The organism is Flavobacterium sp. PL12, from assembly GCF_039123485.1.
GTDB classification, from domain to species: Bacteria; Bacteroidota; Bacteroidia; order Flavobacteriales; family Flavobacteriaceae; genus Flavobacterium; species Flavobacterium weaverense.
Genome location: NZ_JBANDI010000014.1, coordinates 1 through 57,671, shown reverse-complemented (window position 1 = coordinate 57,671; position 57,671 = coordinate 1). Strand labels below are relative to the sequence as shown.

The 57,671-nt window shown below is 32.5% G+C and carries 34 protein-coding genes, 1 other RNA gene and 1 pseudogene (1 of these 36 running past the window's edge); 15 read left to right on the top strand and 21 right to left on the bottom strand.

Annotated features, from left to right (window positions below):
* From RCH19_RS08285 to corA, 5 genes are all read right to left on the bottom strand, one after another.
* Window positions 1-46, bottom strand: the 5' end (the start) of a protein-coding gene (locus RCH19_RS08285) for a M20/M25/M40 family metallo-hydrolase (RefSeq protein WP_343022824.1). Its footprint begins 1,331 nt before the window's first position; 46 of the gene's 1,377 nt are visible here — the first part of the coding sequence; its start codon is at window positions 44-46; its stop codon lies beyond the left edge, outside the window.
* A 353-nt stretch (window positions 47-399) separates the two neighbouring features.
* A complete protein-coding gene (locus RCH19_RS08280; protein ID WP_343022823.1) occupies window positions 400-7,290 on the bottom strand; it encodes a S8 family serine peptidase in 6,891 nt (2,296 codons plus the stop codon).
* A gap of 342 nt (window positions 7,291-7,632) precedes the next feature.
* Entirely contained in the window at window positions 7,633-8,832 is a 1,200-nt protein-coding gene (locus tag RCH19_RS08275; RefSeq protein WP_343022822.1) for an acetate kinase, read from the bottom strand.
* Window positions 8,833-8,980: 148 nt separating this feature from the next.
* Window positions 8,981-11,074, bottom strand: coding sequence for a phosphate acetyltransferase (gene pta / locus RCH19_RS08270; protein ID WP_343022821.1), 2,094 nt, complete (start codon window positions 11,072-11,074; stop codon window positions 8,981-8,983).
* Between the two features lie 54 nt (window positions 11,075-11,128).
* Window positions 11,129-12,199 (bottom strand): magnesium/cobalt transporter CorA, encoded by a 1,071-nt coding sequence (corA, locus tag RCH19_RS08265; RefSeq protein WP_343022820.1) that lies wholly within the window; start codon window positions 12,197-12,199, stop codon window positions 11,129-11,131.
* Window positions 12,200-12,530: 331 nt separating this feature from the next.
* On the opposite strand from corA, the gene RCH19_RS08260 reads away from it, so the two are divergent.
* The gene (locus tag RCH19_RS08260; RefSeq protein ID WP_343022819.1) at window positions 12,531-15,092 is read left to right on the top strand and encodes a zinc-dependent metalloprotease; all 2,562 of its coding nucleotides are present in this window, start codon (window positions 12,531-12,533) and stop codon (window positions 15,090-15,092) included.
* Between the two features lie 150 nt (window positions 15,093-15,242).
* Here the strand turns inward: RCH19_RS08260 and RCH19_RS08255 are convergent, their stop codons facing one another.
* Both RCH19_RS08255 and RCH19_RS08250 read right to left on the bottom strand, forming a co-directional pair.
* On the bottom strand, window positions 15,243-16,865 hold the full coding sequence (locus RCH19_RS08255; RefSeq protein WP_343022818.1) for an IS1182 family transposase: 1,623 nt from the start codon (window positions 16,863-16,865) through the stop codon (window positions 15,243-15,245).
* Window positions 16,866-16,980: 115 nt separating this feature from the next.
* On the bottom strand, window positions 16,981-17,706 hold the full coding sequence (locus RCH19_RS08250) for a bacteriorhodopsin-like (RefSeq protein WP_121925413.1): 726 nt from the start codon (window positions 17,704-17,706) through the stop codon (window positions 16,981-16,983).
* A 109-nt stretch (window positions 17,707-17,815) separates the two neighbouring features.
* On the opposite strand from RCH19_RS08250, the gene RCH19_RS08245 reads away from it, so the two are divergent.
* The gene (locus tag RCH19_RS08245; protein ID WP_343022817.1) at window positions 17,816-18,712 is read left to right on the top strand and encodes a Brp/Blh family beta-carotene 15,15'-dioxygenase; all 897 of its coding nucleotides are present in this window, start codon (window positions 17,816-17,818) and stop codon (window positions 18,710-18,712) included.
* 111 nt (window positions 18,713-18,823) lie between these two features.
* Here RCH19_RS08245 and dnaK read toward each other — a convergent pair whose 3' ends face one another.
* A complete protein-coding gene (gene dnaK, locus RCH19_RS08240) occupies window positions 18,824-20,710 on the bottom strand; it encodes a molecular chaperone DnaK (RefSeq protein ID WP_121925415.1) in 1,887 nt (628 codons plus the stop codon).
* Window positions 20,711-21,032: 322 nt separating this feature from the next.
* Between dnaK and RCH19_RS08235 the strand changes: the two genes are divergently transcribed.
* The 5 genes from RCH19_RS08235 (at window position 21,033) to RCH19_RS08215 (ending at window position 30,112) form a co-directional block, all read left to right on the top strand.
* The gene (locus RCH19_RS08235) at window positions 21,033-21,362 is read left to right on the top strand and encodes a hypothetical protein (protein WP_343022816.1); all 330 of its coding nucleotides are present in this window, start codon (window positions 21,033-21,035) and stop codon (window positions 21,360-21,362) included.
* Window positions 21,363-21,471: 109 nt separating this feature from the next.
* Window positions 21,472-21,909 (top strand): acyl-CoA thioesterase, encoded by a 438-nt coding sequence (locus RCH19_RS08230; RefSeq protein ID WP_343022815.1) that lies wholly within the window; start codon window positions 21,472-21,474, stop codon window positions 21,907-21,909.
* An 81-nt stretch (window positions 21,910-21,990) separates the two neighbouring features.
* Window positions 21,991-22,575, top strand: coding sequence for a cytochrome b/b6 domain-containing protein (locus RCH19_RS08225; protein ID WP_343022814.1), 585 nt, complete (start codon window positions 21,991-21,993; stop codon window positions 22,573-22,575).
* Between the two features lie 246 nt (window positions 22,576-22,821).
* A complete protein-coding gene (locus RCH19_RS08220) occupies window positions 22,822-27,825 on the top strand; it encodes a translocation/assembly module TamB domain-containing protein (RefSeq protein ID WP_343022813.1) in 5,004 nt (1,667 codons plus the stop codon).
* Window positions 27,818-30,112 carry a BamA/TamA family outer membrane protein gene (locus tag RCH19_RS08215; RefSeq protein ID WP_343022812.1) on the top strand — a complete coding sequence of 765 codons (2,295 nt, stop codon included), beginning with the start codon at window positions 27,818-27,820 and terminating at the stop codon, window positions 30,110-30,112. Before RCH19_RS08220 ends, RCH19_RS08215 begins: the two co-directional genes overlap by 8 nt.
* 101 nt (window positions 30,113-30,213) lie before the next feature.
* Here RCH19_RS08215 and RCH19_RS08210 read toward each other — a convergent pair whose 3' ends face one another.
* Window positions 30,214-31,833, bottom strand: a complete 1,620-nt coding sequence (locus tag RCH19_RS08210; RefSeq protein WP_343022811.1) for an ABC-F family ATP-binding cassette domain-containing protein — start codon at window positions 31,831-31,833, stop codon at window positions 30,214-30,216.
* Between the two features lie 430 nt (window positions 31,834-32,263).
* Between RCH19_RS08210 and RCH19_RS08205 the strand changes: the two genes are divergently transcribed.
* Window positions 32,264-32,980 carry an ion transporter gene (locus tag RCH19_RS08205; RefSeq protein ID WP_343022810.1) on the top strand — a complete coding sequence of 239 codons (717 nt, stop codon included), beginning with the start codon at window positions 32,264-32,266 and terminating at the stop codon, window positions 32,978-32,980.
* A gap of 88 nt (window positions 32,981-33,068) precedes the next feature.
* Here RCH19_RS08205 and RCH19_RS08200 read toward each other — a convergent pair whose 3' ends face one another.
* The 5 genes from RCH19_RS08200 to RCH19_RS08180 all read right to left on the bottom strand — a co-directional run bounded on the left by RCH19_RS08200 (window position 33,069) and on the right by RCH19_RS08180 (window position 43,236).
* Window positions 33,069-34,157 (bottom strand): glycosyl hydrolase family 18 protein, encoded by a 1,089-nt coding sequence (locus tag RCH19_RS08200; protein ID WP_343022809.1) that lies wholly within the window; start codon window positions 34,155-34,157, stop codon window positions 33,069-33,071.
* A gap of 149 nt (window positions 34,158-34,306) precedes the next feature.
* Window positions 34,307-36,337 (bottom strand): family 20 glycosylhydrolase, encoded by a 2,031-nt coding sequence (locus RCH19_RS08195; protein WP_343022808.1) that lies wholly within the window; start codon window positions 36,335-36,337, stop codon window positions 34,307-34,309.
* A 28-nt stretch (window positions 36,338-36,365) separates the two neighbouring features.
* A complete protein-coding gene (gene nagB / locus RCH19_RS08190; protein ID WP_121925423.1) occupies window positions 36,366-38,303 on the bottom strand; it encodes a glucosamine-6-phosphate deaminase in 1,938 nt (645 codons plus the stop codon).
* A 324-nt stretch (window positions 38,304-38,627) separates the two neighbouring features.
* Window positions 38,628-40,193, bottom strand: a complete 1,566-nt coding sequence (locus RCH19_RS08185; protein ID WP_343022807.1) for a RagB/SusD family nutrient uptake outer membrane protein — start codon at window positions 40,191-40,193, stop codon at window positions 38,628-38,630.
* A 10-nt stretch (window positions 40,194-40,203) separates the two neighbouring features.
* Window positions 40,204-43,236: a SusC/RagA family TonB-linked outer membrane protein gene (locus RCH19_RS08180; RefSeq protein ID WP_343022806.1), complete on the bottom strand. Its 3,033-nt coding sequence runs from the start codon at window positions 43,234-43,236 to the stop codon at window positions 40,204-40,206.
* 337 nt (window positions 43,237-43,573) lie between these two features.
* Here RCH19_RS08180 and RCH19_RS08175 point away from each other — a divergent pair, with 337 nt between their 5' ends.
* The 3 genes from RCH19_RS08175 to RCH19_RS08165 all read left to right on the top strand — a co-directional run bounded on the left by RCH19_RS08175 (window position 43,574) and on the right by RCH19_RS08165 (window position 46,960).
* The gene (locus tag RCH19_RS08175; protein WP_343022805.1) at window positions 43,574-44,626 is read left to right on the top strand and encodes a histidine kinase; all 1,053 of its coding nucleotides are present in this window, start codon (window positions 43,574-43,576) and stop codon (window positions 44,624-44,626) included.
* The gene (locus tag RCH19_RS08170) at window positions 44,616-45,317 is read left to right on the top strand and encodes a LytTR family DNA-binding domain-containing protein (protein ID WP_121925427.1); all 702 of its coding nucleotides are present in this window, start codon (window positions 44,616-44,618) and stop codon (window positions 45,315-45,317) included. The genes RCH19_RS08175 and RCH19_RS08170 overlap by 11 nt, the downstream gene beginning before the upstream one ends.
* Before the next feature lie 173 nt (window positions 45,318-45,490).
* Window positions 45,491-46,960, top strand: coding sequence for an MFS transporter (locus RCH19_RS08165; RefSeq protein ID WP_343022804.1), 1,470 nt, complete (start codon window positions 45,491-45,493; stop codon window positions 46,958-46,960).
* 101 nt (window positions 46,961-47,061) lie between these two features.
* On the opposite strand, the gene fsa is transcribed toward RCH19_RS08165, so the two are convergent.
* From fsa to ffs, 4 genes are all read right to left on the bottom strand, one after another.
* Window positions 47,062-47,718, bottom strand: coding sequence for a fructose-6-phosphate aldolase (fsa, locus tag RCH19_RS08160; RefSeq protein ID WP_073353076.1), 657 nt, complete (start codon window positions 47,716-47,718; stop codon window positions 47,062-47,064).
* A gap of 153 nt (window positions 47,719-47,871) precedes the next feature.
* Window positions 47,872-48,072, bottom strand: a complete 201-nt coding sequence (locus RCH19_RS08155; protein ID WP_343022803.1) for a hypothetical protein — start codon at window positions 48,070-48,072, stop codon at window positions 47,872-47,874.
* 2 nt (window positions 48,073-48,074) lie between these two features.
* A complete protein-coding gene (locus tag RCH19_RS08150; protein ID WP_343022802.1) occupies window positions 48,075-48,878 on the bottom strand; it encodes an SDR family oxidoreductase in 804 nt (267 codons plus the stop codon).
* Window positions 48,879-48,985: 107 nt separating this feature from the next.
* An RNA gene (ffs, locus tag RCH19_RS08145) (signal recognition particle sRNA small type) lies at window positions 48,986-49,083 on the bottom strand.
* Between the two features lie 89 nt (window positions 49,084-49,172).
* On the opposite strand from ffs, the gene RCH19_RS08140 reads away from it, so the two are divergent.
* Window positions 49,173-50,246, top strand: a complete 1,074-nt coding sequence (locus RCH19_RS08140; protein ID WP_343022801.1) for a glutaminyl-peptide cyclotransferase — start codon at window positions 49,173-49,175, stop codon at window positions 50,244-50,246.
* A gap of 333 nt (window positions 50,247-50,579) precedes the next feature.
* Window positions 50,580-51,818, top strand: a complete 1,239-nt coding sequence (hutI, locus tag RCH19_RS08135) for an imidazolonepropionase (protein WP_343022800.1) — start codon at window positions 50,580-50,582, stop codon at window positions 51,816-51,818.
* A 50-nt stretch (window positions 51,819-51,868) separates the two neighbouring features.
* On the opposite strand, the gene RCH19_RS08130 is transcribed toward hutI, so the two are convergent.
* Window positions 51,869-52,753 (bottom strand): hypothetical protein, encoded by an 885-nt coding sequence (locus tag RCH19_RS08130; protein WP_121925695.1) that lies wholly within the window; start codon window positions 52,751-52,753, stop codon window positions 51,869-51,871.
* Between the two features lie 91 nt (window positions 52,754-52,844).
* Between RCH19_RS08130 and RCH19_RS08125 the strand changes: the two genes are divergently transcribed.
* Both RCH19_RS08125 and RCH19_RS08120 read left to right on the top strand, forming a co-directional pair.
* The gene (locus RCH19_RS08125) at window positions 52,845-53,879 is read left to right on the top strand and encodes a formimidoylglutamase (protein ID WP_343022799.1); all 1,035 of its coding nucleotides are present in this window, start codon (window positions 52,845-52,847) and stop codon (window positions 53,877-53,879) included.
* 135 nt (window positions 53,880-54,014) lie between these two features.
* The gene (locus RCH19_RS08120) at window positions 54,015-55,268 is read left to right on the top strand and encodes a DEAD/DEAH box helicase (RefSeq protein ID WP_121925433.1); all 1,254 of its coding nucleotides are present in this window, start codon (window positions 54,015-54,017) and stop codon (window positions 55,266-55,268) included.
* Window positions 55,269-55,578: 310 nt separating this feature from the next.
* On the opposite strand, the gene RCH19_RS08115 is transcribed toward RCH19_RS08120, so the two are convergent.
* Window positions 55,579-56,862 carry a cation:dicarboxylase symporter family transporter gene (locus tag RCH19_RS08115; RefSeq protein ID WP_121925434.1) on the bottom strand — a complete coding sequence of 428 codons (1,284 nt, stop codon included), beginning with the start codon at window positions 56,860-56,862 and terminating at the stop codon, window positions 55,579-55,581.
* A gap of 151 nt (window positions 56,863-57,013) precedes the next feature.
* Window positions 57,014-57,574: pseudogene (locus tag RCH19_RS08110) on the bottom strand (dicarboxylate/amino acid:cation symporter); the annotation flags it as partial.
* Between the last annotated feature and the right edge of the window lie 97 nt (window positions 57,575-57,671).

The following is a 57,671-nucleotide window of genomic DNA, read 5'->3' as shown; positions in this document are numbered from 1 at the left end:
TTACACCGCTAAAAAATAAAGCCGCTAATAGAAAAGTTTTTTTCATAATTTATAAAGGTTAAAATCGATTTTGTTTGGAAGTTTTGATTTGTTATTATCGAGCAATTTCGTGATTAATAACGAATAATTTCACTTCAAGAAGAAAAAATAAAAATTGGAGTAAAAAATCATTATGAAGTTAAGATCATTGCTGAAGAGCTAATTTAATTGTAGTCGTTAAACTTAAATTCTGAGACAGACATTATTATTTCTATTTTAAATTGCTTCGTAAACTTTTTTTGTACTGATCTAAAATTACTATCAGCATATAAAAACTAATTTTTTATGTTCACTAATATTGTAAAAAAAAAGCTGCCTGAATAATTACTCAGGCAGCTCTATATAATCAGTCAAAAATTTTTATTCGATTATCAGTTTCTCAGTTGAAACTTTACCGTTTTGTTCAACTTTGACTATGTAAACACCTTTACTTAATTTAGATGTATTTACTTCTTTATTCTCTGTCGAAACACTTAAAACTTGCTTGCCAGAAATATCATAAAATATAATAGTTTTCATGTCAGTACTTCCAGTAACCACATACACCTTACCATCATTTACAGGGTTAGGATACATTGCAAAACCATTAATTGTATTCGATGACACGTTTAAATTGCATGCATCATTTGTTACATTAACGGTACGTGTTACGACAGTTACATTATTCAATGCATCTGTAACATTGTAGTTCAAAGTATACTGCCCGATCGTACTTGTGTCGACATTTCCAGTAACTGTAACAGCGGCGGTCAAATCTACGCTTAAATTATCTACAGCTGAATAACCTGCCTCAGTATACGTACAGCCTTTACCAACAGTTACGATATTGTCGCCTAATAAAGAAATTACTGGCTTCGCTCTTTCTATTGCTATAGTCCAATTTGTTAATTCTCCATTTTGCGCCAGTACATTGTATTGGATAGGATTTACATAATTTACTGAAGTAACTCCGCTGTTTTGAACATAGGTTCCTATACGAGCTTGAGCTTGATCTGAAATTGTAAAAGAAGGTATAAATGCACTTAACATTGCATTATTATTTACGAATACTTTAACCGTTTTCGCCGTATTGTCGATTATTGATGTTCCAAATTGATTAGTAACTGAATATCCTAAGAACTTAGCTTCTGTATTTTTTGCATTTACAGTTACCATATAATTTGTTTTAGAAAGTTTGTTTTCTGAAACAACAGTAACTAAAATACTATTCGCGTAATCAATGCTAGTAGTAGTTGAGGCTAATTGTTTTACGTCATCAATAAATAACTCTGCTCCTGCAGAAACAGTAAAGTTTGCTTTCAAATTTGAAACATTAATTCCGTAAGCAACAGTTGCAGAAGCATTTTCACCAGAAATAGTCGTATTAATTTCCTGGCTTAATCCTGAATTCAAAGTCTTTTTAAAATCAAAAGCAAGCAATTTACTTTGATTACTTAATCCTGAAATAACTTTTAGGATGTACGTTTCTGTAATTCCAGTGTTAAAACCTACACCTTCAATAGTCATATTTACAGTATTTGTAAAATTATTGGTTGTTACACCACTTGTTTGTGTTACTCCATTTATTTTTACAATTGAATTCATTCCTGCGGTAAATTCTGGAATCGCAGTTGTGATATCAACGCTGTCATTTAATAGAAAGGTATACGTTTTAGACGCATTGTCGTACGAAGAAGAAAGTTGATCCTTTAATTCTAGTTTTTGCAAAAGAACTGGCGTATTCCAGAATTTACCATCACCTAAACCATTCGTATCTGCGTTCATTACAATTGCTGTATTATCACTTGTTGTTGTGTCATAAACAAATTGTTTATCACCTTCAGCAAAAGAATAATACGCTAGCAAATTAGCTTCGTTACCAATATACTTTGTCATTGCGTTTGCGGCGATCTCCGACTGAGTTTTGACTCCAGACCAAACGCGAACCTCATCAATGTTACCATCTAACTGACGCGTTAATGAGGGATTTCCTCCAATATAAGCAGGAAGAGTAGCATTTGTAGTGGCAGCTCCAGCAGTTCCAGTTGCAGTATAAGGTGCAACAACTCCATCTATATACATGGTGTAAACGTTACTAGCACTAACTGTGAAAGCAATATGTTGCCATTTATTTAAAGGGACGGTATTTAAACCTGTATTAATCACATGCGAACCACTAGCAGTTGTAATAGACAATACTAAGCTGTTTTCTTTGTAAGTCGAATTATTATTCGTGTGTACAAATAAATTCACTCTAGTTTTATCAAAGATTCTTCCAAAAATTGTTGGACTTTTTCTATTAACCCAAGCTTCGAAAGTATAATTGTTTGAAAGTTCTAGCGCTGGGATAGCATCTGTTGCTATATAATCATCTACTCCATCAAAAGATCCTACAACGTTTGTAATAGCATCAGCAACGTGTGAGAAACTAACTGATTTAGAATCGTTAGTAGCGTCAGTGTCTCCAGCTAGTTTTGTATAGACCTCAAGATTGTAATTATCAACAGCGCTAAGATCAGCTTTTGTTGTAAATGAAAACATTGCAGTTGCACCAGCTGCAATTGTACCAGTAAAGTTTTGAGTAACTTCATTTGCTCCGTTCACCTTATAGGCAACTGGAAAATTTGAAATTGCAGTAGTAGAAAAATTACGGATCACTGCACTTACTGTAACCGGTTTCATACCAATTTTTACTGGAGCAGTGATTCTTTCAACGCTGGCATCTGCAGCAGTAAATGGAAGAACATTGATTGTATATTCTTCAATCTCAAAATCCTCTCTCGAAGTCGTTAAATTGTCAACGGTTGGTCCAAGATTCACATTGAAATACTCATTAGGAGAACGAAACATGTGAATTACACGCATTAGTTTTTCACCTGCGGAGGTACCTGACGGAATAGTAACCCCTCCAACTAAACTAAAATTATTTCTAAAATAATGAGTACTAGGAATGGATGCAATAGCAGGCGATGTAGCGGTATTTACAGTGTTAACCCAAAAATTACCTGAATAAAACTCATCAGTCACATTACCATCACCATTTAAGTCAATTACAATCATTGTAAAAACTCCAGGAGTTGTTGTAAGATCTCTGGTTATTGGCCTTTCTGGCTTAGCAATAGAAACCTCCGGTTGATAAGTAAAACCAGCATAAACTGGAATTTTGATATTTTTAAAATCAGAGTACGCAGAAGTCCCTGAAGTATTAATAACATCATTCCATTTCAGTTTTGTAATTGCAAAACCATTTGTATTAGTATTTGATGGCAATTGGTTTTTATTGTAAACCGTTTTTACGAGAGAATTATTACTTATAGTATCGTCTACTTCATCAATTCCTGATGTTATAATATAACTGGCATCAGCCACAGATAAATCAGCAGTTGCTGTAAAAGTATAACTCACTGTCGAACCAGCATTTATAGTAGGAACAAATTCTGAAATTCTGTTTAGTCCATTTACATCATAAAAAACAGGAATGTTAGTTCGCGTAGTTGCTCCTAGATTAGTAACTCGAATAGTAACAGTAGTTGCAACCGTTTTATTTCCAAGAAAATCAGGTGAAACGATTGAAGCAATCGCTACATCATTTAAAGATGATGAAGGTTTAGCCACGCATGAAATGTTTGCAATAAATCCTTTATCGTTAACGCCAGCATCAGAAGTAAACTTAAATGTTAATTCACCACCAGCTGCAGTTGAAGTTAGAGAAGGAGGTAATGTGTTTCCATTAAACTTTCCTAAAATTGGAGATGATGCTGAATTTCCATTATAAACATATAGAAAATCATAGTCTGCCTCTGTAGCAAATTCAGAAAAATCAACTTTAATACTATTACCCACAATAGCAGGTTTAAAAGTAGTCGTTTGGTTTGCACTAATTGGATAATCAGCGTATCTACTTCCAGTATCTGTAAGTACCGCAGAACATGTCGTAACGGTAGCATTTCCAATAAGTATATCCGTACCAGAATTTACGACTGACTTTGTCAACGAATTATTTGAGGCATTAGAGTCGCTTGTTGGAGTAATTTTAGCAGCTACTTTATAAAATCCTCCAGCAGAGTAATTTGCTCTCTGAGAAAAAGTATAGCTTACTTCCTTTAACGGATCAATTGGTCCAGGAATTACCTCTGAAACTTCAGTTTCTTCATTAATTTTATAAGATACAGGAATATTATTAATCGCAATTGGGGAATAATTATAAACCTTAACAGAAACTGATTCAGTTGCTGTCAAACCTACATTTGAAGTAAGTTGTGTTAATGCAAGATCATTTTGGACTGCTTCATAAAATTCTACATTATCGATAAATATAGTATTATATACTGGAGGAGAAGCAGTAGTTGCATCATTGTCCATTACGCCTTCAAAAGTAATATTGAACTTAGTACCCGCAATTGAAGCTAAATCATAAGTCAATTCTCTATTTCCTTCAATAGCACTACCTCCATAAACAGTGGTATTCTCAGAACTTGCAACGGCTACACCGTTAATTAATACTCTAAAGAAGTTCTTATTTGCTGCAACGCTATTTTTCCATATCAAATTGAACTTTAATCGAATTGCTTTACCCGCTAAACTACTAGCATCAATTTCGCAAAAAGATAACCTTTTGATATATTTAGGGTTATTTGCAAATGCATTTGAAATAGTGCTAGGATTCCAAGCTGGAGAACCAGCAGTACCTGAACCAGACATCTTTACGGCATCATATAATGCTGTATTCGCGTAATCATAACCAATGCTTCCTGTTCGACTAGCCTGAGAAAGTGTGTAATTAGTTGGCTTTTTATTATTAAAATCTTCTTTAAATGGAAGATTGAGTGTTGTTAATATCGCTTCACTTATTGGCTCTACGTTTACAGCTCTAGCTCTTTCAGAAACTAATCCGCTGGCAATATCAATTGCTCGAACAGTAAACCAATTATTATTTCCCGCAGTTAAATTTGTAAAAGTATAAGTTGGATCCGTAACAACGGTAACTACATCAAATTGATATCCGTTTAGTTTAAGCACTTCATATTTAGCACTAGGAATTGGATCCCAATCCATTTTAAAAGAATTCCCGCCACAAGCACTTGACGCAATAGTTAGATTTACAGGTTCAGCAAATATGGTAAAATTGTTAGTTGAAACATCTACTCTACTTCCAGCACTAATTCTAATCTTAGCGTTAGGAACTATACCTTCTGGAACGTTCCAAGAAAAATTTCTTGCTGCTGAAGGTACATCTGCTGCAATAACATTATATGTAGCACCTCCGTCATTAGAGAATTCTATATTAAAAGTTCTGTCTTCTCCCTCGTAGTCCCAGCGAATATACTCAGTTGACTTTGGATTAAATTTCTCTCCACCTATAGGATACGTCAAAACTAATTCAGGAGCAACGTAATCATACACCACAGCAAAATCTTGAGCGTTTAAAGGCACTTTAGATCCAGTTACAATAATTTTATAAATTCCTGCTGATGGTACATCAAAAGTTATTTGTTCAATATTATTTAAATTATCTACACCTCTTGTAGCATTAGCATTTGGTAAAGAAGCATCTAAAATCCAAGGAAACACTGTTACACCATCCTTTACAATTCTAATATCTAAATCGTTTACTAAAACATTAGTAACTCCAGGAGTAGCGCCAATATCAGAGTAAGCAAGCATTACTTTTAAAGAAGTTAATCCAGCAGGTACAACAATATCTTTCTCATAGGAAGCACCATTTACCACTGATGAAGTAAAAAACATATTTTTATCGAGCACTTTAACAGCCCTTAAAGCATTTAGATTACCGAATCCGTATTTATAATCAGGACCTGGATTTCCTACATCTTTTGCTGTATTTGAAACCAATGCCTTCATTAACGAAGCTAAAGGCTTTGCACCAAAAATATTCTTATATCTCTCATACAGCAAAACTAATGTCCCCGATGTACCAGGAGTCGCCATAGAAGTTCCACTCATCACTTGGTACGAATTATTGTAATCTAATGAATAAACACTAGAACCAACGGCAGCAATTTGAGGAACTAAACGGCCATCCACTGTTGGTCCAAAGCTACTATACGAGCTAATATTATCGTTAGGATCATTAGCTGCAACATGTAATGCGTTTTTTGATGCCTTTGTAGAGGTATAAAAACCACCTGCGTAAGCAGCTTGCGCATTTCCATTAGAATAGACGTTTAACAATGAAGGATTCCTTACAGTTACATCATCATCACCTCGATCTCCTACACCATACCTTGTTGTATTAAATCCCGAAGAAAGAAGCACTCCATATGAATTTGATGTTAAATCAACTCCATCATCTTTAGCAGCAAGATCTCTTTCTACATAGACTGGTAAACCATTTGATTGCATGTTAAAATTCCAACCATAAATTTGAACTTTAGGAGCCATTCCTTTAGCTCTTGGATCTAAAATTCCAGCTCCACCAACAGTTCCAGATACATGCTGACCATGTGATGAATTAGACTCGTACTCTCTCGTAGTAACTCTGCCAGTATGGTCAACATGCTTTTCAATGTTACCATCCCAAATACCTATTTTCACTCCATTACCAGTTAAGTCGTATCCTAGTCCAGGAATCGTCGAACTCAAAACATTGACTTTGTGAGAAGTTACTCCCGGAAGATTATCACCTTCTACAGGTTGCTCAATCAATTCAATATTTTGCACCCAATTTAATTTTGCAATTTCTTTCAACTTTTCAACTGAAGCAATTAGATAAACTTGGTTAAAAGAATCAATTTGCTTGAAATTTTTTAAGCCTAACGATTTTAAATTGCTATTGATGATCGAAGTAGTTGCACCTTTAAAGTAACTTACTACAACTTTGATTCCATTATTATCTTTAGCGTAATCAGGTATTGCTCCAGTAATTATTATAGGATCAATTTTATATTCTGAATCGAAAGTAATAAAGTTCCTAATATTTCTTGAAGTAATAGTACTACTATAGAATTTAGGATCTACTGCAACATAATACGCATTATTAGATAAATAACTAATAAGGGTTATTCCTTGATTCTTTAACTCATTTTGTTCCTGTATTGTAGGAATCTTAGTAAATTGTAACAAAGTGTAAGTGGTTTTATCACTTTGTTTATTTACATTTTTTCTAAGCAAATCAACTTGCTGCTTAAAATTTGCTTTTGTAGCAATTCTATTACCATTAACGGAGATAGAAAAATCACTCTGACTACTGCTCTGCGACCACGCTATGACCGAGAAAAGAGACAAAATGATGGAAAGTAAATTTTTCCTCATTTTTTATTTTTTAGGTTAATAATTAGTTATTGGCACAAAAATATACCAATAAATTACACATTTTACATTTTTTAATTAAAATAATTATAGATTATTAAATTTAAATTGATTAAGCTAATTATTGATCGACAAAATTAAAAGTTTCTTGAACAAAAAAAAGTCTGCGAATAACTTAGTAATTGCAGACTTTTAATTGATGTAAAAAGTATTTTATTAGAAGTATAAAAACTCAGTATAGGTAAGTAATAATTTACTTTTTAATAAATATAACTAGTGTAATATTATCAGATTTTAAAAATAATACAATGAAAAATGGATGTTCATTTTTTGTAGATAAAATTACTATTTAACAAGCAATTCAAATACTTGATTTGCTATTTCAATCTCTTCATTTGTGGGAATAACCAAAACTTTCGTTTTAGATTCGGCTGTGCTTATTTCTCTAATTTCCTTAGAACGCAATTCATTTTTATCTAAATCCAGTTCGATACCAAAATAATCCATATCAGTACAAACCAATTTTCTAATATAGGATGAGTTTTCTCCAATTCCTGCAGTAAAGATAATTGCATCAAGTCCGTTTAACACGGCAGAGTAAGAACCAATATATTTTTTTATTCGATACGCATTCATCGCTAAGGCTAACTGGCAATCAACATTTCCGTTTTCAGCTTGCTCTTCAATATCTCTCAAATCGCTAAAACCAGTTAACCCTAACATACCACTTTGCTTTTGCAACATTGTGTTTACAGCCTCTAAAGAGTAACCTAAAGTATTTACTAAATAGAATATTATAGATTGATCTACATCTCCGCTTCTAGTACCCATAATCAAACCGTTCATAGGACCAAAACCTAAAGTGTGATCGACACTCTTTCCATTTTTAATTGCAGTCATACTACATCCATTTCCTAAGTGGATTGTAATTATTTTAGATTCTTTACTAAAAGAATTCTGGGTTAAATAGTGAATTGCATTCTCTGAAACGTACTTATGACTCGTTCCATGGAAACCATATAATCGAATCTTGTTTTCAGTCAATAGATAATTGGGCAAAGCGTACTTGTGAGCAATTACAGGTATTGTTTGGTGAAAAGCAGTGTCAAAAACAGCTACTTGTTGGGCATTTTTAAATATTTCAGAAGCAACAATGATTCCTTCTAAATTCGCAGGATTGTGCAAAGGCGCTAAATCAAATAACTGACGTATTTTCTCCTTAACTTCCTCAGTAATTACAACTGTATTTGAAAACGTGCTTCCACCATGAACTACGCGGTGTCCTACAGCTTCAATTTCTTCGGTGCTAGTAATAACGCCAAATTCTTCGTCCATTAAAAGTCTAGCTATTTTCTCCAACCCTATTTTATGGTCAGCGATAGGTAAAGATTCCTCAATTTTATTTGACGCGCTTACAAACGTCAAGTTTGAAATTTCTAATCCAATTCTATCAATCATACCAGAACAAATTACTTCATTTGCTGGCATTTCGATTAATTGGTATTTTATGGAGGAACTCCCGGAGTTTATTATTATTATTTTCATTTTTTAACTATTTTTTGCCGCGAACATATTATGGCGTAAAGGTTTTTACTATTATTTCAATTTTGCTAAAGCACAAATATTATTACTAAATATTCAAAAACAAAATCATTAGTGAATTTGCGTCATAAAATATTTCTTGCTTTAAAAACTATAGTCCTTGTGCTTGAATAGCAGTAATAACCACTGTATTAATAATATCATCCACAGTACAACCACGACTTAAATCATTAACTGGCTTGTTCAACCCTTGCAACATAGGACCAATTGCTAATGCACCAGTTTCTCTCTGAACAGCTTTATAGGTATTATTCCCAGTATTCAGATCAGGAAAAATTAAGACACTTGCTTGTCCAGCTACTTCTGAATTTGGCATTTTACTTCTTCCTACTTCCATGTCAACCGCTGCATCATATTGTATAGGACCTTCAATTTTCAAATCTGGGCGCTTCTTTCTCACAATTTCAGTTGCAGTTCTAACCTTTGTTACTTCATCACCTTTTCCAGAAGAGCCAGACGAGTACGAAAGCATTGCAATTTTTGGCTCAATGCCAAATGCCCAACTAGAATCTGCAGAAGAAATTGCAATTTCTGCTAGCTGCTCAGCTGTTGGATTAGGGTTTATGGCGCAATCTCCAAATACAGAAACTCTATCTTCTAGACACATAAAGAAAACAGAAGAAACTACACTTGAGTTTGGCTTAGTCTTAATGAATTGCAATGCAGGCAAAATTGTATGCTGAGTTGTGTGAGCGGCACCAGAAACCATTCCATCTGCATGCCCTTTATAAACCATCATAGTTCCAAAATAGGATACGTCGACCATTAAATCTTTAGCCATTCCTAAAGTTACATTCTTAGCTTTTCGCAATTCGTAGTATGTATTTACATAGTCATCAAAATACTTAGATTCTACAGGATTTACGATTTCAATTTTCGAAAAATCAAAAGTAATTCCTAACTCTGCAACTTTAGCTTCAATTTGTTTTCTATTTCCAATGATTGAAATATCCACTACATCCATGGCAACTAAGCGAGAAGCAGCAATAAGAATTCGATCATCATTCCCTTCAGGAAGAACTATGTGCTTGCGGTGTTGTTTCGCTCTTTTTACTAGATTATATTGAAACATTTTTGGAGTCATCCCTTCTGCTTCAAATGCCAGCAATTTTTTAGATAAATTATCTAAGTCCACATATTTTTCAAATGTGTTTATCGATGTTTCTATCTTATGAGTATTATCAGCGTAAATTTTTGATTTAATATTACCCAATCGATTTGTAATTCCATAAGTACCGCCTTCAACAGTTATGATAGGAACGATCGTCGTTAATCCTTGAATCAATTTTATAATGCTGTCTTCAGGAAGAATGTTTCCAGTGAGAACGATACCAGAAATCGTTGGGTAATTTACAGATTCATTTGCTTGGAGTGCTCCAAGTATGATGTCAGCTCTATCTCCGGGAGTTATAACAAGTGCATTTTCTTTTAGATGTAATAAGTAGTTATGCAGTTGCATGGCTCCTACACTAAAATTACCAACTTCATTATTCAAGAATTCATCCCCAAAAAGGACTTTGGCGCCAAGCAAATCAACAATCTCTTTAATTGTTGGATTATTCAAGCTAGAAATTAATGGAATTGCATTCACCATAACTTCAATTGGAAGGCTACCTCTCAAACCATCTGTGACTAATCTAATATTTTCTGGCTGGACTTTGTTTGCGATAACTGCTAGAACTTCAACATCTCGAACCTTAAATGAATCATATACTAAATAAAGACTGTCAATAAGTTCCTCTAATGTTTTACCTACTCCTGAACCTACAATAATTGTTGGAATCCCTAAATTTTTAGCAATCAAAACATTCATATCGAGCTCAATCGCAGTTCCCTCTCCACTGAATCCAGTTCCTTCAACTAAAACAAAGTCAAAACGCTCTTCTAATTTCTTATATTTTTCAATAATTAAATCGAGAACCTCCCCTATTTTTCCTTTATTTTTCTTCTTGATTAATTTACTTTTAGTAATAGCATACGCATCTTCGAATGAAATATCCAAACCAAAATGACCTATTACTGTTTCAATGTGATTATCGCAGCTTCCGTCTTCAAAATCTTCAATTATTGGTCGAAAATAACCGACTTTGGCTGTTTTACCAATAAGCATACTCATCAAACCTAAAGTTATAATTGACTTACCACTATTTTGTTCGCTAGTAGCAATGTATATTGATTTATTCATTTTATATGTTTTTAATTTTATCCAATTAAAATTGGACATTTACTGTTTTACTAATTAAAACCAATCCCTCTTTTTAAAATAAATTATCATTCCAATAACTATCAAAACCATCACTCCGACAACGATAAAATAGCCGTTATGATATTCCAGTTCAGGCATATTTTTAAAGTTCATTCCGTACACACCTACAATAAATGTTAATGGAATAAATATGGCAGACACAATAGTTAGCGTCTTCATTATTTCATTCATTTTATGAGTCTGTGCCGAAAAAAAGAAATTAGAAGCGCTCTCTAATGATCCCAAATCAGATTCAATTTGTTCTAATAATTCTAGACTCTTTTGATGTAAACGAAAAAAGAAACTAAAACTTTCAATTTCAATAACATTAAAAACAGTATCGTCTTTCAAACTTTTTATACCATACAAAGAATCTCTCAAAGGAATTATTGATCGCTTCACGAAATTAAAATTATCACGATGTTTTTCAATACGTTCTAAAGTTAATGGATCCGCATTCCTTTTTGAAAGGGCAACCAATTCCTCTACTTTTTCCTCTTCATTTTCAATGGTGATATAAAAATTTTCCATTATCGCGTCTAGAAGTACATAGAGTAAGTAATCTACTTTCTTTGTTCGAACTAAACCAGAATGGGTGCGAATTCGTTCTCGAATATGCGTAAAAAAATCAGAACGTTTTTCTTGGAAGGAAATTAAAATACCGTCTTTTATCAAAAAGCTAATCTGCTCTACACTTATATTATCAGAATCGCCTGCTGGGAGAAGCGATTTTATATTGAAAAAAAGTACATCTGATAATTCCTCGAGTTTTGTTCGTCTACTGGTATTTAGAATATCGGTCAGCATGAAATTATCTATTTCGAAAAAACTACCTATCGATTTTATTAAATCTATATTATTTAGACCGTGAATATTGAGCCAATTTGTTTTATTAGTATCTAGAAATTTAGCTAAATCAGCCACTTTAAAATCTTCATATTCTTTCAAGTCAATAGTGTCGTAAACAAACAATTGCATTTCAGAATCATTTTCTTTATGAATTCCCGTATATTCAAGATGATACGGCTGCAGTCTCTTACCTTTTTTAAATTTAATTTTTCTCATGTATAATCATTCACGAAGTAATATTACAAAAAACTTGTTCAATTGAATCACTACTAGGTCGCCTTAGCTTTCATGTAACACTATTGAGGCGTTTTATAATAGTTAACTACAAAAATAGGGATAAATACCTATTTACTATATGAGATAAATCATGTAATATTCACTTTACAGCGTTTAATGAACATTTGTTAATTTTAGTTAATTTTTTATATTTAAATTTTACCACTAGAAAATTGAAAATTATATTGATAGATTTGGAAATCGATAGTTACTTTTTACGTAAGTATCTTTCTGTTTTAACCTATTTATAAACCATTAGAAGTATAACTAAATGATTAAAAAAAAATTATCTTTAATTATTGTTTGTCTTTTCCTTTTTTCAGCAAGTGAAACTTTTGCTCAAAGCAGAAAAGAGAGAAAAGCAGCGAAAAATGCAGTTGCAAAAGTGGACCCAAAGGCCGCTGATGCTAAAAAAGAACCTAAACCGTACAAGAAAGTTATTGATTCTACAGCAGTGACACAAAACGGTTTGATTATTGTTCATAAAGTAGATAAAAAGTATCTGTTTGAAATTCCTGATTCTATACTAGGAAGTGAAATGATGACCATCACTCGCTATTCTAAAACTCCTGCTGGAGGAGCAATCTTTGGTGGTGAAGAAATCAATAGACAAGTGGTTCGTTGGGAAAAAGGAATGAATAACAACATTCTTTTAAGATCTATTACTTACGTTATTATGTCTCCGGATGAGGACAAACCTTTGGCACAAGCCGTAAAAAATTCTACATCTGATCCAATCATCGGTAACTACGATGTACTAGCCTATAAAAAAGATGCAGATGGTAAAATAACTGGATACGTTCTTGATTTATCTACGACTTTTGACGCTGATGTTCAAACTTTTTCTTTAGATCCAATAAAGAAGCAAATGTTAAACATACAAGCATTTCAAAAAGACAGATCATTTATTTCTAAAGTGAGTAGCTTCCCAATCAATACTGAGATTAGAAGCGTAAAAACATTTACAACTACTCCACCACGAATTAATGCAACGCCAACACCTAAGATAGGAATTGATTTACCTTCGGCACTTGATGCTGGTGTTGTGACTATGGAAATGAACACTTCGATGATTTTATTGCCTAAAACGCCAATGCGAAAAAGAGAATTTGATGCTCGCGTAGGTTATTTTGCAAATCAATTTGGTGTTTTTGAAGAAGAATCACAAAAATCAGATACGAAAGTCTTTGCGGTAAGATGGCGCTTAGAGCCTAAATCTACTGAAGATGCTCAAAAACAAAAAAATGGCGAATTAATTGAGCCATTGAAACCAATTGTTTACTACATCGACCCCGCAACTCCTGAAAAATGGAAAAAATACATCAAACAAGGAATTGATGATTGGCAAGTTGCTTTTGAAGCTGCAGGTTGGAAAAATGCAATTCGCGGGGAATATTGGCCAGAAAATGATCCTACGATGAGTTTAGAAGATGCGCGTTTTTCAGTATTGAGATATTTCGCTGCAGAAATACAAAATGCATACGGACCTAATGTTCACGATCCTAGAAGTGGAGAAATATTAGAGAGCCATATTGGTTGGTATCACAACATTATGAGCCTATTAAGAAACTGGTATTTAATTCAAACAGCTGCTGCAAATCCAGAAGCAAGAGCTAAGAAATTTGATGATAAACTAATGGGTGAATTAATTCGATTTGTATCCTCTCATGAAGTAGGACATACATTAGGATTACGTCACAATATGGGTGCAAGTTCTGCGACACCAGTGGAAAAATTAAGAGACAAAGATTTCGTGGCAAAAAATGGTCATACTTCTTCTATTATGGATTATGCACGATTTAATTACGTAGCGCAGCCAGAAGATGGGGTAACTGACTTTTTTCCAAAAATTGGTGATTACGACAAATGGGCTATCAAATGGGGTTACTCTTATTTTGAAGATGCAAAAACAGAAAAAGCAGAAAAAGCTATTTTAAATGAAATGACTAAGGAAGCTTACAAGAACAATCGCTTGTGGTTTGGAACTGAAACTAGCCCGTATGATCCTAGATATCAAACTGAGGATATTGGAGACAATGCAATGAGAGCTTCAGAATACGGAATTAAAAATCTAAAAAGAATTCTTCCTAATTTACTAGAATGGTCTACAGAAAAAGGAGAAAGTTATAGTGAGCTTGATGAACTATACACTGCTTTAACAGGACAATTTAGAAGATATATGGGTCATGTTACTAAAAACGTAGGTGGAATCTATGATTCTCCAAAGACTTACGATATGACTGGAAATCAATTTACGGTTGTTCCAAAAAGCATTCAAAAAGATGCAGTTACTTTTTTAAATACACAATTATTTACGACTCCAAAATGGTTATTGAATCAAGATATTCTTTCTAAAATAAATCCAGAAAGTGGCGTTGAAGCTGTAAAGTCAATGCAAGATGCAACCTTAAGTAGCTTGCTAGCGGGAGATAGAATGGTTCGTTTATTAGAATCTTCTAGCATCAGCAGAGACAATTATTCTGTTGACGAATTAATTACTGATTTGAATAAAGGTATTTTTTCAGAGTTAAAAGGCAGCGGATCTATAGATATTTACAGACGAAATATCCAAAAACTTTACGTTGACAAACTAGTAGAATTACTAAAACCTGGGACAGCTACTGTGAGATCTGTACCTGTGGGAGTAACGTACGGCTTCTCGACAAAAAAAGTTAATTTATCTCAAACTGATTTACCATCAGTTGCAAGAGGACAGTTAATTGCATTGAGAAACGACTTAAAGACTTCATCTAGTAGAATGAGTGATCGAATGAGCAAGTATCACGTTCTTGATTTAATTTCTAGAATTAGTTTAGCTTTAGATCCAAAATAAAACATGTTACAAGGGAGAAAGCACTACCTAGTGGTTTTATAAAACAAAACCCGACTTATATAATTGTAAGTCGGGTTTTTTGATTCTAATAAAAAGAGGCTGTCCGAGAAGGCAGCCTCTTATTTTTACAGATTAGTTTATGATTTCTCCCTAATTTCTAGAATGTTCAAAATTTTGAAGCAAAAATTGCCATAAAAAATTGTTTATTTCATTTTTAAAGCTCAAAATTGGCTTTAAATTCTGTGAACATGTTTTTGCTATCCATTTAGAAAAATTGTGAGCAATGGCAATCAATCCAAATTCAATATTTACTTTGGGTATCTTGGTTAAGGTAAATCTTTTAAACCCTTTGTTTTGTTTAATATTTCCAAAAACAGGTTCCGGTTCTATACATCTTTTAGAATAAATTTCCTTCCCTAGTTCACTTTCTAAATTTTCCCTTGCTTTGATTTTAAGTTTTTGAAGATTATGATTAATTTCTATTCTCCTGTTTCCCTGTGCTTTGAAACATTGCCCTCTCATTGGACAACCTTCACAATTAATGGCTTGATAAACCGAATGATGTTGTATAAATCTCGTTGTTGTTTTTGATTGTTTTGAATAAATTTTGGTCATTTTTTGACCTATTGGATAAACCAAAAAGTCTTGTTCTTGATTATAAAAAAGATTTTGTGCGTGAAACACATTTTTTTTATGTTTTCGAGTTTGCTCGATTCGATACATATTATAAGGAATAAAAAACTCGACTTGCTTTTTTTCAAGCAATTGATAATTTTCTTCAATTGCGTAACCAGCATCGGCAATAACCTGTTTAGATTGTTTATTGTAATTATTTTCAAAACCTTCTAAATGAGGCTCTAAAGTAGTAAAGTCTGTAGAAGTTTGATGTGTAGAATAATGGGTTATGATTTGATTTTCTGTAGAGATTTGGATATTATAGGCAGGTTTTAGCTGACCATTCATCATGTGATCTTCCTTCATTCGCATAAAAGTAGCTTCTGTGTCCGTTTTAGAATAGCTATTTCTAGTTCCTAGAATTTCAAGATGTTGTTCATACTCTTTTAATTTTGGAAGTTGTTCATTTTCTAGTTTCTGAACAACTTTTTTTTGCTGTTTGTTTAAAAATTCTGCCTTTGAATTTTTATTTATCGCTTGAATTTTTTCTTCTAATTTCTGACTATCAATTTTCTTGTCGATTTGATTATCGGTATGTATAAGGTCTGATTCGATTGCTTGACCAATTTCTGCTAAAACAATATCTATTTTTGACTGAAGTCTATCTTTATTCTTTTCAACTGATTTTTTCCAAACAAAACTGTATTTATGCGCATTCGCTTCTATTTTGGTCCCATCTATAAATTGCTTCTCCAGACTAACTAATTCTAAATCAACCATCATTACCACCAATTGACTAAATAATTTTTCAACATTACCTTTTAACTTTTGCCCTCTAAAGTCATTAATTGTTCTGAAGTCTGGTTGTAAACCGCCTGAAAGCCACATGAAATAAATATTTTCCTTTACAGCTTTGGCTATTTTTCTACATGAATAAGTATTATTTAAATAACCATAGAACAGGATTTTAAGTAACATTTTAGGATGATAACTGGATGTTCCGCCACCCTTATATTGTGATATAATTTCAGATATTTCTAACTTTTCAACTACTGAATCAATTAATCTCGCTGAATGATTTTCTGAAATTAAATCATTTAAATTTAATGGAAAAAGTTCTTGCTGATGAACAGAATGATGTTTGAAAACTGGCTGCATAATCATTGATTTTAGTACTTGAAAATACTAATTATCAATATAATAAGCAAAAAAAAACTGTCCGAAAATTACTTTTCGGACAGCCTCTTCCACTTAAAATAAACAACCAATAAACTTAATCTTTTTGGTATTTAACTGCTAAGCTGTAGATAACTAAACCAAATCCTATTTTATTAATAGCATCAGCAATGTTATATACGACATCAATATTACCTGATGGAATAAATCCGTTGTACCATCCTGTTGTTCCCATCATATATCCTAATGGATAAATTGACCAACCAACTAGTACAAACCAACATAGAATTTTGTGTGCTTTTTGTATTTCTCCTCCAGCTGCAGCAGCTAGTTTTGAAGCTTCACCTAACCAAATTTCATACACGATTAAGAAATAAGCAGCTCCAGAAATGAATCCCCATAAAGCAGCACTATCTGGAGCAATTACTTCTCCAATATAACCTGTAACTAGCATTACTATAGAGTAAAGAATCATTTTCCATAATAACGATTGTTTTGCTCCTGCTACCTTTAATATTAGATAAAACTCTAAACACATCAACGGTACAGTTAATACCCAGTCAACGTAACGGAAGAAAGTTGGAGATTCTCCAAAAGTCGCCCAGTAATCTCTCATGTAGAAATAATGCACTGCTGCAATAAAAGTAATTAAACCAGAAACTAAAACGGATGTACGCCATTTCCTGTCGAACTGGCTTAATGATAGAAAGAAAAATGCTGATGCAGCCATCATGGCCATGCAGCCTACAAAAAATGTAAAACCTACATAATCTGTTGGTAGTAACTTACCAACCAATGCTGAAATAAACATAAAGTTTGTCATAAGTAAAAATTTAAATGGTTTTTGTTTATTCAAATGTATAAAAAGTTAAACAATAATAAGTGTTTTTGTTTAAGTTTTTTTAACTATTTTTAAACAATAATAAAAACAAATGAAAAATTACACTAACATCGCAATCGTAGCGAGCTTTTTTGCTCTATGGATGGATTCTTTTCTATCTGATAAACATCAGGTAATTATGGGATTTATGCTGATATTTTCATTTGGAATACTGCATGGTGCGAATGATTTATTGTTAATAAAGAATATAAGCGCAGAAAACAAATCTAATTCATGGCTAAAAATCTTTACCTATTATGTAATGATTGTTTTAGCAGGCATACTAATTTTTTATTTAATTCCGCTGTTTGCACTTCTGCTCTTCATAATAGTCAGCGCAAATCACTTTGGAGAACAGCAATGGCAAAATTTAGATAACCTTTTTCCAAAATCAGTATTATTACTGTACCAATCTTTATATGGACTGATAATTCTCCTATTGCTTTTTAATTTTCATAGCGAACAAGTACAAGGAATAATTGAAACGATTACGCAAACTACTATTTCGACGGAGATATTTTTAATATCCCTTCAAATCTCGACTGCCCTATTTCTTAGTATGAGTGTTTATTTTTTCTGGAAAATAGAAAATATTAGAAAAAAGATACTTTTAGAGTTATTCTTTCTAGTTGTGTTTTCAATATTATTTAAATCATCCAGTCTAATTTGGGGATTTGCAATTTATTTCGTTATATGGCATAGTATACCTTCAATTATAGATCAAATTAAATTTTTGAACAAGTCCTTTACTTTTCAGAACTTTTTTAGTTATTGCAAATCTGCTGGAGTATATTGGTTAGTATCAATAATCGGAATTGCGATTATTTACTATTTTTATCAGGATGAAGAATTATTCAATGCCTTGTTTTTTTCGTTTCTAGCAGCTATCACATTTCCTCATACCTTAGTTATAAATAAAATGTTTGGACAAAAGGACGCATTAGAATAAAGAGCATAAAAAAACCGTTCACTTTGAGTGAACGGTTTCTCTTTATTATATCCCGAAAAAAATCAGGATAAACAATTCATACAATTTTGTTATACAAAATTGATTTTCTGCTTATTTTACTTCTTCAAATTCAACGTCTTCAACATTGTCTCCTTGAGTAGCTTCACCTTGTGGTGCAGCTTCTTGTTGACCTTGTTCTCCTTGAGCATACATTGCTTCAGTAGCTGTTTTCCAAGCTGCGTTGATGTTATCAAGAGCAGTTTGAATAGCTTCGATGTCTTGAGATTGGTGAGCCATTCTCAATTCAGTTAAAGCGTACTCTACAGCAACTTTATGATCATCAGCTAATTTAGAACCAAGTTCTTTTAATTGAGTTTCAGTTTGGAAGATCATTCCGTCCGCTTCATTCAATTTTTCTGCTCTAGATCTTGCGATTTTGTCAGACTCAGCATTAGCTTCAGCATCTTGTTTCATTCTTTCGATTTCTTCAGATGTTAATCCAGAAGAAGCTTCGATACGAATATCGTGAGATTTTCCAGTTCCTTTATCAGTTGCAGAAACTTTGATGATACCATTAGCATCAATATCAAAAGTTACTTCAATTTGTGGAACACCTCTTGGTGCTGGTGGAATACCGTCTAAGTTAAAACGACCGATTGTTTTGTTATCAGCAGCCATTGCTCTAGCTCCTTGAAGAACGTGTAGTTCAACAGTTGGTTGAGAATCAGCAGCAGTTGAGAAAACTTGAGATTTCTTAGTTGGAATAGTAGTATTAGACTCAATTAATGTAGTCATAACTCCACCCATAGTTTCAATACCTAAAGATAAAGGTGTAACGTCAAGTAACAATACATCTTTTACATCTCCAGAAAGAACTCCACCTTGAATAGCTGCTCCAATTGCAACAACTTCATCAGGGTTAACTCCTTTAGACGCTTTTTTACCAAAGAATTTTTCAACTTCTTCAGCGATTCTTGGCATACGAGTTGAACCTCCTACAAGAATAACTTCGTCAATATCAGAAACAGATAAACCTGCATCTTTCAATGATTTAGCAACTGGTTCCATAGAACGTTTTACTAAAGCATCAGTTAATTTTTCAAATTGTGATCTAGTTAATTTTTTAACTAAGTGTTTTGGTCCTGAAGCTGTAGCAGTTACGTAAGGTAAGTTGATTTCAGTTTCAGCAGAAGAAGACAATTCAATTTTAGCTTTTTCAGCAGCTTCTTTCAAACGTTGTAATGACATTGGATCAAGACGTAAGTCAATACCTTCTTCTTTCATGAAGTCAGCAGCTAACCAGTCAATAATTTCGTGGTCAAAATCATCTCCACCTAAGTGAGTATCTCCGTTTGTAGATAATACTTCAAAAACTCCGTCTCCTAATTCAAGAACAGAAATATCAAATGTACCTCCACCTAAATCGTAAACAGCAATTTTTTGATCTTTTCCTTTTTTATCTAATCCGTAAGCTAAAGCTGCAGCTGTTGGCTCGTTGATGATACGCATAACTTTAAGTCCTGCAATTTCACCAGCTTCTTTTGTAGCTTGACGTTGTGCATCATTAAAGTAAGCAGGAACAGTAATAACTGCTTCAGTAACTGTTTGACCTAAATAGTCTTCAGCAGTTTTTTTCATTTTTTGAAGAGTCATTGCTGACAATTCTTGCGCAGTATAAAGACGACCATCAATATCAACACGTGGTGTATTGTTATCTCCTTTTACTAACTTGTAAGAAACTCTTTTAGACTCTGAAGAAACTTCGCTAAAAGAATGACCCATAAAACGTTTGATAGAAGCAATAGTCTTAGTTGGATTAGTTACCGCTTGTCTCTTAGCAGGATCTCCTACTTTAATTTCTCCACCTTCAACAAAAGCGATGATAGATGGTGTTGTTCTTTTTCCTTCTGCATTAGGAATAACAACTGCTTCATTACCTTCCATTACAGAAACACAAGAGTTTGTCGTACCTAAATCAATTCCGATTATTTTACCCATTTTTAATATATTTAATTTTATTGTATATTAGTTTTATTCACTCGCAGTCATTAAGTCAATCTTTGTGCCAATACAAATGACCCTATTAAAATGTCAGTTTATGTTAAAATCCATAATAATTAATATGACAATATGACATTTCAGACTGACTGACATACTTATATAATGTACATTTCACTATTAAAGGAACGCACTTCGAGCTTTACTACTTAAGCAATCAGCACTCTTTAATCGTCTAATAATGTTTATTAAATAATTAAATTTTTAAAGATTATTAGTACAAATCACCAACTAAGTTCTATGTTTGAAGAAATTTAAAATTATGAAATTTTCTACCGTTCAATTAGACGATAATAAAATTGAGATCTTCAATTCCTATTTAGGAAAAGAGACAATCAAATTAAATGGAGTTATCGTATCAGAAAAAAATTCAATTAGTGGTGGCACCCATACCTTTAAAATCCTAAAAAACGGTAAGGAAGCAGATTGTAAGATAATCTTAGGATATGGTTCGAATGGAGTTGTAATGGACTTATTTGTTGACAATGTTGCAGTAATTCAATCACCAAAAAGTTCTTTTATTATCATTTTTATAATTGTTGGATTTATTATAGGTATCGCTATAGTACAAATGTTATATCATAACTATTAGTTGAAAAAAATAAAGTCAATAATTAGTAGTGATGGAAACCATCAATTAGTTAATTTTGTTTGAGGCTAACCTACTTTAAAGCTAAAAATATAATTTAACCTGATAATAAATGACATCTTTTACAAAACAAATATCGCTACGTTGGTCGGATTTAGACCCTAATTTTCACGTGCGTCATAGTGCTTATTACGATTTTGGTGCTCAGCATCGTATTGAAATATTAGAAAGTTTAGGTTTGACAATGAAAGTCTTACAGCAACAGCATTTTGGACCTATACTATTTAGAGAAGAATGTGTGTTTAGAAAAGAAATAAAGTTGGCTGATAAAATTACAATGCAAACCAAAATCTCTAAGATGAGACCTGACGCAGCTAGATGGTCCATTATCCATGAGTTCCTTAATGAAGAAGGGAATCTTTGCGCAGTTATAACTGTAGATGGTGCTTGGATGGATACTAAACTGAGAAAGATAGCATATCCAACACCTGAAATCGCTGTTGAAGCCATTAGCCTTTTTCCTAAAAGTGAAGACTTTATAAGCATCTAATATAAATTGTAAAACTACAGATGTTTCTAAATTCTGTCAAGTAATATAATTTTAAGAACTTCTATAAATACTATTACCATTATGAAAACTAGAAATTACTCAGTGGTTTACAGAATAATGCATTGGTCCATTGCAATTTGCTTGACTTTAATGTTAATTACAATTTTCTTGCGTTTAACTTGGATGAACAAGACTAACATGGCCATAATAATTCAAGATTATTTAGCTACAACTTCTCAATCCTTGTCACAAGAAGAAGCAATCATTCTCGCAAAAAAAATACGAAAACCAATGTGGGACTGGCATATTTACATCGGATATGCTTTAGTAGTACTATATAGTTTAAGATTGATACTGCCATTTTTTGGTAAAATGAAGTTTACTAGTCCTCTTAATCCAGCGCTCTCTGTAAAAGAAAAATTTCAATATTGGGTTTACATCATTTTCTATTTATGTATTGCGGTATCATTAACTACTGGATTAATAATTGTTTTAGGACCTAAAAATCTAAAGGATTCTATGGAGCAAATACATGTGCTCTCCATTTACTACTTACTCTCCTTTATCATCTTGCACCTAGGTGGCATTTTCATAGCTGAATTAACTAATCAAAAAGGATTAATTTCAAAGATGGTTAGCGGCTCTAAAAAAAGCGATTTAAGCTGATCCCTAATCAATAGGAATACATTTTAGATATAAGAATTCAATGTTTTTAGACTGCTTAACTAATTCTGTTTTTAGACTTAGTTAGATGTTTGACTTTCAGACTCACTAAATTTTAGAAATTCACAACTGAATGTTATAATTTATACTGCTCTACTTTTCTCACCTTTACGGCCAATTGTGTTCAAAAGCAAAATTGCTATTTTAATATAAATAAGCTATTTTTAACCCAAAAAAAAATTGTCTCGTTTGAAAAAATATTTAAAGAAAAGTCTAAAAATTTTACTTTGGATAGTAGGTTCACTAATTCTACTATTCCTTGTACTAGTTGTAGCACTACAAGTTCCATCTGTTCAAAATTTCGCTAAAAATAAAGCAGTTACCTATCTAGAAGGCAAGATAAAAACTAAAATAAGAATTGATAGAGTAGAAATTGGTCTGCCTAAAAAAGTAATTCTTGAAGGCGTATATTTTGAAGATCAAAAAAAAGACACCCTCTTTTCCGGTGAAAAGCTTGCTGTAGATATTAGTTTATTTCAATTAATGAATAATAAGGTCGAGATTAATTCCGTACACTTAGAGGGAATTACCGCTAAAATTAATAGAGATTCTTCTGCGATTTTTAATTTTGAATACATAGTTGACGCTTTTGCATCTCCAGAAAAACAAAAATCTGACTCACCGCCGATGCAGTTTTCGGTGGAAGAAATTAAACTAGATCGTGTATTATTTAAATACGAAGATTTTGTTACTAAGAATAATTTATATGCAAATGTAAATCAGTTCCAAACAAAGATTAAAACCTTTGATTTGGAAAATATGAGTTTTGAAATTCCGAAGGCAAAAATCAATGGCTTAAAATTAAAACTAAAGCAAGGAATTGTCGCTTTATCAAATGAAACTAAAAAAGCTGCTATTAAAAATGAGCCAGAATCAATCCTAAACTTAAAATTAGGGGAAATTGATTTAGCCAAAATTGATATTGATTACTCGAGTGATGAAACAAAATTAGCCACAACTTTATATTTAAAAAAGCTTCTTGCTAAGATTGACAAAATGGATTTGAACAATCAATATGCAATAGTTGATAAATTAGAAGTAACTGGAGTCGAAGGAAAATTAGCTCTAGGAAAATTAGTGAAAGCTGTGACTCAAAAAGATTCGATGGAGCCTCAATCTAATAACTGGCAGTTTAAAATTAACGAAACTGAATTGAAAAGAATCAATTTTCGCTATGACAATAACAATGTTGCAGCAGTCCAAAAAGGAATTGATTACAATCACTTAAATATAACTAATTTAAATCTAAAACTAAATTCACTAAATTACAATCCTGAAAATATATCTGGAACTGCAAAGTCATTAACAGTGAAAGATAAAAGTGGATTAAACATACAAGCATTAAGCACAGAGTTTTTTTACGGAAAGAAGAACGCTTTTTTCAAAAAACTATATTTAAAAACACCACAAACAGAACTTAAAGACGAAATTAGAATAGGCTATCCATCAATAGCTTCTCTAGCCTCTAATCCTGGTGAACTTGGCCTTATCGCTAATTTGAAAAAAAGTAAACTTGGAATAAAAGATATATTACTTTTCGCTCCCACTTTAAGTGCTACAAATCCTTTTAGTAGCAATCCTAACGGAATTCTATCGATTGATGGAGCTATTAAAGGAAAATTGAAAAATTTAGAATTTCCCATAATCGATATCAGCGGATTTGGTAACACAAAATTAATTGCTAGCGGTTCGATCACTGGTTTACCGGATATCAACAGGACTTTTTTTAATTTAGATATCAAAGATTTACAATCTAGCGAAAAGGATTTTATGGGTTTTTTACCCAAAGGAACAATTCCGAACAACATACAATTACCTTCGAAATTTAGCGCGAAAGGAACTTTTAAAGGGACAATAGCAAATTTCAATACCAATCTAAATTTACAAAGTACATTTGGTGCTGCAAAAATAATTGCGGCTTTCGATCAAAGTAGAAAAAATTTTGAAAAATACGATGCTAAAACAGAATTCATCAATTTTGATCTGGGTAAGTTAATAAAGAATGACTCTATTGGTAAAATAACTTTAAAAGCAGATATTAAAGGAACAGGTTTTGATCCAAAAACCGCAACAGCTTCTTTAAATGCAAATGTATTGAAGGCCTATTTTAACAAATACAACTACACTAATCTAAGGGTTAAAGGCGCAATTAAAAATGGTGATTTTAATGCAGTCGCTTTCGCAAAAGATCCTAATCTGACTTTTAATTTAGTGAGTAATGGAAGTTTCAGAGACAAATATCCAACAGCCAAATTAAAATTAAATGTTGATATAGCTGATTTAGAGAAACTGAATCTACACGCTGGTCCTTTAAAAATAAGAGGTGTAGTTGACGCTGATATTCAATCTGCAAATATCGATTATCTAAATGGAATAGTAAATGCACACAGTATAAACATAGTAAATGATAAAGGTCAATTTGCAATTGACTCTATTAATATTGCAGCAAATTCAAGCCCAGAAAAAAACACATTACTGTTAGATTCTCCGTTTTTATCAGCAGAAGTAAATGGAAAGTATAAACTTTCTCAAATCGCAATTGCATTATCAAATTCTATCGCTACCTATTATGATAGTAATCCAAATGCTAAAAAAGTAGTAGTTGACAAGCAGCAATTAGCTTTTACTATCAATGTGAAAGACAATCCAATTTTATTTAAACTGATTCCTGAATTAAAAAGTCTGGAACCTATCAATTTAACTGGAAGATACAATTCAGTAAACGATTCGATTGTTTTGAATGGAGCAATTCCAAAATTAATATATGGCGAAAATATAATTACAAATGCAATCGTAAAAATTGATACGGAAGACAAAGCTTTATTATATAGTCTTGTTATTGATGATATCCAAAACAAGAAAATTCAATTACCATTCACTAGCATTTCTGGTCAAGTTGAAAAAAACATCGTAGATTATATTTTGCAGTTAAAAGATATAAAAGAAGTGGAACGTTATTTAATTGCGGGAACTTTGAAAGGTGCAAATGGATATAATGAGCTAAGTTTCGATCCAACTCAGTTAGTATTAAATTATGAGCCTTGGAAAATAGACGATGATAATGTAATCCGTTTTGGCAAAAAAGGAATTTATGTTGGCCAATTTGATTTAAGTAAATCAGGAAGTCACATTAAAATCCAATCACAATCTGAAGCAGAAAACGCTCCTATAAAAGTAGATTTTAATAATTTTGACATTACTACAGTTACAAGTTTTGTTGAGAAAAATGATTTGCAATTTACTGGTAAAATAAATGGAGAAGCTGTGGTGAAAAATTTAACTACCACTCCCCTTTTCACCTCTGATTTGCTAATAGATACTTTTACTTTTAAAAAGGATACTATAGGAAACATTAGTATTAAAGTAAATAACGAAATCGCTAATCAATATGACGCTAAAGTAGAAATAACCGGTCAAGGTAATCAGGTTAATCTAGATGGATCTTATAAAACGACTCAAAGTGCTTTTGACATGAATCTTGATATTCAAAGATTGAATTTAAAAAGTATTCAAGGCTTCACATTAGATAACATAAAGGAAAGCACTGGTTTTTTAAATGGTAATTTTAGAATAACAGGAAACACTAGCCAGCCTTTAGTAATTGGAGAACTAAAATTTAACGATATTGGATTTATAGCGACTGCTCTAAACGCGACTTTTAAGCAGATAAATGATAAAATATCTTTTACTCGCGATACTATTATTTTTGATCAGTTTAATATCAAAGATCAAAACGAGAATGACTTGACAATTAATGGAAAAATAAACAGTACTAATTTTAGTAATTTCGGTTTCAATTTGACCGTTGATGCTGATAATTTCCAAGCCGTTAATTCTAAAGCTAAAGACAACGATTTATATTACGGTGAGTTATTCTTGGACAATCATTTAAAAATTACTGGTAATTTAAACAACCCTATAGTTGAAGGAAATATAAAAATTAATAAGGATACTAAATTTACAATTGTTCTACCACAATCTGATCCATCAATTGCAGACAGGGAAGGTATTGTCGAATTTATTGATCAAGATAATCCAATAATTTTAGATGATCTCGCACTTGAGGAATTAAGTAGCGAAATGGACATTAAAGGAATTAATGCCTCAGTAAATATTGAAATTGATAAGGATGCTGAACTTTCAATGGTTATCGACAAGTCAAATGGAGATTTCTTAAAACTTAAAGGTGAAGCGCAGTTGAACGGTGGTATCGATCCATCTGGAAAAACAACACTTACTGGTCGATACGAACTTTCTGAGGGTAGCTACGAAATGAGTTTTAATGCGATAAAAAGAAAATTTGATATCAAGGAAGGAAGTTATATTCTTTGGACAGGTGAACCAACTCTCGCAGATATCAATATAACTGCAATTTATAAAACAGAAGCAGCGCCAATTGACTTGGTTAACGACCAATTAGGAGCTGTAACCAGTGAAGTGCGTAATACGTACAAACAAAAAATTCCATTTGAAACCAACTTGAAAATGACTGGTGAATTATTGAAACCTACTATTTCATTTGATGTTGTTCTTCCAGACGGGAACAACAGCGTTTCAACAGAAATTATAAATACTACACAAGCGAAGCTAACGCAGTTGCGCTCACAACCAGATGAAATGAACAAGCAAGTATTTGCTTTGCTTTTACTGAATCGTTTTATTGGTGAAAACCCATTTGCAAGTGAAACAGGTGGAACAAATGTTTCCTCTTTAGCACGAGAAAGTGTTAGTAAGATTTTATCACAACAGCTTAATAATTTGGCTGGAGATTTAATAGAAGGTGTTGAACTAAACTTTGATTTAGATACATCTGATGATTACACAACTGGTCAGCGTGAAAACAAAACGGATTTAAATGTTGGTATTTCTAAGAAATTATTAAACGACCGCTTGAAAGTTACCGTGGGAAGCAGTTTTGGAATTGAAGGTCCGCAACAAGCAAATCAGAACGCAAACAATATTGCAGGCGACGTTACATTAGATTACCAGATTTCAAAAGATGGAAGGTATAAAATGAGAGTGTACCGTGTCAACAAATACCAAGTTGCACTTCAAGGTGAAGTTGTTGAAACAGGAGTTGCTTTCATAATCACATTGGATTACAACAAATTCAAAGAATTGTTTACAAAAAGTAAAACCAAGAAAGAGAATCAAAAATCAAAAAAAGAATCAAAAGACAAGTCAGATGAATAATAGCCGTTTATTATCTTTTATTTTTCTAACTGCAGTGGCATCATCGTGCAGTAACACTCGGTTTTTACCAGAAGGAGAATTGCTGTATACTGGCGCAAAAGTAAATGTTGAGGGAAAAGAAATTAGTAAGAAAGATAGAAAAGCATTAAAAAGTGAACTGAAAGATTTAGTGCGACCTAAACCTAATAAAACTATTCTTGGACTGCGACCTAAATTATACATTTACAACATCGCTCCCACTCCAACAAAAGATAAGGGATTTCGTCATTGGTTAAAATATAAAGTTGGTGAAGCTCCCGTTTTTTACAGCAAAGTTGATTTAGAATATAACAAAAGCGTATTGCAAAATTATTCAGAAAATAATGGATACTTTAATGCTAAAACGACTGCAGATTCTACTAGAAGAGGCAAAAAAGCCAGCGCTGAATATATTGTAAAGCCAGCAAGACAATACACTATTAGAGAGGTGAAATTCCCAACTGATTCTACTGTGCTAGCAACAGCAATACGAAATACAAATCGCAGAACATTGTTGAAAAAAGATGATGCCTACAGTCTTGAAGTTATAAAGGCTGAGCGTATTCGAATTGATGGAAGACTTAAGGAAAAAGGTTATTTCTACTTTAATCCTGATTATTTAAAAGTGCAAGTCGATAGCACAGTTGCGGATCACAAAGTGGATTTAATTGTAAAAATAAAAGACGAAGCTCCTGCGTTAGCTGAAACTCCATATAGAATTAATAAGATTATAGTTTATCCAAATTACACAATTGGATTGGACAGTTTAAAAGACAACACAAAGTCAATTAAAAAACACAATGATATTACTATTATTGACTCTACTAGTATGTTTAATTCAAGAGTTTTTGATCGAACTTTAAATTTCTCAAAAAATGATTTATACAATCGTACGGATCATAATTTGTCGCTAAATCGTTTGGTGAATTTAGGAACTTTTAAATTTGTGAAAAATCAATTTGCCGTTTCTGATACGACAGGAAATTATCTTGATGCTTTCTATTACTTAACTCCATTGCCAAAAAAATCGCTTCGATTAGAATTGTTAGCAAAGACAAATTCAGCTAATTACACAGGAACAGAGTTAAATTTAAATTGGAGTAATCGAAATGCTCTTGGTGGTGCAGAGCTCTTAACTATTTCTGCTTTTGGTGGTCTCGAAGTCCAAGTCGCTGGTCAGAATAACGGTTTTAATGTATATCGTTTTGGATCTGAAGCAAATTTAATTTGGCCAAGGTTAGTAGCTCCCTTTAAATTAGATTCTCCAAGCGGTTTTGTTCCTAAAACGAAGTTGACACTTGGTTACGAATATCAAAACAGAACAAAATTATATTCTTTGCAAACTTTTAAAGGTTCTTTTGGTTACTTATGGAAAGAGAGCGATAGAAAAGAACATTTACTAAATCTTACTGAAATAACGTACGCGAGTCCTCAAAATGTTACAGCATTATATCGCGACAAAATTGTAGAAAATAAGTCTTTAGAAAAAGTAATTGAGAAACAGTTAATATTTGGTCCTACTTACTCTTATACTTATACAAACACTGCTCAAAAAAGAAAAAAGAATACATTTTATTATAAAGGAACTGTAGACTTAGCGGGGAATATCACTGGACTAGCTACTGGTGCAAATATTAAAAAAGGAGATACTATAAATGTATTTAATGTTCCTTTTAGCCAATTTATTAAAATAGAAAATGATTTTAGACACTATTATAAATTAGGACCTGACTCGCAAATAGCAAGTAGAATAATTGTAGGAGCTGGATATGCTTATGGTAATTCAAGTGAAATGCCATTTATTAAGCAGTTTTTTATTGGTGGAACAAATAGTATTAGAGCCTTTAGGGCTCGTTCTATCGGACCTGGAAGTTTTGATGGAGCTTCTACAAATACAAATTCATTTTTACCAGATCAATCTGGTGATATTAAATTAGAATTCAACACGGAATATAGAGCAAAAATATACGGTCTTGTAAAAGGAGCATTATTTATCGATGCAGGAAATATCTGGTTGCTTAATGACAACGCTGAAAAGCCTGGAGCTAAATTTTCTAAAAAGTTTATGAGTGAGTTAGCTGTAGGTGCGGGTGCGGGATTGCGTTTTGACTTCTCTTTCTTGATATTGAGAACTGATCTTGCTTTTCCTTTACGCAAACCTTATTTATCTGAAGGCAATCGCTGGGTAATGGATAAGATCGATTTTGGAAGCGGTCCATGGCGTAAAGAAAACCTAATTTTCAATTTAGCGATTGGATATCCATTTTAACAAACAACACTCTTAAATCGTCTATTTAAGATTCAATAAATTCCAAAAAAAAATCTCCTAAACATTTAGGAGATTTTTTTTGGCTAAAAGTGTTACTAGTTTTAAACAGTATACATTTTAACTCTTAATTCTTGTACTTTCTCATCGTCAAGATAATCATCAAATGTCATGTATCTATCAATTGCACCGTTTGGTGTTAATTCGATAACTCTATTAGCAACAGTTTGAGAGAATTCATGATCATGAGTTGTAAAAATCACAGAACCTTTATAATTTTTTAATGAATTGTTAAATGCAGTAATAGATTCAAGATCCAAGTGATTTGTAGGTTCATCTAACATCAATACGTTAGCACGCTCCATCATCATTCGAGACAACATACAACGCACTTTTTCTCCTCCTGATAAAACTCTACAAGTTTTCAGAGCTTCTTCACCAGAGAAAATCATTTTCCCAAGGAAACTACGAATGTTAACTTCATCACGTTCCTCCTCTGTTTTAACCCATTGACGCAACCAATCTACAAGTGTGTAATCGCTCTCAAAGAAAGAGTGATTTTCAACTGGTAAATAGGCTTGATTTGTAGTAACTCCCCAATCGTAAGTACCATCGTCTGCTTTTTTATTTCCATTTAATATTTCGTAAAAAGCAGTTGTTGCACGTGAATCTTTAGAGAAAAGAACAATCTTATCTCCTTTTGCCATATTCAAGTCAACTCCTTTAAATAAAATATCTCCTTCAATTGAAGCACATAAATTTTGCACATTCAGAATTTGATCACCTGCTTCACGTTCCTGATCAAAAATAATTGCTGGATAACGGCGGCTTGAAGGCTTAATTTCTGATATATTCAACTTACTAATCATTTTTTTACGAGAAGTAGCTTGCTTTGATTTAGCTACATTCGCAGAGAAACGACGAATAAATTCTTCTAATTCTTGCTTCTTTTCTTCGGCTTTTTTATTTTGCTGCGCTCTTTGCTTTGCAGCTAATTGGCTTGATTCATACCAGAAAGTATAATTTCCTGAATAGTGATTAATTTTACTAAAATCGATATCAGAAATATGGGTACATACAGAGTCTAAAAAGTGTCTATCGTGAGAAACCACGATTACAGTATTCTCATAATTAGCAAGGAAATTTTCTAACCACGCGATGGTTTCAAAATCCAAATCATTGGTAGGCTCATCCATAATAAGCAAGTCAGGATTTCCAAATAAAGCTTGCGCCAAAAGTACACGCACTTTAATTTTTCCTTCTAAATCACCCATTAATGTATAGTGGTGCTCCTCATTAATTCCAAGATTTGATAACATAGATGCAGCATCAGAGTCTGCATTCCAGCCATTCATCTCTTCAAATTGTACTTGTAACTCCCCTATTCTATCTGCATTTGAATCGTTGTAATCTAGATACAAAGCATCCATTTCTTTTTTAATTGCATATAAGGTTTTATTCCCCATCATTACAGTTTCAAGAACAGTGCTCTCGTCAAACATGTTGTGGTTTTGATTTAAAACCGACATACGTTTTCCTGGCTCTAAATGAATATGTCCTGCTGTAGGATCCATTTCGCCTGCAATTATTTTAAGAAAAGTTGATTTTCCAGCACCGTTAGCTCCAATAACTCCGTAGATATTACCGTGCGTGAAGGTTGTATTTACTTCGTCAAACAAAATTCTTTTGCCAAACTGAACTGATAAATTATTTACTGTTAACATGAATATCTTTTTATAAAAATTTTTGCAAAAGTACGAAAAAAATACTGATTTTCCTCGGAAGTAAGTGACTTGATATCGATTAGAAATAATAATGATTACCTCTAAATTATAAGTCTGTAAGTAAACAATGAATATTCTATTTACTGCTCCAATAAAATATTTAGGATTTTGAAAGCATTGATAGGAATAAACACAGATAAATAAAAAATCGATTTTTTAAAATATAAAATGATTAAAAATTAGTAATTGAATAGAGGTACAAAAAATATTAATTGAAGTTAAAAAGTTCTTTAATTACATTTTGTAAAACTTAATTGATCAGGCGTTTTACCGTAGGGCAGATAAAACATATTTCTTTTTCAATACCTTTGTTCCGTTTTTTTGTATAAAAAATGGCTACTTCAAAACAATTATCTAAAAAATAAAAATCATGATTCGAAAAAAATTACGTTCCATAATCGAAGATAACACCACTCGAAAAGGTAGAATTTTTGATTATTTGATTCAAATTTTAATCTTTATTTCTCTAATATCGTTTTCAATAGAGACCTTGCCCAATAATTCAACTCAGACTAAAGAGCTACTTGCAAAAATAGAATTGATAAGCATCATCATTTTTAGTATCGAATATTTACTCCGAATTTATATTGCTGAAAAGCCCTTAAAATACATTTTTAGTTTCTATGGAATCGTAGATATATTATCGATCCTTCCTTTTTATCTAAGTGCAACATTTAATTTAAAAGCATTAAGAGCTTTTAGAATATTCAGAATATTTAGAGCTTTTAAATTAGTTAGATATAATAAAGCGCTCAATAGATTCAGCGTGGCATTTACTTTTATAAAAGAAGAATTAATTCTTTTTTTTATGATCACCTTAATCTTAGTTTTCTTGACATCATCCGGTATTTATTTTTTCGAAAACGAAGCTCAACCAGATGTTTTCAGTTCCTTATTTCACAGTTTGTGGTGGTCAATTGTTACTTTAACCACCGTTGGTTATGGTGATGTTTATCCTATTACTTTAGGTGGAAAAATCTTTACTTTCTTTGTGCTCATTATTGGTGTTGGAATTGTTACAATTCCAGCTGGTCTTGTAGCTTCAGCGTTAACAAAAGCAAGAACTTTAGAGGAAAAAGAAGAATAAAGGACATGTACATTAATAACTAAGCTATTCCTGTTGATGAAAAAAAAAATTCATGAACAGGAATAGTTTAGAAATTTACCAATCGTTTTTATTTTGATTTTTTAGCTTGATCAATTGCTTCAAGCATTCCATTTTTAGGATTGTCTATAGTAAGTTGCCAAAACATAATACCACCTAATTTTTTATTAATTGCATATTTTGTTTTTTCCTTTATCGAAGCAACATTATCACCGGTTGCGAACATTTTTTCATTTTTGTTATACCAATAAGCTGCTTTCGCTTTTTTATCCCAGTAATATTTCCATCCTTTTTCTTTTGAGAAAGTACTTTCATAATTTTTAAAGCTCACTCCTTCGATATGCACACCAGACTGATACAGACCATTATTTGCATTAGAAACTTCCTTCCAAATACGGGTGTAAAAAGCACCTCCTATCACTAACTTATGTGATGGAATTCCTAACTTTAATAAATAGGAAACCGCTTTATCAGTTGATTCTTCACCAGATTTTGTACTAAAAATAGATGTTTGATGTCCTGTTGATTTCGAAAAACCATTGACTAAATCATAACTCATAATATTCACACGATCTACTAGCGGCATTATCTTTTCCCATTCTACAGATTCATCTAAGAATTTTTGAAAGCCACCTGCAGCAAAACTTAATTCGTTATTATTTCCTAATACATTACGCAAACTAATAACAAGCGCTGTGAAATTTTTCTTATCAGCTGCTTGATACAAATGTCCTGGCGCTCCTTCAATCGTAGGATATTCCCAATCTAAATCAATTCCATCTGTTTTAAAGTAATCATTAACCTCCTTTACTGATTGAGCAAAAACAGCTATACCATCAGCAGTCGAAAAAGCCTCAGAACATGGAGCACATCCAGCCCAACCACCTAAAGACAACATTATTTTTAATTTTGGATGTTTAGTTTTAAGAGAAACTAAATGTTTTATCGCTAAAGAATCTTGCGCGGTATCAACACTTAATTTACCATCTTTTAAATGGCAAAAACTGAAAATAATATGAGTTAGTTTACTAACATCATATTTATCGATCTCTTTATCATCACCAGTATAATAGGCAATCACTGAGAAATCTTTTTGGCCTTGAGCCGAAATCGAAACAATTAAAAACGATAAAAAAAGAAATAATTTTAAATTCTTCATTTCAAAAATAATTTAGATTTATAAAAATAGCACTAACGATTAGTACTACAAGTAAATTAAACAAAGAAAACCTGGACAAAATGACCAGGTATTCTTAATGAGTTTAAAAAATTTGAACTGAAGTTAACTAATTCAGGCTCAGTTCTAATTTAATTGTTCACTAGTTTTTTCAAACTTTTGTAAACGGCTAATTCAACATCAGCATGATTTTTAGAATTACATTTCTCTAATAATTCATTCATTTTTGAGGAATTAGATGCTTGTTTATTTTCTATCATTGCAATAAGTTGTTGTGAGATCTCGCTCAAACTTTTTGAAAGTGGTAGAATAGGTTGAACAAGCGGCGCATTTAAACCCAACTGCACAAGATCTTTATTTGTTGCAATCCATTTTTGGAAAAAAGCAACCAATTCGCGTTTGTTTTCTGAATTTTTATTTTTTAGATAATTATCTGTCGCTTTATTAAAATTATGAGCATCGATAGCATCTGGTGTGCACGCATCAGCAAACAAAGTCAGTGGCGAATACATTTGGTACTCAGTTCCGCCAGCATTACGAGAGTAAATTTTTAACGGTTCGCAAACATTAGAAAAATCAGCAAGGGCTTTAATTTCTTGATTATTGCTAATGTTTCTTAAAATCACATCTTTGTTTTTAATATGAGTGATTCCCAGTTCTTCTAATCTATAAGAAGTAGCATTCATTCTATTGTGCATACTTTCTAAATCTACGATATCTTGGCTAGACCATAATCTTTCAGCAATTGCTGCCGTTCTTGGCCAAATTCTAGAATCAAGCGTTGCAGGTGTTACGAGTTCCGTCCACATAGTAGCCTCACCTCCTAAAATCCTTGCTCGTTCTTCAGTAGTAAGCGTACTGTTGTGAGGAATAGGATCATTTAAATAATGATCATTTACACTTTGCATTAAATCAAGATAATAACCGTTAGAAAGAACAGTTTGATAACCATTTTTTGCTGCAGCTGCAACTGAATGTCCTGCAGGCAAACCTTCATTTGGACCTTTCCACGAATGGATAATAGCTTGCTTCGACATGTCTTTGGTCATTATTTCTTCCCATCCCATCAATTGCTTTCCGTGCTTTTTAAGCATTGGAACTAATTGCATGGTGAAATACGTCTGCAAATCATGATTCGTTTCTAATTTATTTTTCTTTTTGAATTTTTGGATTTTCGGATTTGCATCCCAATCTTTTCCTTCATTTTCGTCTCCACCAATGTGGAAATAGGCTCCAGGAAATAATGGACAAACTTCATCAAAAATTTCGCTTAATAATTGATACGTTTTAGGATTTGATGGATCTAAGGTTGGATTAAAAATACCTGCATTTCGTTCAATTTCATAAAGTGCAGATGCATTAGTTCTACTTCCCATTTCTGGATATGCCGTCAATATAGCAGAAGCGTGACCTGGAACATCAATTTCAGGAACTACAAGTATTCCTCTTTCGCCAGCATATTTCACTACACTTTTAATTTCCTCTTGCGTGTAAAACAAACCATCTGAGGCTAGTTCCGTTAATTTTGGATGCTTTTTAATTTGAATTCTCCATCCTTGATCGTCCGTTAAATGCCAATGAAAAACATTTAACTTAACAGCTGCCATTGCATCAAGATTTCGCTTAAGTACATCGACTGGTTGAAAATGTCGTGCAACATCAATCATTAAACCACGCCATGTAAATCGAGGCGTATCCGAAATTGTAGCAGTAGGAAAGTAATATTTACTATTATCATTTTGCAACATTTGCAATAAGGTTTCTAAGGCATGAAGTGCACCTAAATCTGAAGCCGCAGTTATTAAAATTTTATTTTCTTGAATCTCTAATTTATAGCTTTCATCTTGATTCAAACCTATATTCCCGGCTTGAACGCAATTGATTTGTAATTCAGCTGTTGGAGTTTGATTGATTTTCGAAATAAATCCTTGCCCAAAAAACAATCCCGTTCTACCATCTAATCGCCTTAAAAAGTTAGTAGCACCAGAAAAAATTCGAGAATCAGGATTACCTGTAATATTAACCTTGAAATTTTTATTGAGCGTGAAATTACCAGCATTCAAATTTATATTTTGTGGCCATGGCATTAGATTCAATTGCTCTTTTTTTACTTGGGCATTCGAAACAAACGCTGCAAATAATAGAATTACGATGTATTTCATATTTTCTTTACTTTATAAAAAGTGGTTTTTAATAATCGAAACGTTTAAAAGCTTCAATTGCCTCGTATTCTGCAAGACCTAAATCATCGTATAGTTTTGCTGTGTTCTTATTTCGATCCTCAGCTCTTACCCAAAATTCTCTAGAATCATTTCCTTGGAACATCACTCTATCTTTTTGAGATTGATGGTATAAAATAGCATGTCTTTTTAATAAAACTTCATCAGGACTTAATGGAACAGCCATATCAATTTCATGTAAATCCCATTCATGCCAAGCGCCTCTGTACAACCATAACCAACAATCATCCATGAATGATTCTGTTTTCAGCTGCTTCATTGCCGCAAATATGGCATTCAAACAAACCTCATGTGTTCCATGAGGATCTGCTAAATCTCCTGCTGCAAAAACTTGATGTGGTTTAATTTTTTTAATAATGGAAGCTACTATTGCTACATCTTCTGCACCTAGTGGATTTTTCTTAATTTGTCCAGTTTCGTAAAAGGGTAAATCAAGAAAATGAGTATTTTCATCTTTCAGTCCAATGTATCGAGTGGCTGCATACGATTCTCGTCTTCGTATCAAACCTTTCAACTTTCTAACTTCCAACGAATCTATTTGATTTTCTGATTTATTATTTATGAAGCGAATCACTGACTCAAAATCAACGCTACTATTATTGTTTCCAATAAAATCATTAGAAACCTCTGCAAACTTGAGAGCTTCATCATCCGTTACTGCAATATTTCCTGAAGTTTGATACACCACATGAACATCATGACCTTGCTTAATTAACTTTGAAAATGTACCTCCCATCGAAATCACATCATCATCAGGATGTGGACTAAAAAGAATAATTCGTTTTTTAGCTGGATCTGCTCGTTCTGGTCTGTGCGAATCATCCGTATTTGGTTTTCCGCCTGGCCATCCCGTTATTGTATGTTGTAAAACATTAAACATATTAATATTTAAATCATACGCTGAACCTTCCTGAGCTAATAGATCAGACATTCCGTTATTATTGTAATCTCGATCTGTTAATTTTAAAATCGATTGTTCTGTTTTTTGACATAGCCATACAATCGCTTTACTTTTTAATTCTTGATTCCAAATACACTCTCCAACCAACCATGGAGTTTTAAATCTAGTTAGTTCTAAAGCTGCAGATTTATCTAAAACGAAAGTAGCATTACTATGGTTTTGCAAAAATGTTGCTGGAACGTTTGAACTAATTTCACCTTGAATGGTACGTTTTATAATATCTGCTTTGTTTTGTCCCCAAGCCATTAATACAATCCTTTTAGATCTCATAATTGTGGACACACCCATCGTAATAGCTCTTTTAGGAACATTGTCGATTCCGTTGAAATCTGATGATGCATCAACTCGAGTGATATGATCTAAAGTAATAATTCGAGTTCCTGAATTAATGTGTGAACCCGGTTCGTTGAATCCTACGTGACCTGTACGACCTATTCCTAACAATTGGAAATCTAAACCTCCTGAATTCCTGATTTTCATTTCATAATCAACACAATATTGATTTAGCTCTTCGATTGAAACTGTTCCATCAGGAACATTAATATTTTCTGGATTAATATCAATATGGTTAAAAAGATGCTGATGCATGAAATAATGGTAACTCTTACTATTCTCTTTCGTCATTGGATAATATTCATCCAAGTTAAAAGTAACCACATTGTGAAAGCTAAGTCCTTCTTCTCTGTGCATTCTGACTAACTCTTCATACACTTTGATAGGAGAAGAACCAGTGGCTAAACCAAGAACACAAGGTTTATTTTCTTCTTGTTTTGATCGTATTAGTTGCGCTATCTCATGCGCAACAGCTAAGGAAGCTTCAATCGAATTTTTGAAAATCTCATTGTGAATTTTTTCAAATCTAGTGTCTTCGAATTGTCCTGCACTCTTATAACTTATATCCGATTTTAGTTCTAATGTATCTTTCATTAATTTATTTTTTATCAATTGACTAAACACCTAATTAAAAAATTCAAGTTTTTAACTGGTTGTGAAATTTTTTAGAAATTTATTGGAAAGAAATAGCAACAGCGAATGCAATTGTATTCTAATTCAATTATAGGAATCTCAGTATTTAGAAAATTGTAATTGCAAGTAGATCTGAATTTCAATAGTTTAAAACAATAAATCTTTTAACTATCAAAATAAATTTTACAATTATTTTATTGTTTTATTTATAGAATAATAGATTTAATAAAAAAATGGCACAAGCATATACATACTTATGCCACTTTAATCACCAATCCAAATAATTTAAAAATTAGGGGCAGTAGTATCCCACCATAATCTAGTAGCTCCATTATCAAGACCTCCTAGCGCAGCAACTCCTGAAGCAATTCCTTCTTTGTTGTTGGCTACTTCTGAATCTGAAAAAGCTAATCTTCTCACACCAAGCTCAGTGCTAATAAGACCGTTACTTTGATTATTAGATATTCTGAATAATTTAGGATATCCAGTTCTTCTAAATTCTGACCACGCTTCTTGTCCATCAGGATAAGTAGCAATCCATTTTTGAGTAATAATTTTCTCTAGATTTTTTTCTTTGTCAGTTCCCCATGCAACAGTAATTTTGCTAATTGCTTGTGCATTATTTGCAGGATTAAGAGGGTCAACATAATCTTTAGGTAACTTAGTGTTATCAGCAATATAAGCCGTAGCACCTTCTGCACCATTTTGTTCAAATGAAGATTTAATACCTGCTTCATATAAACTTTGAGCAGTTCCACCCATATTCCAACCTCTTAAAGCGCCTTCTGCTCTCAAGAAATAAACTTCTGCAGTAGACATCCAAGTGATTTCTCCAGTTTTAGTTCTAGGACCTGTTTGAGAAAATTTAGAATAAGTACTTCCTGAAGGATATACAATTCCTGTTCGTACTCCTTTGTATTCTCCTGGAGTCACTTTTGAAGTATTCCAATATTTTGATATTCTTGGATCTTGGTAACCACCTAAAATTGATTCCATATCAGCTCCCATGAATAATCCAACCCAACTATGACTCATAACATCAATTACGTTAAGATCCGTTGGTGATTTAATTTTTAATCCATCAGCAGTAGTTGTAAAAACTCCTAGAGAATGACTAACCGCTTTTTCTGCTTCGACTTTTGCTAATGCAGGATCAACTTTAGAGATACGCATTGCCATTCTTAAGCGCAATGAATTTGCATATTTAGTCCAGTTTGCATATTTACCTTCGTAAAGAGATAAATCAGTTTCATCAAATGCAGTTTTTTCACCTGCAGCATTTCTTTTAGTTAATTCTGCTACAGCGAAATCTAAATCTTTAAACATTTGAGTATAGATTTCTTTTTGCGAATCGTAAGTAGCAACTCCTTTTCCAAATTTCGAATAAACAGCTGGTCCGTACATATCCGTTATTCTTTGCATTGTAGCAACTTTCAATATCAATGACCAAGCGTAAAACTGATCAAATTTATCTTTAGAACGCTGTTCTGCTTTGTATAAATAAGAGATAATATTAACGTATGCATCATCCCAAGCATAACTGTTCCAACCGCCATTCAAAACATAATCATGATTGTTTTTTGGTCCAAAAGGAACTGGAGTTGTCATATAACCTGACCATCCATCAGCTTGTAAACTTTGTTGAATTTGGTATTGCCAAGTAGTTTCAGATATAAATAAGTGATTAAAAGCCGGTTTAAACAAAGATTTTATACTGTTATAATCTTGATCTAATTGTTCTACAGTAGCACCCTCTGGGTTTGTATTTATATCCTCAAAATTATCTGTACAACTAAAAGCCGTAAGTAAAGACAGGCAAAGCGCTGTTCTTTTTATTTTATTTATTGTCATGATTGTAAGATTAAAAAGTTAAATTTAAATTAAGACCAATACTTCTTGTTGACGGTAAACCGAAAACATCCACACCTTGTAAACCTTCACCTGTACTTAAAGCAACATTAGGATCAAACGGAGCATCTTTATAAATAAAGAATAAATTTCTAGCAATTAAAGAAATACTTGCTGACTGCATGAATGGTAATTTAGTTTTGTTGAATGTGTATCCAATAGAAACTTCTCTTACATTAACATTAGTTGCATCGTAAACATATTCTCCAGTAGCACCATTTCTACCTCCTGTTTTATCGTAATAATCAAAAGTATCCATTGTAGTTACAGCAGTTCCGTCAGCTTTAGCACCATTAATCTTTACACCACCAGCATTTCTAGCATCTCCACTAGCTTTAGATACTCCGTTAAAGTCATTGATTGCTTCAGTTAAACTTAAAACTTCACCACCAAAACGACCATCAATTAAGATGTTTGCTGTGAAAGCACCAAATTTGAATGTGTTAGAAAAACCTAACATAAAATCTGGATTTGCATTACCTACTTCTTCCCAGTCAGCGTTAACAGATAATTTTCCATTATCACCCACTAATAGCCTTCCTTGGGCATCTTTTTGAATATTTTTACCTTCAATGATTCCAAAAGGTTTTCCTTCTACTAATGAATATCTATAATTATTTGATCCCGGATCAGTTAATACGATTCTTCCTTCTACATTTTGAGCAGGAATGTCATTTACTTTACTCTTATTTTGAGAGTAGTTGATTCTAGATTCCCAGTTGAATTTTTCACCTTTAACAAGATCAGCAAATAATACAACCTCAAATCCTTTGTTAGAAATACTTCCAGCATTTATTGCATAGTTTAAGTATCCATTTTCATTTGTAGATTCAGCTGGAACTTGTAAGTATTGATTTTTAGTTTGTGAATCATAGTAAGAAACCTCAAAACCTAATCTATTATTGAACATTCTCCACTCTGTACCTATTTCATACTCTGATTTTAATTCTGGTTTTAAAGTAGTTCCTGGTCTTGGACCTACAGGAGGATTAATAGGTTGACCTGCAACAATTGAGTATGTTGGTTTAGTAATAAACGCAGCAATATCATTTCCTACTTGTGCATAAGTAGCACGTACTTTTCCAAAATTTACAAATTCTGGCATTTCAGTCATTTCACTAATGATAGCAGTTAAACCTACTGAAGGATAAAAGAAACTTGGATTATCAGTATTTACTAATGTTGAAGACCAGTCATTTCTCGCTGCAGCATCTAAGAATAAAACATCTTTATATCCAAAAGTCGTCGCAGCAAATACTGATTGTACTTCTCTTTGATAAGCAGTTTGAACGTTTCCATTATTATTTGCAAAGTTTCCTAAAGTAAAGATGTTTGCATTACTTAATCCTCCACCAATTCCAGAATCTAAATTAAGTCCTGCGCTCTTTCCATTATTAATACTTGCTCCAATAGTTCCACTGAAAGAAAAATCTTCTGAGAAATTAGTGTTTATTAAACCTATTATATCTGCATAATTTTGAGTTGCGATAGTATTAGAATTAATATATCTTCCTTTTGGATGTACTAAAGAAGCAGCTGATGTAGCGTACATTTCCTTTTTGAAATTACTTTCGCTTCTGTTATAACTATATCTTGAAGTTAAACGAAACCAATCTGAAACTTTGTAATCTAAAGCAATCGCTCCGTTGAAGAAGTTGTTAATGTCAACAGACTTTTGTCTGTTTATTTGCCAGTACGGGTTTTCATTGCTTTCGCTAACCGCTGCAAAACCAGGATAATTTTGTGCATTCCAGTTTTTAGTTACATCAAAAACTTCATACGTTTTTAAATCACTTAAGCTAAAAGCTCTAGGGTGAGAATAAACACCGCTAACTGGATTAAAGTATAAACCATTTACAGGTCTGTTGTTGATTTTTTGAGAAACATAATTTGCAGTTACTGCAACATTTAATCTATCATTAAAAAACTTAGATGTTTGACGGATACCAAAGTTGTTTTTCTTCAAATGGTTTCCAGGTATTACTCCAGATGCGTCTGTGTTAGCATATGTAAAACTTGTAGATGCACCATCAGTAGCTTTTGAGAAAGCCATAGAAGTAATTTGTGTTGTACCAGTATTAAAGAATCCTTTAATATCGCCTTCAACTTTTTGCTTGGCTCCCCAGCTTTTTGCATCACCAACTGCTGAAGTATAATCAGATTGAAATTCAGGTAAATACGCTACAGAATCAAAAGTTGTCACTGAGTTTACATTGAATGTCTCAACACCAGCTTTTACTTTTTTTGAACTCAATAGAATAACACCATTTGCACCTTGACTACCGTAAAGTACCGAAGCCGCCGCACCTTTAAGAACCGTCATTCCTTCATAATCATCTGGATTTATTAAAGAAACAACATCTCCTCCATCTCTATTTCCTCCAGCTAAATCTCCAAAAGTTCCATTAGGTTGAACTGACCCTCCATTTGACAATGGAATACCGTCGATTACATATAAAGGTTGGTTATTTGTAAAAGAAGAGTTACCTCTAATTGTTACTTTAGTCGAACCTCCAGAACCAGAAGAGCTTTTTGTAATTGCTACACCTGCTATTTTACCAGCAACTGTATTAATAATGTTAGCATCCTTTACTCGAGTTAACTCTTCACCTTTTAATTCTTGTGCAGAATACGTTAAGGTTTTTCGTGCCTTTGTAATTCCTAATGAAGTTACAACCACTTCGTTTAATGAATTAGTAGCTGCCTCAGTCATTTTTACATTAATTGTATTAGACTCCCCTACTACAACATTTTTAGTTTCTAAACCTAAATAAGAAAAAATTAATGTTTTACTTTTTGCAACTTGTATTGAGAAGTTACCATCAAAGTCAGTACTTGCCGAAGCAGTTTCACCTTGCACATTAATATTAACTCCAGGTATAGGAGCACCACTTCCATCTGTTACTGAACCTTTGATTGTTTTCACCTGAGCAAGCGAAACTTGTACAGTAAAAAGAATCATAAAGATTGAAATAATTTTTTTCATTTTTATAGGTTTTTATTAGTTATGGCGTAAATCTATCAGTTAAAACAATCTTAAAAAAAGAAATTATACTAACAACTTTAAAAGAGCTACTAACCACATATTTTCACAAACAAAGCGTAAATATTACATATTATAAAATGAATTTTCGAATAATTTATACCAACGACACTATTTCACCAACGAACTACAATCTAAAATAATTTATATGTCACTTAAATTTTATTTTGCACTTTTTGTGCCTGAAAATTCGATTTTTGGCTCCAAATTGATTAAAGTTGCAAAAGAATTTCACGATATAGTACTATTAGACTTCATATAATCCCTAACCTTTTCTCATTTGGCACGTTTAAAAAAAATAGAATTTAGTACCGAGTATCGAAATCATTTTGGATTTTGGGGCATCTTTTTTTTAATCAATTGGTTAAGATGGGGATCTTACTTTGATGACTATCCCTATTCTTTCAAATCTAACCTGATTGAGTTTTCTTTACACATTCCTTTTGTGTACTTCAATTTGCTAGTTCTTATACCTAAATACATTGTTAAATTTGAATACTATAAATACGCTTTAGCGCTATTAGGAAGTTTAATCATAATCTACGTTGCAAGGACAGGTTTGACTTATTATATGGTTTCAGAAAATATATGGCCAGAAGCAGATAAATTATATCGCCCTTTTGACATCAATCACATCGTTGCCGTGACAATTGGAGAAATTTATGTCTTGTCGATTGCCTCATCGGTTTTTTCAACAATGTATTGGTTAAAAGAAAGAGATAGAAACGCTATAATGAAACAAAATCAGTCTAAGATGAAGCTGAAATATCTTAAGACTCAAATTCAGCCACATTTCTTTTTTAACACTCTTAATAATTTATACGCACTTTCGTTAGAATCATCAAAAAAAGTACCCGATGTAATCTTAAAACTTTCTAGACTAATGGAATATGTATTATATGACATTAAAGGAACGCAAATGGTCGACCTAACAAAAGAAATCGATTATATCCAAAATTACATTGAAATTGAAAAACTGCGTTTTGAACAAGTTGAGGTAGCAGTTAATATAGAATCAAATATTGATGATATAAAAATTCCTCCTTTATTGATAATTACCTTAATCGAAAATGCATTTAAACACGGAGGTCCTTGCAATAGTAATCTTCGAATAAAAATCAATTGCAAAGTCATTAAAAACGAAACACTACAATTTGAAATATTAAATAATTTTGTAATTTCACAAAATCCGAGTAATAAAAAGGGCATTGGTTTATCCAATACTAAGAAGAGACTAAAGTTGATTTTTCAAAATAATTTTACTTTGGAAAAAATTGTAAAATTCAACTATTATATTATCCGACTACAAATACCAATTCAACATGAAGATTAAATGTGTTTTGATAGATGATGAACCATTAGCAACAAAAATCCTGCAAAATTATTTCGCTAATTTTCCAGATTTTGATATTATTGGGACATTCCACAATTCTGTAGAAGCATTAGATTTTATTAATAACAATGCAATAGATATTGTTTTTTTAGATATTCATATGCCTCTAATGACAGGTTTCGAATTAATAAGGCTTATTGAAAATAAAACCAAAATTGTAATTACAACAGCATTTAGAGAATTTGCTGCTGAAAGCTATGAACTAGACGTTTTAGATTACTTAGTAAAGCCTATTCCTCTTCCTCGTTTTATAAAATGTATACATAAAATTGAAGCTGATTTTAATGTAAAGAATAATGTAAAAGCTGATTCCCTTAAAATTGATCCACATATTTTTATAAAAGTGGACAAGAAAATGGTGAAAATCATTATTGATGAAATTCTTTTTATCGAAGGAATGAAAGAATATATAAAAGTTGTTACAGCTGACAAAACATATATTACTCACAAATCATTGACTGCATTATCTGAAGAATTACCCGCAGAAAAATTCACTCGAATTCATAAATCGTATATTATCGCAATTAATAAAGTAAAGTCTATTGAGGGGAATAGAATACAAGTACATTCCTACACTTTACCAATAGGAAGGAATTACAGCAAGGACGTAAAGATTAGAATTCTGGACTAAATCCAAGAATTCAAACCTAAATCAAGCCTTAAAATTATCAAATTATGTTGTTCGTAAGGAGAATACTGCTGATGGTATAATTTATATGTATTTTATTATAAATTGCTTTCTTTTGACTTTCATAAAAAATATATTTGTAATCTTTCTTAAAAAAATTAACCAAATTAACCATTATGAATTCAGAAAATTTACAAACCAAATGGGGGCAATTTATTTCATTAGTAATAGTCTTCTTTTTTTGGGGATTTGTTGGATCAGCCAACGATATTTTAATTCCAGTATTTAAAAAAGTTTTTACATTATCACAAGTTCAGTCACAATTAGTAGCATGGGCATTTTATGCTGCCTATTTTGTAGGATCCTTAATATTTTTTCTAGTTTCACTAAAATCAGATGTTTTACAAAAATTTGGTTATAAAAAAACGCTTTCAACAGGTTTAATAATTTCGGCAATAGGTTCCTTTTTATTTGTACCTGCCGCGACGATGGAGAGCTTTCCTTTCTTTCTAACGGCTTTATTTACCGTAGGTTTAGGGTTTTCGATACAGCAAATTGTAGCAAACCCTTTAGCAATAAAAATGGGTAGCCCCGCAACTGGAGCGCACCGTTTAACTCTAGCAGGAGGCGTAAATTCGTTTGGTACGACTTTAGGCGCCATACTTCTAGGAATTGCTCTTTTTGGAATGGGAGACAATAAGAAAACTACTCTTTCCTTAGAAGATATTAAGCTACCATTTATAATTCTTGGTCTTACTTTTATTTTAGTGGCTATCTTTATGTACTTTTCAAAAATTGAAGATCCAGCAAAACAAGAAGAAGCAAAAATTGACACAGGTGCTGCAAACTTTAGTGTTTTTGACTATCCACAGTTGTACTTAGGAATGTTAGGAATCTTTATCTATGTTGGTACTGAGGTAACTATTATTAGTAATCTACCCGCATTACTTCACACAAAAGAGTTTGGAGGAATATTAGAAGATGCAATCTCTCCCTTTATCGCACTTTATTGGGGAAGTTTAATGATAGGTCGCTGGAATGGCGGAGTAAACGTTTTCAATACATCAAACTTAGTAAATACTGCGCTTAAATTTATTGTTCCTGCTCTAGCTTTTGGAGTTATTATTGGAGCAAATGTCTTTGCAGCTCATGATGTTTCTGGATTTTACATTTATCCTTTTTGGATATTACTTTTTATAGGAGTTAGTTTTCTAGGAGGTAAAAATGCCGGTAAAACTTTAATGCTTTTTGCTATTTCTGGAATAGTGATGATGGCAGCGGGTCTAATCACTTCAGACACTGAGTTAGCTAAATTCTTCTTTATTTCTGGTGGTTTATTCCTTTCCATCATGTGGCCATCAATATTTGATTTAGCGATTGCAGGATTAGGCAAAAACACCGGAAAGGCTTCGTCTTTCTTGATAATGATGATTCTAGGTGGTGGTGTAATTCCGCTAGTGCAAGGAGCTATATGTGATTTAGATTTAACAAATCCAGCGGGAATATTTGGAATATCATATACACACTTCTCCTACATTGTTCCATTACTTGGATTTGCGTACTTAGCATTTTATGGTTTCTATTGTCCGAAGATCTTGAAAAAACAAGGTGTTTATCATTTAGAAGGTGAAAGCGCAGGACACTAAAACAAGTAATAAAGTCAAAAAAATCAGTTCAATAAAAAATCCCATTTGCCTAGGCAAATGGGATTTTTTTATGGTAAGAAAAACTTATTAAGTTAAATTTCTTATTTATTTCCTTTTTCGAAATCAGCAACAAATTGAGCTAATCCTATGTCAGTAAGTGGATGTTTCAATAACCCGTAAATTGCAGAAAGTGGCCCAGTCATAACATCAGCGCCAATTTTAGCACAATTCACAATGTGCATTGTATGACGAACAGAAGCAGCAAGAATTTGAGTTTCATAACCGTAGTTATCATAAATCAATCTGATTTCCTCGATCAATGCTAAACCATCTGTTGAGACATCGTCTAAACGACCAATGAATGGAGAAACATAAGTTGCACCCGCTTTAGCAGCTAATAAAGCTTGTCCAGCAGAAAACACTAACGTTACATTTGTTTTAATTCCTTTATCTGAAAAGTATTTAGCAGCCATAACACCTTCTTTTGTCATTGGCAATTTTACAACGATTTGCTCGTGTAAATCAGCTAACTCTTCACCTTCTTTGATCATACCGTCATAATCCAAAGCATTTACTTCGGCACTTACGTCACCATCAACAAGATTACAAATATCAACGTAATGTTTTAAGATGCTGTTTTTACCTGTAATTCCTTCTTTTGCCATTAAAGATGGATTTGTAGTAACGCCATCTAAAACGCCTAATGCCTGTGCTTCTTTAATCTGCGCTAAATTAGCCGTGTCAATAAAAAATTTCATAATATTTGTATTTAATTGTGTGTTTTTAATTTTAATCTTCGCTTGCTTATCTTTGCAAAGTAAGTTTTCCGTTGTAATCTTATCCTTAAAAATAAAAAGATTTTCGACTCAATCCATTACGCTAAATATTTGCTGCAAAATTACAACTTAAATTTACTTAACTAAATTGTTTTTATTCAATTCTTTAAGTTCTTCTCTAATTTCTTCAAGAACATTTAGCATATCATCTTTATAAAGATCATTATTCTTGATAATTCTATTTATCCATCTAATTATTCTATAAATCACAAAAACGAAGAGAACTAGCCATAATAACATAGCTAATTGAGGTAAAAAAGTCTGCAAATTTTCCATATTTATAATTTATAATGATTCATAAGCATTTTCTCGTAAGTTTTATCAGGTAATATTCTTTTTAGAACGATAGAAAACTTTTGCATAAAAGCGCCCACCTTATAATGAATATTAGGAGTAGGATTTTGAATAATTTTATAAACAGCTTCAGCCATTTCATTCGGATTACTACCACTATTAACATGTTCATCCATCGCCTTTAATGTGTTTCCATAAGTATTTTCATAATCCGAACCTGGAATAACTGGAGCATGAAAGCGACCAGAAGCGATGTTAGTAGCAAAATCACCGGGAGCAACATTTGTAATGTGTATTCCAAATGGCCTTACTTCCATTCGAAGCGCTTCGGTTATTAGTTCTAAAGCTCCTTTTGAAGCTGAATAAACACTGCGATATGGTAATCCCATGTATCCTGCGATAGAAGTAATATTGATTATCAGACCAGAAGTCTGCTTTCGCATTTGTGGTAACACTGCCTTCATAACTTCTATTGGACCGAAGAAATTAGTTTCAAAATTGTTTTTGATTTCTTCCATTGGAATTTCTTCCAAAGGACCAGTTATTCCTACACCAGCGTTATTAATAACAATGTCTAATTTTCCAGAAATGGATATTATTTTGGCAACAGCCAAATGTATTGAAGTTGGATTCCGAACATCTAACGCTACTAATGGAAAAACTGAATTTAAAATTCGCTCAGGATTCCGACTCGTACCGTATACAATGAAACCTTTATGATGTAAAAATTCACCAATTGATTTTCCTATTCCTGATGAACCTCCTGTAATAAGAACTACTTTATTCATTTTACTATTATTTGCGATACGAAAGGTCCAAAAATAAAAAAATCCTCCGTAAGGAAGACTAATAATGACTTTATTTCAAAAAAAATATTCTTAAATAGAAGATAAAAAAATGGCAAGCGACCTACATCGCACCGCTCAACCACGTACCCTTGCTATGTTCCCATCCTGGGGGAGTCTGCAGGAGCTGGTCGTGTAGGACTTGCCGGTGCAAATATACAACACTTTTTATATTTTTGCAATACCTTTGTGCCGATAAAAATATCGTTGTATATTGTTCAAACAAAAATTCAGACTATGAAAAATCATAACTTCCTATTTGTCATTTTATTAGGAATTACTTTAAGCAATTGTGGAGAACCAAAAAAAGGAGAAAATTCTATATTTACCATCGATAGTAGTGCTTTTAAAGAACAATATCAGCCTCAAGAGTCAGTAGATTTAACTATTTTGAATCCAAACAACAAGGTTATAGACAGCATTATCTATTATGTAAATGATAAGAAAATAGCTAGTAAAAAAGGACTTGAGAAATTAAAATTTGAATTGAAAGATCAAAAATTAGGATACCAAAACTTGAAAGCGCTAGTTTATTTTGAAGGAGAAAACACCGAAGCAACTGCAAGAGTTGAACTAGTATCAAACATTCAACCTAAACTCTTAAAATATAAGATTGTAAACACTTATCCACATGATTATGAGGCATACACACAAGGTTTAGAATTTCATCGCGATACATTATATGAAGGAACTGGAAATGGTAGCGGTCCCACTGGAAAAAGAGGCGTTTCAAGTCTAAGAAAAGTTGATTATAAAACTGGAAAAGTCTTTAAAAAAGTAGAATTAGCTGATCAATTTTTTGGAGAAGGAATTACGATATTGAACAATAAAGTGTATCAGTTAACTTGGAAAAATAATGAAGGATATATTTACAATGCTGATACTTTCAAAAAAGAAAAAACATTCCCATACTTTAAAAACATTGAAGGTTGGGGTTTAGCTAACGATGGAACTCATTTGTATTTATCTGATGGGACTGAAAAAATATGGAAAGTTGATCCTACGACCTTAAAAGAAGTTGATTACATCAACGTTTATTCGTATGAAACTAAAATAAAAGCAGTCAATGAATTAGAGTGGATTGAAGGTAAATTATATGGTAATATTTATCAAAAAGATGCCATCGCTATCATTAATCCAAAAAATGGAGCTGTAGAGGCTATTATTAATCTTGTTGATTTAAAAAGCAAAGTAACTCAATTACCAGACACCGATGTTTTAAATGGGATTGCGTACAATCCTAAAACAAAAACAATTTTTGTTACTGGAAAAAACTGGGATAAAATGTTTGAAATTTCAGTTTCAGAGTAACATAAAACTGGCTACATAGGCACAAGTTTTTGCTACAAAATATAAGTTTAATTATAATTTTGCCACAAAGACACGAAGACACTAAGGTTTTTTTTTGAGGGTATGAATTGATTTATATTTTTGCCACAAAGACACGAAGACACGAAGACACGAAGAAACAAAGTATTTTTTAAGTATTTTATTTTATAATTTAGTCGTATTGCAATAAAGCACTAATCTAATTTTTTTCTAAGATTGGTGCATTTGTGCCTGTGTATTTTTCTGCCTATGTCCTTCGTGACTTTGTGCCTAAAAAAAAGTTAGCTGTAAAATCCCAAAAACAAAAACACAACAATGACAACTTTAATCATAAACATTAAGGAATTACTTCAAGTTCGAGAAACAAGTGTTGCAAAAGTTTCTGGGGTGGAGATGGCAACTCTTCCAACGATTAAAAACGCATTTCTTCTACTTAAGAATAACTTAATAGCTGATTTTGGATCTATGGATCAAATACCACAAGTCAAAACAGATAAGTTAATCGATGCATCAGGAAAAATCGTTCTACCATCATGGTGCGACAGCCACACACACATTGTATATGCTGGAAACCGCGAGCAAGAATTCGTAGACAGAATTAACGGTCTAACATATGAAGAAATAGCAAATCGAGGTGGCGGCATACTAAATTCTGCTAAAAAACTAAACGAAACTTCTGAAGACGACATTTATCAGCAGTCTAGCGCTAGATTGGAAGAAGTAATGCATTTAGGAACTGGAGCTGTCGAAATTAAATCTGGTTATGGTCTAACAGTTGAAAGTGAATTAAAAATGCTTCGTGTTATTAAAAAATTAGCTCAAAATTATCCTATCACTATCAAAGCTACCTTTCTAGGTGCACACGCTATTCCACGCGAATTTAAAGAAAACCGAAGAGGATATATAGATTGCATGCTTAATGAAATGTTACCTCAAATATCTAAAAATAAATTAGCCGATTATATCGATGTATTTTGTGAAACAGGGTATTTTACAGTTGCCGAAACAGAAGAAATTATGGAAGCTGGTATTCAATTAGGCTTAAAGCCAAAAATTCACGTGAATCAATTTAATTCAATTGGCGGAATTCAGGCAGGCGTCAAATACGATGCGCTTTCTGTCGATCATTTAGAAGTGATGACAACAGAGGATATCATTGCTTTAAAGAACACTAAAACAATGCCAGTCGCATTACCTTCTTGCTCCTACTTTTTAAGTATTCCCTACACTCCAGCAAGAGAAATGATCGCTGAAGGACTTCCTATTGCTCTCGCCACGGATTATAACCCTGGTTCTACTCCATCAGGAAATATGAATTTTGTAGTTTCAACAGCTTGTATTAAAATGAAGATGACTCCTGAAGAAGCGATTAACGCAGCCACGATCAACGGCGCTTATGCAATGGGAATTTCAGAAACTCATGGAAGTATAACTATTGGCAAAAAAGCTAATCTTATAATAACTAAACCTATTCCCTCCTACTATCAATTACCTTACGCTTTTGGTAGTAACTTAATTGATACAATTATTATTGAAGGTCAGATATTGGCATAAAAAAAGAGGAACATTACGTTCCTCTTTTTTTATGTCTTTTATTTTGAATACTATCTTAAATTAAAGCTTGTTTTAGAAACTAACTGATCTTTATCAAAAATATTGATGAAGTAGGTTCCTTTAGCAAAATCCTTACCTTTTAAATCTTGTGAAACTTGAACTGTTTTGTTTTCATAATTTACATTAGTTAAAAAACTATAAGTTAAAATATTATCACCAAAATTTTCTGTTTTCTTGTCTCCTAAAACATTGTTTTTACTATCAATTACTTGGACGTAATAAGTTTTAGCTCCAGATTTTGCAATTGCATTTTCTGCAATAGTAAAATTAACTCTAAGTACATCAGCTCTACTTGCTTTGTCAGTTGCGATTTGTTTACCTGAACTTCTCAATTTGAATGCGGAACCGCTTGTATTTAAAACTGTAAGTTTCGATCCTATTTCAACTGCTTTTGATAATTCTTCGTTTTGACCTGTAAGAGCCTCAACATTTCTTTTAGTTTCGCCTAATACCACAACTGTACTATCACGTTGCGTTGTAAGCGTTGTATTAGCCTTTTTTAATGTTTCATTCTCAGCCATTAAGACTTTCATATTTGATTGCAAAGAATTATATTGTGATCTGTATTTAGATAGAGAAGCTACATCACCTTTAGATTTACTTAGATCTGACATTAAATTAACTACTTTGTCTCTTTCTTGAATTAACTCATCAGACATAGATGTATTTTCTGAAATAGCAGCATCATAAGTCAATTTAAGCTCTTCAAGATCTTTCATCACCAATTCTTTTTCGGTCAATGTAGTTTTCAATTCTGTTTTAACTGTATCTGCATCAGAGGTCATTTTAAAAATATAAACTAAACTACCTACTAATAAAATAGCCAATACCGCTATTATCGCTTTAAGACTTGAACTGCTTTTTTGATTTTCCATATGAGTTTTTTTTTCAAATTTAATAATATATAATAGTCTAATAACGAAACTTAACACAATTATAGTATTTTTGGATAAAAATATTTTTTTAATGGAAAAAATTATCCCTTTTACAATCAAAGATCTCGCAAAAATAACAAATCATCGAAGTGGTGAAATTAAATTTGGAGAGAAAATGATAACTATTCCAAAAGATGCTGATGCACTGGATTTTATTGCGTCATGTGAAGCAAAATATGTTCTTTTTGGCATCCCAGAAGATATCGGAGTAAGGGCCAATTACGGTCGTCCTGGAGCAGCTTCTGCTTGGGAAAGCGCCATAAAAAATATTGCTAATATCCAACATAATCGATTTTGCAAAGGCAGCCAAATTGTTGTTTTAGGACAATTAGATGTTCGTGAATCAATGAAAAATGTCGAAGTTTTAGATTTTAATGATATTGACGATCGCTCTAAGTTGAGCCAGTTAGTCGATAAAATTGATAAAGACGTTTCGCACATTATATTTAATTTAGTTAAACTTGGAAAAACCCCAATTATTATTGGTGGCGGACATAATAACTCCTACGGTAATATAAAAGGTACGGCTCTTGCCAAAGGTAAACCTGTAAACGCAATTAATTTTGATGCGCATTCTGATTTTAGAATTCTTGAAGGACGTCATAGTGGAAACGGTTTTTCATATGCATTTGAAGAGGGGTTTTTAAAAAAATATTTCATTTTTGGTTTACACGAAAACTATATTTCTAAAAGTGTATTAGATATTATAAAAAAAATAGAAGATCGAGTTCGTTATAACACCTATGACAGTGTCAGTATTAGAAAAGAAAAAGATTTCAATAATGAGATGGATCACGCTTTAGAGTTTATCAACGATGACTTTTTTGGACTTGAGATCGACTTGGATGCAATTCCCAATATTGCTAGTAGTGCCATGACATTGAGTGGTTATTCTGTGGAGCAGTTACGCCAATTTATTTCTTATTTTGGCAAAAGCAAAAATGTTTCTTATCTACATATTTGTGAAGGCGCACCAGATCTTGGCGAAGAAAAAAACAATCATTTGATCGGTAAGCTTATTGGTCATCTTGTAACTGATTTCATAAAAGCTAATTCAATATTATAATATTTCAAGTATTTTTTCAATTTAATCACGCTACAATTGCGATAGTAAACAACATATAAATAAGCATCACAAATAATAATACTATCTTTGCCGACGTATCTATGTACTAATTACAAGATATTTAATACCTATTATATGTTATTCGAAGATTTATCGCTCTCAAAAAGTATACAAAAAGCCGTATTTGAACAAGGCTATATAGAAGCAACCCCAATACAAGAACAGTCCATTCCTATCGTTTTATCAGGTCGTGATATGATTGGTTGTGCGCAAACCGGTACAGGAAAAACGGCCGCTTTTGCAATTCCTATTATTCATCAATTACATAGAATAGTTGGTTCATCAAAAAAAGCAAGTCCAATCCGCGCTTTAGTTATTACACCAACACGAGAATTAGCAGTTCAGATTGGTCAAAATTTTGATCAATATTCAAAATATACAAACTTAGTACAACTAACTATATTTGGTGGAGTTTCTCAAGTTCCTCAGGTAGAAATGCTAAAAAAAGGAATAGATATCCTGATCGCTACTCCTGGACGTTTGCTAGATTTAGTTAAACAAGGTTTTATTGATTTAGATCATTTACATACTTTAGTCCTTGACGAAGCAGATCAAATGCTTGATATGGGATTTGTAAATGATGTCAAAAAAATCGTAAAACTTACTCCTAACAATAGACAAACACTTTTGTTTTCAGCGACAATGCCAAGTGCAATTAGAGAGTTAGCTGAAATGTTTCTTAAAGATCCTGCAACTGTTAGTGTATCGCCAGTTTCTTCAACTGCAGAAAGCGTTGAACAACGTGTATACTTTGTTGAAAAAGGAGAGAAAAGAAATTTATTATATCATCTAATAAAAAATGAAAACTTATCTAATGTTTTAGTTTTTTCAAGAACAAAACATGGCGCTGACAACGTTGTTAAAGCATTGCGCAAACATGATATTGAAGCTGAAGCTATTCATGGTGATAAATCTCAGAATGCTAGACAACGTGTTTTAGATGGTTTCAAAAATAAAGAAGTAAAGGTTTTAGTAGCTACTGATATTGCTGCGAGAGGGATTGATATTGATCAATTACCATTTGTAATCAATTTTGATCTTCCTAACATTCCAGAAACTTATGTTCATAGAATAGGTAGAACGGGTCGTGCAGGAAATGAAGGTGTTGCAATATCTTTTTGTGGAAAAGACGAGCATCAATACTGGAAAGACATTCAGAGATTAATTAAAGTAGATGTAAAAATAGTGAGTGATCATCCCTATGGATGGCATTCTGGAAGCCCAGAAACAGCTCCTGGTCTGAAACAACCTAATTCTAACCGAAGCGCTGGAGCACACAAATCTAGAAAGTCAGAGGTTTCGAAACAAAATAAAAAACGTTGGTACTAATCTAACTTTGAGCATTCTATAGCTTTTTCAAAATTAAATGCTAGTTAGAAAATTATAAAATCCTTAAATTTTTAAAGTTGTATGACTTTAAAAATTTAAGGATTTTTTTTTAGAGAAAACGAAAAACAACAACTTTACTTCTCAACTTATAGATAATAAAAGCAATTGTACAAAAACCTTCTTATTCATTGAATGAAAAAGTCAAAAAAATTTGAGATTATTTAGCTTAAGCTAATATTGAAAATATAAACTATAAAAAAAGCCTGCTCACAATAAACAGGCTTTGATTTATAAACTTCTTTAAGATTTATTATGATTCGATACTAACAGTTTCAGATCCTTTGGTTTCTTCCCACTGCCCTACAACTGATGTCGCTAAAGCATTTCCTAGAACATTTGTTGCACTACGGAACATATCACAAAAATGGTCAATTGGTAAAATTAAAGCAATTCCCTCGATAGGAATATCAAACATCCCACACGTTGCAGCAACTACAACTAAACTAGCTCTCGGTACACCTGCAATACCTTTACTTGTAAGCATTAAAACTAAAAGCATCGTCATTTGGGTTCCAATGTCTAAATCTATACCGTACGCTTGCGCTATAAAAATACTTGCAAAGGTCATATACATCATACTTCCATCAAGATTAAAAGAGTATCCCAGCGGCAACATGAAAGAAACAATTCTATCTTTTACTCCAAAACGCTCTAATTCTTCTGTTAATTTCGGAAATACAGCTTCACTACTTGTAGTTCCAAAAGCAATAATTAATGGACTTACAATTCTTTTTAACAAAACAGTCATTCTGCTTTTTAAGAAAATATAACCAACAAGTATAAGTACTACCCACAGAGAGGAAATTCCAATTAAGAATGATCCGAAAAATTTGAAATAGGTAATTGCTAGTTCTTGGAAATCTCTTACGGCAAAAACTCCTGCAATAGCACCAAATACTCCAATCGGTGCAAACTTCATTACATAGTTTACCATCTTTAAAACAATGTGCGACATCTTTTCTAAAGCGTTCGTTACTGGTTTTACGTAGTCTCCTAACGACGCGGCAGCCAAACCAAAGAAAATGGAGAAAATTACAATTTGTAAAATCTCATTAGTTGCTAATGCTTCAAAAATACTTTTAGGAACGATGTGCTCGATGAAGTTTTCAAAAGATATATTTTGAGTTTTAGCAGTTACTTCTGAAGCGGATGATAAATCAATACTTGGTAGATTTAATCCTACTCCTGGCTCAAGTATATTCACAAAAAACATTCCTAATAATAATGAAACAAATGAAGCGGTAAAGAACCAACCCATAGCTTTTCCACCAATTCTTCCTACTGCTTTGATGTCTCCAAGTTTGGCAATTCCCACAACTAAAGTCGTGAAAACTAAAGGAGAAATAATCATCTGAACTAAGCGTATGAAAATAGTGGCTAAAATATTTATTTTCTTACTAAATGCCGCAGCATCTTCTGGAGAAATATAATTATGTATAATGATGCCTAAAATCGCACCTAAAACCATCGCTATTAATATTTGTCCAGTTAAACCTGAAAAAAATGATGGTTTTTTATCGGTATTGTTATCCATTAAGTGATATTGTTAATTATTAAATTCGCACCGAAAGTAATATTAATTCCTTAAATATCAAATAACATGAATATAATATTATTGAAAATAAAATGAAGAAGAAAAAAAATAATTAAAGTATATTATCTATCCTTTTGACAAAATAAAAAAATTAAAGCTTTCGTTCGTGGATGTCTTCGGGCTTTCTTAATTTTCCAACAGAATTTCCAACTATTGTCGCTACTGCAGAATCACTTGTTATATTAACGACAGTCCTGCACATATCTAGAGGTCGATCAATAGCAAAAATTAAAGCTAACCCCGCTTCTGGTATTCCTGCTTGTCCTAAAACTATTACTAGCATGACCATTCCTGCACTTGGAACTGCCGCTGATCCTATTGAAGCTAAGGTCGCAGTAACAACAATCATTAATTGAGTAGTTAGATCTAGATGAATTCCCATAGCTTGTGCAATAAATACAGCTGCAACTGCCTGATATAAACTCGTACCATCCATATTTACTGTCGCACCAAGAGGTAAAACAAAACTAGTTACTTCCTCATCAACTCCTAAATGTTCTGTTACGCATTCTAATGTTACTGGTAAAGTCGCAGCACTCGAGCTGGTTGAAAATCCTAACAACTGAGCTGGAGCAATCGCAGAGAAAAAGCGTCTTGGACCCACTTTAGCAAAACTATATAACATGGTAGGATAAACAATATAAGTCATTATTATATGCTGCTCCCCAAAAACGGTACAACTTTTTGTTTAGATTTAAGATAGGATTAAAAACCCTAAATTAGCATAATTATGTCAAGAACAAGAAGAG

Bases quoted from the DNA above. Each gene is read 5' to 3' on its own strand.
- RCH19_RS08205 (WP_343022810.1), top strand. From the start codon at position 32,264: ATGATTCGAAAAAAATTACGTTCCATAATCGAAGATAACACCACTCGA.
- RCH19_RS08250 (WP_121925413.1), bottom strand. From the start codon at position 17,706: ATGACAAACTTTATGTTTATTTCAGCATTGGTTGGTAAGTTACTACCA.
- RCH19_RS08280 (WP_343022823.1), bottom strand. From the start codon at position 7,290: ATGAGGAAAAATTTACTTTCCATCATTTTGTCTCTTTTCTCGGTCATA.
- RCH19_RS08230 (WP_343022815.1), top strand. From the start codon at position 21,472: ATGACATCTTTTACAAAACAAATATCGCTACGTTGGTCGGATTTAGAC.
- hutI (WP_343022800.1), top strand. From the start codon at position 50,580: ATGACAACTTTAATCATAAACATTAAGGAATTACTTCAAGTTCGAGAA.
- RCH19_RS08255 (WP_343022818.1), bottom strand. From the start codon at position 16,865: ATGCAGCCAGTTTTCAAACATCATTCTGTTCATCAGCAAGAACTTTTT.
- RCH19_RS08200 (WP_343022809.1), bottom strand. From the start codon at position 34,157: ATGAAGAATTTAAAATTATTTCTTTTTTTATCGTTTTTAATTGTTTCG.
- RCH19_RS08225 (WP_343022814.1), top strand. From the start codon at position 21,991: ATGAAAACTAGAAATTACTCAGTGGTTTACAGAATAATGCATTGGTCC.
- RCH19_RS08245 (WP_343022817.1), top strand. From the start codon at position 17,816: ATGAAAAATTACACTAACATCGCAATCGTAGCGAGCTTTTTTGCTCTA.
- fsa (WP_073353076.1), bottom strand. From the start codon at position 47,718: ATGAAATTTTTTATTGACACGGCTAATTTAGCGCAGATTAAAGAAGCA.
- RCH19_RS08140 (WP_343022801.1), top strand. From the start codon at position 49,173: ATGAAAAATCATAACTTCCTATTTGTCATTTTATTAGGAATTACTTTA.
- nagB (WP_121925423.1), bottom strand. From the start codon at position 38,303: ATGAAAGATACATTAGAACTAAAATCGGATATAAGTTATAAGAGTGCA.
- RCH19_RS08180 (WP_343022806.1), bottom strand. From the start codon at position 43,236: ATGAAAAAAATTATTTCAATCTTTATGATTCTTTTTACTGTACAAGTT.
- RCH19_RS08130 (WP_121925695.1), bottom strand. From the start codon at position 52,753: ATGGAAAATCAAAAAAGCAGTTCAAGTCTTAAAGCGATAATAGCGGTA.
- dnaK (WP_121925415.1), bottom strand. From the start codon at position 20,710: ATGGGTAAAATAATCGGAATTGATTTAGGTACGACAAACTCTTGTGTT.
- RCH19_RS08115 (WP_121925434.1), bottom strand. From the start codon at position 56,862: ATGGATAACAATACCGATAAAAAACCATCATTTTTTTCAGGTTTAACT.
- RCH19_RS08260 (WP_343022819.1), top strand. From the start codon at position 12,531: ATGATTAAAAAAAAATTATCTTTAATTATTGTTTGTCTTTTCCTTTTT.
- RCH19_RS08170 (WP_121925427.1), top strand. From the start codon at position 44,616: ATGAAGATTAAATGTGTTTTGATAGATGATGAACCATTAGCAACAAAA.
- corA (WP_343022820.1), bottom strand. From the start codon at position 12,199: ATGAGAAAAATTAAATTTAAAAAAGGTAAGAGACTGCAGCCGTATCAT.
- RCH19_RS08150 (WP_343022802.1), bottom strand. From the start codon at position 48,878: ATGAATAAAGTAGTTCTTATTACAGGAGGTTCATCAGGAATAGGAAAA.
- RCH19_RS08275 (WP_343022822.1), bottom strand. From the start codon at position 8,832: ATGAAAATAATAATAATAAACTCCGGGAGTTCCTCCATAAAATACCAA.
- RCH19_RS08195 (WP_343022808.1), bottom strand. From the start codon at position 36,337: ATGAAATACATCGTAATTCTATTATTTGCAGCGTTTGTTTCGAATGCC.
- RCH19_RS08215 (WP_343022812.1), top strand. From the start codon at position 27,818: ATGAATAATAGCCGTTTATTATCTTTTATTTTTCTAACTGCAGTGGCA.
- RCH19_RS08185 (WP_343022807.1), bottom strand. From the start codon at position 40,193: ATGACAATAAATAAAATAAAAAGAACAGCGCTTTGCCTGTCTTTACTT.
- pta (WP_343022821.1), bottom strand. From the start codon at position 11,074: ATGAATAAATCAATATACATTGCTACTAGCGAACAAAATAGTGGTAAG.
- RCH19_RS08210 (WP_343022811.1), bottom strand. From the start codon at position 31,833: ATGTTAACAGTAAATAATTTATCAGTTCAGTTTGGCAAAAGAATTTTG.
- RCH19_RS08165 (WP_343022804.1), top strand. From the start codon at position 45,491: ATGAATTCAGAAAATTTACAAACCAAATGGGGGCAATTTATTTCATTA.
- RCH19_RS08120 (WP_121925433.1), top strand. From the start codon at position 54,015: ATGTTATTCGAAGATTTATCGCTCTCAAAAAGTATACAAAAAGCCGTA.
- RCH19_RS08155 (WP_343022803.1), bottom strand. From the start codon at position 48,072: ATGGAAAATTTGCAGACTTTTTTACCTCAATTAGCTATGTTATTATGG.
- RCH19_RS08235 (WP_343022816.1), top strand. From the start codon at position 21,033: ATGAAATTTTCTACCGTTCAATTAGACGATAATAAAATTGAGATCTTC.
- RCH19_RS08125 (WP_343022799.1), top strand. From the start codon at position 52,845: ATGGAAAAAATTATCCCTTTTACAATCAAAGATCTCGCAAAAATAACA.